A 43912-nucleotide genomic window follows, 5' to 3' on the forward strand; every position below is an offset into this window, starting at 1 on the left:
CGGGGCAGACTCGCGCCCGTACTGCGGCAGGCATCGGCCGCAGCGGGCGCCGCGTCGGCCCGGGGAAGGCCCAGGACTGCGGCCATGAGCATGAGCCCCACGGACATCAACAGAATTCGCTTGCTGTGAGGGTGTGGCGCTGCGTGTGAACCCATCCAAGGCTCCCTCGAGGTTCAGCTGCCGGCCGTCGTCCGTCCTCCCCGCAAGGGGCTCCGGAGAAGGGCCCGGAACCGCGCGGGGGCTGTACTCCGCGAAGGAGCATCCTCGCCCGCGGGCCCGTGCGGCGCCACCCTGTGAACGAGCCGTGAACCGGACGGCCTTGGTCCACCGTCGCCGGCTCTGAGGGGCAGCGAGCCTCGGGGGGTCTCACGTTGTAGGGACGGACAGGAACCTCGCTCCCCGCACCGCTTCAGGACACCGCTTCAGAACTCGCGGTCGATGCCGGTGACGATCGCCGCGCCCAACGCGGCGTCCTCCTCGGCGAAACCGCTGTCACGCAGGGCCCCGGAGACCAGCCGCACGGCTTCGTCCTCGGCTCCCGACTGATCGGCGGCCTCGACCTCGACCCGTGCGGAGAACATGCCGTCCTCGTCCACGGTCAGCAGACGCAACTCCTCGCTCTCCCCGAGTTCCGTGTTCCTGGGGTCCTGAGGCCGCAGCCTGCGCTCGATCTCTGAGCGGACGTCGCCCGGAACTCCTCGGAGGAACGTGCCAGGGACGGTGATGACATAGGTGGTCACTGGAAACTCCTTTCGCATCTGTAGCGCGCACTCTCCTGACCCTTCTGCACCCTCAACCGTCACGCACTCCATGCGCGTCTTCCCGGTTCGCGGCCGTGAATGCGCGGCGGATGCCTCATCGATTCATACGTGCGTCCAGGCACTCCATCGCCCGGCCCGTGCTCCTGCCCGGTGCGGCGCCGTCGGCCGCAGGAAGGGCGCGCCGCCTCTCATGGCGTAGAGCCGCACCCGTGGCCGCAGTGTGCCCGTGCCGGGCGGGCCAGCCGGTGGAGGCGCGGATTGACGCATTGGGGCCTGTGCGGTGTGGGAGGGAGCTGGCAGTGTGTGGCATGAGCATGCCTTCCTCAACTCCCCCACAGGAGGTCGACCATGTACTCGCGCGCGTTCGTCCACGGTTTCACCGCTGCCTTGACGGCGGCTCTCACCCTGGCCGGTGGCCAGGCCAACGCGGCGGCGCCGGGTTCCGGCGATCAGCTTCTCGCGGCCCGCGTCGTCACCTACGACGCCGGCGCGTCGGCAGAGTTCAAGACCGCTGTCGATCGGGGCGCGGCCATCTGGAACGAGAGCGTGGACGCCGTCGAACTGCGCCCGGCCGCCGCCGGTCAGCGCGCCAACATCAGGATCCTGGCCGACAACGGCTGGCCCCGGGCGCTGACGACCTCGCTCGGCAACGGAACGGTCTACATCGGACGCCAGGCCGTCAACGAGGGCTACGACACGGTCCGGATCTCGGCGCACGAACTCGGCCACATCCTCGGCCTGCCGGATCGCAAACCCGGCCCGTGCACCAGCCTGATGTCGGGCTCCAGCGCCGGCGTCTCCTGCACGAACCCGTACCCGAACGCGGCCGAGAAGGCGGAGGTCGAGGGCAACTTCGGTACCGCGCTCACCAGTCAGGTACCGGCTGCCCGCAACGTGCTGATCGTGGACTGATCCACGGACGTGCGCGGGGGCGGGGACGGCTCGTCGCCGCGCACACCGGTCGGCGGCCGCGGTTACTGCTGCCCTGACCTTGGGCGGCCATGTGAGGCGTAAACACCCGAACGACCAGTCCTCAGCCCACGGCCGCGGCTTTGATGAGGGGCGCGTCCCTCGTGAGCTCCCGGAACCCGACGCCGTAGTACAGCCCGCGCGCCTGGGGATGCCCGGGCGCCCCCAGGCAGGCGACCGTCACATGAGTGGCCCCGGCCGCCCGCGCCAGACGCATCCCGTGCAGAAGCATCGCCCTTGCCAGCCCCAGACGCCGGTAGTCCGGATGCGTCCCGACCGGCTCGAACTCGGCGGTCCTGTTCGCTTCGTCGAACCACATGATCGTCGAGGATGCCATCGTTCCGTCCGGCGCCTCCACCAGGAGGTGCAGGTCGCCGCGATACGTCGCCGTCCGCCGGACGCCCTCGTAGCCCTCGGCCGTGTACGTCGAGGGAGCCCAGGCGTCCAGATGGGCCTGGACCGCGGCCTCCGGCCCGGCCTCGTCGGCGGTGCGGAACCGGAATCCGTCCGGCAGTACCGGCTGTTCCACGTCGGTGAGGTCCCGCGCGTCGAGCTGGGTCCAGGAACCCGCGTCGCCGAGTGCGGCCGGGTCGGTCTCATAGCCGTACGCCGCCCATCGCTTCAGGGCAAACTCATCGGCGGCGCTCGGCATCACCGTACGCTCGATGCCCGCCGCCGTACCGTCGTACCAGTCGATCACCTCGTCGACCAGCCCGGCGTGGTCGGGATGGACCTGATACGCCAGATAGGCGCCGGTGACGTCCTTCACCGACCCGTCGCTCCGCCTCACCCGGTGCGGAAGACGGGCCCAGCTCCACGCCACCAGGTCCCCGCCGGAGAACCACAGCCGACGCGGCCGGCTGGCGCCGTCGCCGGCTTGTCCCTTGCCCCAGTTCCAGGCCAGCTCGCCGAACGTCGCGTCGCTGTTCAACAGGTCCGGGCGGGTGGCGGTGACTCGCTGCGCCAGACCCTGCATGAGCTGCAGGTCCGCGGCGGTCACCAGCTCGACATTCGCCATAGTGCGCCACTGTGCCAGGACTGCGCAGAGCAGTCGAGCTGTTTACCAAGGCGCCGCAGATCGCGGCCGTCAGCAGCACCACGCCCGAAGCCCGAAGCACATCGTCGTGGCGGCGGAGCTGATGGCACGCGCCGGGCAGCCTTGTCTCCCTGCCGTGTTCGCCCTCACCGGTCGTTCCCTGCGTCCATCGAGTCCCTGCTGTGAGCTCAGGCTTTCCTCTCGGCGTGTTCAGTGGAGGAAGTCGGCGATGAGAGCGGCGAATTCGTCCGGTGAGGCGAGGCGGATACCGAGGTCTTCGGCCTTGGATCGCTTCGATCCGGCACCTTCGCCCGCCACGACGAGGCTGGTCTTCTTCGAGACGCTGGAGGAGGAGCGGCCGCCGGCGCGCTCGATGAGCTCGTTCATCTGGTTGCGGCTGAGCTTTTCCAGGGCGCCGGTCATCGCGCCGGTGACGACCACCGTCATACCTGCCAGCGGCCCGCCGGCGGGCTCCCCCTCGCTATCTTCGTCATCTGGTCCGCTGCCTGCCGGAGTGGGCGGGGTGGCGCCGGGTTCGGTCATGTTCACCCCGGCCGCGGCGAGCTTGTCGATGAGCGGGGCGAGTTCGGCGAGTTCGGCGACGACGGACGGGGCCTTCTCGGTGCCGATGCCGTCGACCTGCTGCATCGCCGTGGCGTCGGCGGCGCGGATGGCGTCCATGGTGGCGAAGTGGCGTGCGATGCGGCGGGACATGGACCGGCCGGTGCCCCGCACTCCGAGGGCGCACAGCACCCGTGACAGCGGCTGCTCCTTGGCTCGGCTGAGTCCGGAGAGGAGGTTGTCGGTGCTGGTCTCGCCCATCCGCTCCAGACCGAGCAACTGCTCCCGGGTGAGGGCGAACAGGTCGGCGAGATCGGCGACCAGGCCGGCTTCGACGAGCTGGACGACGCGGGTGTGACCGAGGCCCTCGATGTCCAGCTGGTCGCGGCCGGCGGCATAGGACAGGGCGGCGACCAGGTGGCAGTTGCGGCCGTTCTCACAGCGCCAGCGCTGCTCGCTCGTGTCGATGCCGGACCCGCACCGCGGGCACACCTCGGGGAAGACGATGGGCTGTTCGTCACCGGTACGCAGCTGGGCGACGGGGGCTTCGACGCGGGGGATGACGTCGCCGGCCCGGTGGACCATGACATGGTCGCCCAGGCGCAGGTCGCGGCGGGTGATGTCGCCGGGGTTGTGGAGGGTGGCGTAGGTGATGGTGGCGCCGTCGATGGTGACCGGTTCCAGGACCGCGCGCGGGGCGATGATGCCGGTACGGCCCACGTTCCACTCCACCTCCAGCAGCCGGGTGATCTTCTCCACGGCGGGCAGCTTGTAGGCGATCGCCCAGCGCGGGGCACGTGACCCCGAGCCGGCTGCCTGCTGGTCGGCCGCGAGGTCGGCCTTGATGACGACCCCGTCGATCCCGAACGGCAACTGGGCCCGCAGCCCGGCGATCTCGCTCACCCGGGCCAAAACCTGCTCGGTGGTGTCGGCGGTGATGCCGGGCACGGCAGTAGGAGCCGTGGTGTTCACCCCGTATGCGGCGGCCTGCGCCATGAGGTCGCTGTGCGCGAGCTCCAGGAGCTGCTCCGCCAGAGCGGTCCCGGTGCCGGGCACGGGGAGAAGTCCGTAGCCGAAGAACGTCATCGGCACCGTGTAAGCACGCTCCCTGGCGCGCAGACTGCCGGCCGCGGCGCCGCGCGGGTTGGCGAACGGCTGCCCACCGTGTGCGGTGCGCACCTCGTTGGCATGCTCGAACTGGGCGATGGTCATGAGGACTTCACCGCGCACCTCCACGGTGACCGGCTCGGCCAGCTCCTGCGGTAGGCCCTCGATGGTGCCGATCGCGTGTGAGACGTCCTCCCCGGCCGTCCCGTCACCGCGGGTGATCAGCTGTCTCAGGCGGCCGCGGGTGTAGCGAGCGGCGATCGCGAGCCCGTCGAGTTTCGGCTCGACACTGAACCGGGTGACGTCGCGGCCGATCCTGCGGGCCAGCGAAGCGGTCCAGGCGGTGAACTCGTCAGGGGAGAACACGTTGTCCAGGCTCAGCATCGCCACCGTGTGCGGCACGTCCCCCTCCACGGCACCACCGGCGACCTTCCCGGTGGGGGAGTCGGGCAGCACCTGGTCGGGATGCTCGGCCTCCCATGCCGCGATGCCGCGCACCAACCGGTCGTAGGTGTCGTCGTCCAGTGGGGAGGTGCCGCCTTCGTAGTAGGCGGCCGCGGCCGTCACCGCATCCTCGACCGCCTGCGCGTAGGCGGCGGCATCCACGATCTGAGCAGCTGGTGTCGTCATGCCTCTCATCCTGCCTGCCACCACTGACAACGCCCCGGCACCGCAACCGGCCAGACCGTGCGGGGCCGAGCGGGACCGGCCCACGTCGGCGGCGCAGCGGGGAGCGCCCAGGCCGGTCGAACCCGGGTACGCGCTCTCACCGCCCCCCCCGGAGCCCACGTTCGTCTTCGGCCCTGCCCCGCTGCCGTCACTCCACCATCCGTGCCGCCGCATGCCGGACCAGGTCTGCGTCCTTGATCGGGCGACCGCGTGCAACCGCGTGGTGATCCCACGTGTCATACGGGGCGTGACAACCACGCCTTCACAGCCCTCACTCGTACGGCGCGGCCGCAACTGCACAGTCCGCTTCGCAGCGGGCTCGGACCATGTGCAGTGGGAACAGGACGGACGTAGCGTCCGGATCCCGCTGGAGGCCATCGAGGAAGTCCACGGCTTGGACCGCGCTGTCGAAGTCATCCTGACAACCGCGCGTGCCGGTCACCCTGCTGCCGTGTACGCGGTCCACGACGCCAGCGCCGCCGCAGTGACCGCGTTCAGTGCTGCCGTGCAGGCACGCCTGCCCCGCACGGGCCCCGGGGATCCGCGTTCCGAGGGCGAGGACCTGGTCACGACCGTCTCCTCAGGAAGCCACCAGCGGCCATCGCGACGGGTCCTCTCCGTCGCAGCCGTGATCGCGGTCTTCGCGACGATCGAGGTGACGGTGGCGGTGCTCGGCCATTCGGAGTTCGTCGCGGCGCTGCCGTTCGTACAGTTCTTCACCGCCGTAGGGGTGTTCCTGGTGGTTGTCATGGGGCGGGGTCTGTACGACGGCCGACGGCTACCCAGACACGGCATCACCGTGCTGGCCGAACTCGACCACTACACCCACAACACCAAGGTGTACCGGTACGCAGACCTGGACGGTGAACTGCACTACTACCGGGAAGCGACGGGAGGACAGCAGCTGGAGCTCAGCTACGACCCGCGCAACCCCAGCCGCGCCGCCGCCCGCCTGTCCACCTACATGCAGTGCATGATGGCTCTGATGACCCTCGTTGGCCTCGCTATGGCCTGCGGAGGACTCGGTCTCACGTTCCACGAACTCGTCGTCGCTCTGCGCGGATGACGCCGTCAACTACCGTCGTGGCGGGTCACGTCGCTCTCCCACTTCGCCCACGCCTGCCGCGGCGGCACCCTCGCGGCTACGGCCTCGATTGCCGGCACCGCGATCGGTGCGAGCCTCGCCACATCGTCATCGCGCAGCGCAACCCCACACCAGTAACTGGACCTCCCCGCGCCCCTACCTCTTCCTCGCCCTGATGACGCATGTCGGCCCACGCGAAGCAGAGCCGGAGGGGACGGTCGTGGTCGGCATCCGACCCACCCCGAGGCTTCGGCCGTCGGGATGCGGGGCCCAGGCGTGCTCGTCGTCACGCACCACGGGCGGCACTCGGCCGTCGGTGCTGTTGGAGCAGCCGAGCCGTGCACGCCACGACCGGTACGGCGACGGAGGGCACAACCCACGCCGGGATGCCGAGCCACACGGCAGGCAACCCCACGGCAGCACAGGTGATCATCATGGTGATGAGCAGCGGCTTGCCGTACAGGCGCCAGGTAAAGGGTTCGTGGCCAAGGGGCCTGGCCATGCGCACCGCACCGAACCCGAACCCCATGACCGCCAGGAGACCCAGGAACGTGCCGATGGCGACTGTCATCTGGGGCTCGTTGCGAGGTTCTTCGGAGGTGCTCTGCCGGACGCCTCCCTTGCTGACCGTCATGACGTCGCCGCGCCAGACGGTGCCGGTGACCTGGTCCGTCGGCCGGAGTCGCTCCAGCAGCGGCCCCGGCCCACCGAAGGCCACGGCGCCGTTCCAGAAGGGCGTGCCGGACAAGGCCGCCCGGTAGCCGCCGCTTCTACTCCGCTTGACCTCCGTGCTCTCGACCGTGAAGGAGACCGTACGCAGGCAGTCCTCCCATGCTTCCGCCGTCGCACGGCCGTCGCACGGCTCGGCTGCCAAGTAGTCCTGGTATCGCTTGGTGTCAGCGGGCAGCCACGCGGTGAACACGAGATAGCAGCCCAGCGCCGTGATCAGGGACACCATGATCAGTGCCGCGCCCACGAGCCGCGGTCGGCCCGGAGACCGCCGGGCGGGCTGGTCGGCGTCCTGCGGCGACATCGGCGGCCCTGCCGGCCCGTGGGCGCTGTCCGTGCCTGTCACTGTCGTCACTCCCTCTCCTGGCCAGCCCGAAAGGTCCCTCCGCCGAAAGGGCGCTCCAGACCCGTCGCCATAGCTTCGGTCAGCCAGAAGCAGGCGAACAACGAGGCGATCAGGCAACCTGAGATCGCCCTTCCTTTCCGCACTCGGGCAATCCCGAGCTCATCCTCGCCGCGCAGGATGCTGAAAGCGCTCAAGGTCATGCGCGGCCGGGCGTCCTGCGAACTCCTCCCGAAAGCGCGCACCTGAACCGGCACTTCAGCCAGCCATGCCGGGGGCCAGGAAAATCGTCTCGCCGGCCCCAATCCCGCCGGGTACGTTCACCTGCGTGGACCGTCGTTGCTGCGGTTCCCCGGGGGGTGGATGCCGTCGTAACCTCCGCCTGCGTGCAATGCTGTGTCTGCCCGCCATCCCCGCCGCCGAGCAGCGACTTGGCGGGCCGGGCGGCGCCGCGGCCGCGGGCCACCCTCCTTGGAAGGAGGGCTGCGCACCCTCGGCGTCGAGATGGTCGCAGGGGCGGGTGACGACGGGCTGGGTGACGTTCACCCGCCAAGCGGGCCCGTCGCCCCTCCCGCTTCCACGACCCAATGGGGACCAGAACTGTCGAGCAACCGTTCGAGGAGGATCCCGGTGCGTAACCCGACCGTGGCACAGCAACTGATCGACGTCCTGCGACAGGCAGGGGTGGAACGGATCTACGGAGTCGTCGGCGACAGCCTCAATCCCGTCGTGGACGCGATCCGGCGCACCGACGGCATCGAGTGGATCCATGTGCGCAACGAGGAGGCGGCGGCGTTGGCCGCTGCGGCCGAGGCGCAGCTGACCGGGCGGCTCGCGGTGTGCGCGGGCAGTTGCGGCCCAGGCAACACCCACCTGATCCAGGGCCTGTACGACGCGAACCGCTCCGGCGCTCCGGTGCTCGCGATCGCCTCGCACATCCCGTCGAAGCAGATCGGTACAGGTTTCTTCCAGGAGACGCACCCGGAGCGGCTGTTCACCGAGTGCAGCCAGTACTGCGAGATGGTGAGCCAGCCGTCGCAGATGCCGCGGATGGTGCGGATCGCCGTACAGCGCGCGCTGTCCGACAACGGAGTGTCGGTGCTTGTCATGCCCGGCGACCTGTCCCACGCGCCTGCCACCAACCCCACCGGCTCGAGCAGTTTCGTCACCGCCCGCGGCCGGGTCGTACCCCCGGCCGAGCAGGTGCGGGAACTCGCGGCGAAGCTCAACGCCGCCGAGAAGGTGATGTTCTTCTGCGGAGCCGGCGTCCGGGACGCGCACGCCGAGGTGATGGAGTTCGCGAGCCGGGTGAACGCGCCGGTCGGGCACACACTGCGCGGCAAGGAGTGGATCCAGTACGACAACCCGTACGACGTCGGCATGAGCGGACTGCTCGGCTACGGCGCCTGTTACGACGCCATGCACGAGGCCGACCTCGTGGTGCTGCTCGGCACCGACTTCCCCTACGACGACTTCCTGCCGCAGGCCCACACCGTGCAGATCGACCACGACGCGGGACGGATCGGGCGGCGGACCGCACTGGAACTGGGCGTGCACGGCGACGTGGGCGAGACGCTGCGTGCGGTGCTGCCACTGGTCGAGGAGAAGCGCGACCGCTCGTACCTGGACCGGACTCTGCGCCACCACGCCAAGTCCCTGGAGAACGTGGTCTCCGCCTATACCCGCAACGTCGAGCAGCATGTACCGATCCACCCCGAATACCCGGCCGCGGTCCTCGACGAACTCGCCGACGACGACGCGGTGTTCACCGTCGACACCGGCATGTGCAACGTGTGGGCGGCCCGTTACATCACGCCCAACGGCCGCCGCCGTGTGATCGGTTCATTCCTGCACGGCACCATGGCCAACGCCCTCCCGCACGCCATCGGTGCCCAGTTCGCCTACCCCGGCCGTCAGGTCATCTCGATGTCGGGGGATGGCGGACTCGGCATGCTCATGGGCGAGTTGCTCACGGTCAAGCTGCACAACCTGCCGGTGAAGACGATCGTCTTCAACAACTCCTCCCTCGGCATGGTCAAGCTGGAGATGATGGTCGACGGCCTGCCGGACTACCAGACCGACCACGAGCCGGTGGACTACGCGGCCATCGCCGCGGGCGTCGGAATCCATTCGATCCGCATCGAGAAGCCCGGACAGATCCGTGAAGGCCTGCGGGAGGCGCTGTCGTACGACGGCCCCTGCCTGGTGGATCTGGTCACCGACCCCAACGCACTGTCGATCCCGCCGCACATCTCCGGCGAGCAGGTGAAGGGATTCGCCTTCTCGGCAGGGAGGACGGTGCTCAACGGGGGCGTCGGGAAGATGCTCGATCTGGCCAGGGCCAACCTGCGCAACGTTCCGCGGCCGTAGAGGCACTCGCCACATCTCGGCCGGGCATGGCTGTCAGTGTGCCGTTCCTCCCGCTGCGGGTGGCACCGGTCCGTGCCCCGCCCCCACGCCTCGACAGCGAGCCGACTGCCGATCAACCCGGTGGCCGCACAGCGAGTGGCGGACGTGCGGCTGCCGGTGGGCTCGACCGAGTGGCTGGACGACAACGGCGAGGCCGACGGCTTCGTCGAGGTGCACGAGCACGTCGGGTCGCGTGCTCGAATCTGACCTCCAGGTACAGAAAGTCAGTCCGCGTTGGCGACCGATGCCGACGCACCGGTCCGCGCGCTGATGACGGTGCGTCCGCGCTCTGATTGCGGGAAGCGGTTGAGCATCGCGCGCAGCTCCCCGGCGCTGACGTTGGCGCCGAAGGGCTCGGTGCCCGGTTCGAGCCGTACCCCTTCGGCAAGTGGTCCGGCACTGACGGGGTCGAAGCCGAAGGCGTCGACGAGGCGTGTGACGGTGGCGAGGTCGTCGCGATCGTCACCGGCGATCGCTATCGCCTTGCGTCCCGGTGCTCCTGGGGGCCGGGCTCCGTCCTCGAGATCGTGGTAGCCCATGTGGTTGAAGGCCTTGACCACGCGTGCTCCGGCCAGGTGCGCCTGCACGATCTCGCTCGAAGAGGTGCGCGGGTCGGTGAGGTCCTTGCGGACGCCGTCGACCTCCCACCAGTAGTTCATCGCGTCGATGACGAGCTTGCCGCGAAGCGCTTCGGCGGGAATCGTGCGGTACTTGCCGAGGGGGAGGGCCAGGACGACGACGTCTGCCCGCGCGGCGGCCTGCGCCGCGGTCACGGGGACGGCGCCGGGGGTGAGGACTTCGATGGTGAGGGCGATCTCGGCGGGGTCGCCGGATCCGGCGACGAGTACGCGGTAGCCGGCTGCCAGGGCCAGCCGTGCGAGCACGGTGCCGACTTTTCCCGCACCCAGGATGCCGACGGTGCCCAAGGCTGTGGTGTGCATGTCTTCTCCGTTCATGGCGTCAGTCGGCGAGGATGTCGCGAACCATCGGGATCACCTTCGTGCCGTACAGCTCGACCGCGCGCAGGCGAGCGCCGATCGGCTGTGATCCCGCGGTGTAGATGAGGTCGAACCGGCCGACGCCGAGGGTCCTGACGGCGTGGGCGATCTTGCGGGCGACCGTCTCGGGCGAGCCGATGTAGAGGGAGCCGTGCTCGATCTCGCTCTCGTACTCCTCCCGGCGGGCGGGCTGCCAGCCGCGCAGTGCGCCGATGCGATCGCGGATGACCCGGTACCCGGGCCAGTGCAGCTCTCGTGCCTCCTCGTCCGTGTCGGCGATGAAGCCAGGTGAGTGCATGCCGACCGGATGAGCGGTGGTTCCGAACTGTGCGGTGGCGCGTTGGTAGAGGTCGACGTAGGGCGCGAAACGTTCCGGGCTGCCGCCGATGATGGCGATCATGAGCGGGAGACCGTAGCGCGCGGTGCGGATGACCGACTGAGGAGAACCTCCGACGCCGACCCAGGTGGTCAGGTGTCCGGACTCGGTCTTCGGGAAGACGTCGGCGTTGTCGAGAGGCGCCCGTGTGGTGCCGCTCCAGGTGACCGGCTTCTCCTCGAGCAGCTTCGCGTAGAGCTCGATCTTCTCCTCGAACAGCACCTCGTAGTCGCTCAGGTCGTATCCGAACAGGGGGAACGACTCGGTGAAGGAGCCGCGCCCCAGGATGACCTCGGCCCGGCCGTTGGAGAGCGCGTCCACGGTGGAGAACCGCTGGAAGACCCGCACCGGGTCGTCGGAACTCAGCACGGTCACGCCGGACGCCAGACGGATGCGGCTGGTACGCGTGGCGATGCCGGCGAGCACCGTCTCCGGGGTCGAGATCGAGAACTCCGGACGGTGGTGCTCGCCGAGGGCTATGACGTCGACGCCGATCTCATCCGCGAGAACGGCCTCCTCGACGACCTGGCGGATGGCTGCCGCGTCGGACACGGGGGCGCCGGAGTCGTCCTCCGGCACGTCGCCGAAGGTGTCCAGACCGAAGACGAGATCAGACATGGGTGGGCTCCTTCGTGAGCAGTCGCGTCGCCGAGGTCGTAACGGCTCAGGTGCAGGTCACGGGTGATCGCGGGACGTGCGGGCGATGTCCTGTGCGTCAGTGGCGGACTGGTTGACGTATCAATTATTGGCTAGAATGATTGACGTGTCAACCAAAGGGAAGAGGGTGACGCTGATCGACGCACTCGGCGCCTGACCGACATCCCCGGTCGCCGCCCACTCGGTGGCGCACCCGAGCGTCCCGGCCTGCTGACGCACCAGCAGGAGAAGTCGCACACCAACTTGCGATCGACCAGTGGCGCAGGACACTAGGCGTCCGCGCCAAGGTCTTTCCGCATGGCATCGCGGAGAGACTGGTATGCCTCGTCGTACCGCAGCCGGCCCGTGACGTACTCGTCGCTGTCCCGGCTGAATCCGTCGGCGACGACGTCACGCAGGTCGCGGAGCCGGCGGAATGAGTCATCCGCCGGCCCGACGATGTAGCGAGGCGCGCAGATCGATACCTCGTAGCGCAGGGCTGTGCATGCTTCGAAGGCTTCCCATACGGCACGCGCGCGTTGGAGCGGATCTGGGTCGGGCTCCCGCACGGCGACGCGGCAGGTGTGCCGGGCCTTTGCCAGGGCTGCCAGGTAGGAGACGTACAGGGAGCGGCGGGTGTCCCTGTGCTGGTCACCGCGTTCCCTTCTCCAGCGGCGATGGTCCAGGAGGCCGGCTGATGCTGTGGCGATGGCACCGCCCACTACGGTGCTGGCCAGCGACATCCATTCCATTGGCGTCTCCCGTGAGCTGAGCTGTTCAGCACTTCAGCGTGCCTCGGTTCGTGTGCGGCGTCGAGACGGCCGGGGCCGTTCCGTGGAGACTCGCACGAGCGCCGACAATGGCTGTCGCAATGAGGTGGATCGGCCCTGGTTGCGGTGTCGGAGGCAGGAGTTGAGCGTCCGGTCCGGTGCGGGAACGTCGCCGAGGATCGTGTCGCATGGGCCCACCGACACCCCCCAGTACGGTGGCGCGCCACGCATTGCGCCTTGACCTCGCCCTCCTCCTCCAGTCAGGGGCACGAGCGAGTGCGGCCGCAGCGGGGAGGACAGCCGAACGAGAACTCAGTCGTCGTTTCTGGTGTTTTCGCTCGGCAGGAACGTCTGCCGTGCCCAGAGGCACAGCAGCGCCATCCCACTGACCAACAACGGCACCGGGTCACGGGCAGGAGGAGCCAGCACATATCCCAGCGCCGTGACCGTGCAGACCGTCAGGGGAATGAACGCCGCTGCGCCCTCTATCCCCCCTCGCAACGTCGGCTGAGCAGTGCCCAGGACGCTCGCCCCTCCGGGCAACCAAGGGCCGACAGCGACCACCAGCAGGCCCGCGGTATTGCAGGTGTCGACCAGTTGGCAGGACATCGCCTCAGGGCTGTGCGGGCCGACCGTCCACAGTCGCAGGGTGTCGCCGATCAGCATGAGGCACAGCCCGACGATTCCGACCCACAAGGTGACTCTCTGGTCGCTCCGTACGAGACGGCGCAGGGCGAACAGGAAGCTGAGGAAGACGACCTCCGCGGTCCACAGGACACCGACCATCCCCGTCCCCAGCCGCCAGCCGTCACCGGCCCCCCGCAGCAGTACCCATCCCGTCATGAACACGGCCCCGGCTGTGACGACCCCGTCAAGCACGCGCCGCAGCAACACGTGCCAGCCTTTGCCGGCATCGGCCGCGACCACCAGACCGGCCACCCCCAGGCCGACCGCCAGCGTCACACCCATGACCACCACCGAATCGAGCAGCGATCGCTCCTCCCGTCCCGAACCCGGAGGGTGAGCCGCCAGTACGTTGACCGTCCCCCGGTACACACCCCCGGCTACGGCCGATCCCCCCAACAGCAGCAGACGCGTCCGCACCTGCCCACTCGCCCCCCACGCACGGAGCACCAGGGAGGCCGCCAACGCCCAGCAACCGGTGGACGGCCCGAAAGCCACCATCCGCGCCGCCACGTTCCCGGTCACCCACGGCCCGCTGAAGGTCAGCGCTGTTCCCAAGAGACAGGCCACGCCCACCGCGCCCCAGGCCCATGCCCCGGTCCGATGGCAGCGGCCCCTCCGGACCCTGAGCACGTCCGGCGACTTCCCCAACCCCGACATCAGGTGCGCCTTTCCACCGGTCCTCCCGCCCGCAGGGCATGTCCTGCAGCCCTCGGACCCATGCAAAGACCGTAGAAGACTCGGCACCTGCCTCGAACTGAACAGTCAGCTCATTCACTCATACTGCGTAAACGACCCGTACCTGTTCGTGAACTGGCATGAGATGTAGGCACCGGGCCTGAATCGTGTGATCGCCAGGGCACACCGCTGTGCTCGTAGGACCCGGTAGATCATGGAACGTGGAGCGGCAGCTGGTCAGGCGCCTGCCCGCCAGGACGGCGGCCAACTCGCGCGCTCCGGAATAACCCCGCCGGGAACCTGGAGGCTCGCCCGCGCCTTCTCGTAGAAGGTCTGCCGGGCAGCTCTGTAAGCGCTGTATGCCTCCTTCCAATCAGAGGATTCGCCGGTCAGGCGCCCGCGCGCCCTCCACTCCAAATGCTATACGGCTTCGTTCAGTTTGCGTACCGCAGCCGCTGTCGCCGGATCCGCCAGCAGGCGGAGCGGTTCGGTCATGGCAGAACGCCGTGATTCCGCCTTCGCGGCCTGCTCCAGAGCATCGTCCGTGGGCTCAAGAGGGGTGGGATCCTGAGTCAAGCCCTGATGGGCAGCGAGCCGCTGGTAAGCAACGACGCACTCCTTGACGGCCTGGCCGTAGTCGCTGTACGCCTGCAGGAGCAGGCCATCCCACCGAGCCCCTTGCTCCCTTCTCCAACGTGTGCGCTCGTTCAGCGTCCCCACCAGGAACGACAAGACCGCACCCAGTGTGACGGCTATCAAGGTCGACAGCTGATCGCCCACATATCCCCCTAGATGGCCAAGTCCCTTCGACGGCCCCATCAGTCTGCGAACAAGTGGCGCCGTCCAAACACAAGTGAAGCTGATGCGCGCGTAGTTGCAGCTCATCAGGACCCAGTCGTTGAACTCTGTCAGCGGTGCCGCTCCAGGGTGAAGAAGGCCGCGGCCATTGACGACATTCGCATCGGGCTGCATCAGGACCTTCGAATGTCAGCCACGACTTCAGTGGTGCGACGCCGCGTTCGACGGGTGCCCGTGCCGCGGACAGCGTGCGGTTGACGGTCTGCTGGGTTGGCGTGAGGTTCCGGCCTGGCGGGCGTCTGAGGGGTGTCGTCACCCACGGGGCCGGCTCCCATGCAGGCGCGGTCGGCGAGGACCGGGACGCCCCTGGCGTTCACAGAGGCTGCGTCGCCGCGTGGAACGGGCAGGCCCTGTCGACCCCGCGTGAGGCTGTCCAGCCGGGGCATGGGCCGGTTCCGTGGCGCATGCTCGGCGGACCGCATGACATCGCGCCGAAGCCGAACAACTCCGCCATCCCCCACATGGATTGCGCCCTGCTGAAGGCGTAAACGGTCGGAGCGTGGCCCGTTGTAAACGGAGGGATCCCTTCCCCATGTGGGCATGGCATGTGCGGGCCTTAAGATCAACCGAATCTCAGCCAAGATGACTGAAAGGATTCCTGTGCACCACTCCGCACCGGCCGTCCCGGCCTCGGGCCGGCGAAGATCCCGCCGCAAGCAACGAGCCCTGGTGGCGGCCCTGCTGGCCGTTCTCGTGTGTGCCCCGCTGCCCCTCCTGGTCAACGAGCCCGCGTTCGCCGAGGACGCCGCCCCGGCCGCCGATACCCCGGCGGCAAGGCAGGCGACCGGCGCCCGGACCGAGATCGTCTCCGAGCGCACCGACTCGACCACCACCTGGGCCAACGCCGACGGCACGACCACTGTCGAGACGTACACCGGCCCGATCCGCGTCAAGCAGCCCGACGGCAGCTGGCGGCCGGTCGACACCACCCTCGTGGCCGAGGACGGCGTGGTGCGGCCGAAGAGCGCGGCCGCCGACATCAGCTTCTCCGGCGGCGGTTCGGGCGAACCGCTGGCCGAGGTCTCCCGGGGCGGCCGTACCCTCGGCCTCGACTGGTCGGGCAAGCTGCCCGAGCCGCGCCTGGACGGCCCGACCGCGGTCTACCCCGGCGCCGTCGAGGGCGGCGACCTCGTGGTGACCGCCCTCAAGGAGGGCTTCTCCCACTCCGTCGTCCTGCACGAGCGCCCGGACGGCCCGGTCAGGTACCGGCTGCCCGTCTCGGCCGACGGCCTCACCCTGCACGAGACCGCCGACGAACGGCTGCGCTGGAGCGACAACAACGGCCGTACGGTGGCCACCGCCCCGCTCCCGGTGATGTGGGGTTCGGGCGAGAAGCGCGCCTCCGGTGAGCCCGAGGACCTCGCGGCCATCGACGTCACGATCGAGCGGGACGCGGACAGCGGCGACCAGGTCCTGGTCCTGCAGCCCGACGAGGACTTCCTCGCCGACCCCGACCTGGAGTACCCGGTCACCATCGACCCGACCGACTCCCTGCTCGGCCCGGTGACCGACACCTGGGTCCAGTACGACGACTACCTCACCTCGCAGCGCGGCTCGACCGAGCTGAAGGCCGGTACCTACAACGGCACCGAGAAGGCCCGCTCGTACCTCAAGTTCGACGTGGCGAAGTACGCCGGCAAGCACGTCCTCGACACCGACCTGCGCCTGTACTCGTACTACTCGTCCACGTGCAGCACCACCAACGCCGGCAACCAGGTACGCCGTATCACCTCGGCCTGGGACCCGTCGGCCATCACCTGGGCCGAGCAGCCGACGACCACCTCGACCGGCGCCGTGACCTCCACCGCGGCCAAGGGCTACAACTCCAACTGCCCGGCCGGGCATGTCTCCTGGGACGTCGACGGGATCGTCCAGGCCTGGGCCGACGGCCAGCCGAACCACGGTGTGCGGATCGCGGCCGTCGACGAGACGGACCCGCTGACCTGGCGCCGCTACCACTCGGCGAACCAGACGGACGGCTCGCACAACGCCGCCTACGAGCCCTCCCTGTCGGTCACCTACAACTCCAAGCCCGGTACCGCGACGGCCGTCTCCCCGCTGTCCGGCACCTACACCTCGGACACCACACCCACCCTGTCCGCCAAGGCCACCGACGCCGACGCCCAGCAGCTCGCGCTGACCTTCGAGGTCTGGGCGGCGTACGGCACCGCGGCCCTGCAGTCCGGCACGTCAGCCTCCGTGGCCTCCGGGGCGGTGGCGACCCACACCGCCGGCACCCTGGCGCCGGGCGACCACAAGTGGCGGGCCAGGGCATCCGACGGCACCGACGCCGGGGCCTGGTCGGCGTGGCAGACGTTCACCGTCGACACCACCGTCCCGTCCACCCCCGCCATCACCTCCACCAGCCACCCCTCCGCGTCGGCCTGGTACGACGCCACCGCCTTCACGGGCACGCTCGCCGCGACGGACGCCTCCGGCGTGACCGGATACGCCGTCAAGCTCGATCAGAGCCCGACGACCGCCGCCGGAACCACCGTCACGCAGACGACCGCCGACGTGAACTGGTCCGGGCGCACCGACGGCACCTGGTGGGTGCACGCCGCCGCCAAGGACAAGGCGGGGCTGTGGTCCCCGACGCGGCACCGCGGCTTCAACGTCGACACCACCGCCCCGGGCGCGCCCGGAGGCCTGGTCTCCTCCACACACCCCGTGACGACCAGCGCGTACGCCGACCGCACCGCGTCCTTCAGCTGGTCGGCACCCACCGACCTGTCCGGCGCCGCCGGTTACGTCGTCACCGCGGACCGCGTCGCGGACACCTTGCCGGCGACCACCGGCACCGTGCAGACCTCGACGAAGTTCACCACGACCGTCGACGCGGACGGCACCTGGTACCTGCACGTGCGGGCCAAGGACCAGGCGGGCAACTGGTCGTCCGCCGCCGCGCATCTGCCGTTCCGGGTCGACATGACGCTGCCGCCGAGCCCGGCGATCAGCTCGTCCACGCACCTGGACCAGACGGGCGCGTACAAGAGCGGTTCCTTCAGCGCGACCTGGACTCCGCCCTCCGGCGCCTCCGCCGGCTACAGCATCGTCGTCGACGGCACCGCCGACACCGTGCCCGACAGCACGGCCGAGACGACCGGCACCTCGTACACCACGACCCGCGCCGAGGGCACCTGGTACCTGCACGTGCGCGGCATCGACGGCAACGGCACGGGCGGGGGTACCTCGCACTACCGCTTCACCGTCGACACCACCGCGCCCGGCGCTCCGGCCGTGACCTCCGCGGCCTATCCGTCGGACGCCTGGGCCGGCGGCGCGCAGGTGTCCGGGACGTTCACGCTGACGCCCGACGGCACCGACACCCGCGGCCTGACGTACTCGGTCGACGGCGGCACCGCCCAGACCGTCACGACGACCGGCGGCCCGGTGGCGCTGCCGATCACCCCGGCCACCGAGGGCAGCCACCAACTCGTCGTCACCGCCACCGACCGGGCCGGCAACGTCTCGGCCGAGACCAAGCGCGCCTTCCACGTCGGACGGGCGGTGGTGACCGCGCCCGCCAACGGCGAGGTGCTCGTCGGCTCGGTCGATCTCGCGGTCGGCGCCCCGGCCTCGCTGACGGACGTCACCTTCCTCCAGCGGGCCTCGTCCACCGACGCGTGGCAGGTCGTCCCGGCCTCCCAGGTGACCCGTGTCTCCGACGGCTCCGCCGTCACCTGGCCGGTGCCGCTCAGCGGCGGTGCGGCGCCGAAGCTGCTGTGGGACACCTCGTCCCTGGCCGGCAGCGGCGGCCGGCAGATCGGCGCCCGCTTCGGTGGGTCGTACGCCCCGCCGGAGGCCGAACCGGTCTCGGTGATCGTCGACCGTGTCGAGGTCATCGAGGGCGGCACGGGCGACGACATGCAGGAGTCGGAACCCGCCCAGGCCTACGCCCTGGAACAGGCCGAGGCCCGCGCGGCGGAGAACCCCGACGCCTACGCCCCGCCCTATGTCGCCCCGGCGACGGGTGAACTGGTCGCACCGGTCGTGGAGTCGGCCTCGGCCGACGCGGCGTCCGCCCCGATCCAGGTGACGCAGGCCCCGGCCGACGAGGGCAGCGGACTGCCCGCCGAGGACACGGAGGACGGCACCAAGCCCGACACCGCGAGCACCGAGACGGAGACTCCGGCGCCGCCCGCCGACGGGTCCACGGAGACCACCGGTGAGGAGTCGTTCGCGATGCCCGAGGACACCACGGAGACCACTCCCGCACCTGCCGGGCCGACCGTCACCGAGCAGGTCGCCCCGCGCACCGAAGTGGTGGAGCACAGCGTCACCGCGCTGGAGTCCGTACGCGACGAGGTCCTCCAGTTGTCGGAGGCGGAACTGCCCGGCGTGAGCGGACTGCGCATCGCCTCCGTGGACGCCGCGGAGAACCGCGTCGTCGTGGCGACCGAGACGGCCGCCCCTGCGCTGGTCACGGCCCTGGGCGAGCGGTACGGCACCGACACCGTGGCCGTGCAGGTCACGCCCGGGGTCGACGCGCTGGCACCCCAGGCGACCCGCTACAACGACACCTCGCCCTACTACGGCGGGGCCCGCATCTACTCGCAGCTGACCAACAGCTCGGCATCGTGGTGCACGGCGGGCTTCCCCTGGAAGTACAACGGCAAGTGGTACATGGCGACCGCGGGCCACTGCACCACCGGCAACGGAGCCATCCTGAACCCCAGCCAGAACGACTACATCGGCCCCGTCGTCCGGGACAACTGGAAGAACGGGTACGGGTCGGTCAAGCTCTCCGGGCAGGGCTACTACTCCGGTGACCTGGCGTTGTACCGGATCAACAGCGACAGCTCCGCGTCGGCCCGGATCTACAAGGGCGGCAAGACGTCCACCTCGTCCCGGCCCGTCCACGACTACTGGCGACGCTGGGCGCAAGAGGGCGACAAGGTCTGCACGGGCGGCATGATGACCGGCGAGAAGTGCGGCTGGAAGGTGACCGACACCCAGGTGAACTTCACCTACTCCGGCGGTACGAAAGCCAAGAACATGGTCGTCGCCAAGAAGACGTCCGGATCCTGCACGATCAACGGTGACTCCGGCGGTCCGGTGTACACCGTCGACGGCAGCGGACGCGCCTTCGCGAAGGGCATCATCTCCGGCGGCGGTGGCGGCGGCGGCGACAACAGCGGCGGGTTGTTCGACCCGTGCTGGCTATACTTCACCGACATCGGGTTGGCCAACAGCGCCTTCCCCGGCACGGTAGCGAGGTACTGACATGCGCCGCGCCCTTCTCACACCGTTGCTGGCGGTATCCCTGACCGGATGCTCGCTCCTCGGCCAGGACACACCGTGCACCGAAGCCGACGCGGACTCGCAGGTCTCCGCCGTGTGGCAGCCCGCCGACTTCGGCGGCCGGGACGAGGCAAGGATCCGGCTGTGTGTGGACGACACCTGCGAGGAGCGGACATCGGGCAGCCCCGATGACCCGTTCGCCTCACTGTCGGTCCAACTCCCCGACGACATCGGTGCGTCCACCGTGCCGGTACGGCTCACCGTGACGTCCGCGAAGAGCGGTGACACGGTCGTCGAGGACAGCACCCGGGCCAAGCTGACGGAGCAGCACCCCAACGGCACGTCCTGCTCACCCACCACATGGACGGCGACATTCCGTGCCCACCCCGACAAGGGCCTCACCTCACCCGAGGGCATGAAGCTCCAGTAAGCCAGTAAGCCAGTAAGCCAGTAAGCCAGTAAGCCCGTAAGCCCGTAAGCCCTCTACCCGAGCGCCCGTCCCCCGGCACCACCCGGGGGACGGGCGCTTCGCGCCGTTCTCCCGCCGCATCATCGGCTGGTCCGCCTCCGCACTCCCGAGGTGGGAATCAGGGAGGAACGTCAGAACCGTTGACGCGCACTCGCCCCACCTCTACCTTCTGATCGATTCGCCGAACTTAGTTCGAAATATCGACCACCTGTGGTTGTGAGGGTCCTCCCTCCCGCTGATCCTCCCTGCCCGCACCCTGGAGAGCACATGAGCGCAAGTCCCAGCCCCGGCTCCCACCCGTCGCGCCGACTGTTCCTCGGCATGGCCGCGACCGTGCCGCTGGCCGTGACCGGAACACTGACCTTCGGCGCCCTGCCCGCCTACGCCGCGGACTCGGCCTACGTCATGGGCTACTTCACCGAGTCCACGACCATGCTCGAGGCCAACTACGGCCTGCACCTGGCGGTCAGCACCGACGGCCTGCGCTGGATGCCGCTGAACCAGAACAACCCCGTGGTCACCCCCACCGCGGGCGCGGGCGGTCTGCGCGACCCGTTCATCATGCGCAAGCAGGACGGCACCTTCGTCGTACTCGCCACCGACCTCAAGGGCACCGACTGGAACTACAACAGCCAGTACATCCACGTCTGGGACTCCGCGGACCTGCGCACCCTCACCGGCTACCGCCGACTGAAGCTGCACGACATGGTCACCCACAGCTGGGCGCCGGAGGCATTCTGGGACGCCGGCCGCGGCCAGTACGGAATCATCTACTCGTCCGTCAACTCCAGCGGACACAACGTGCTCATGGTGAACTACACCACCGACTTCCAGACGGTCACGTCCCCGCAGGTCTTCTTCGACCCCGGTTACGACATCATCGACGGCGACCTCGCCGTGGGAGTGAACGGCGTCAACTACCTGTACTACAAGAAGGACCAGACGCTCGTCGGCGCGCGGTCCACCACTCTCGCCCCGGGCAGCTTCACGCCCTTCAGCACGCCGGTGTCCCACGGCGGCACCGAGGCCCCGACCCTGGTGAAGTCCCTGACGTCCAGCACCTGGTACCTGTGGGGCGACACCTACTCGCCCAACGGAGTCTTCTATGCCTGGCAGAGCAGCGACCTCGCCGCCGGCACCTGGACCGCGCTGGACCAGCGCCTCTACACCCAGCCCCTCAACTCCAAGCACTGCACCATCGAGACGATCACCACGACCGAGTACAACAACCTCGTGGCGAAGTGGGGCTCTCCTGCCTGGAACCGACTGAAGTCCTACAACTACCCGGGCCGCTACGTCCGCCACGCCAACTCCGTCGGCCGTATCGATGCCTACCCGTTCGACCCGTACCCCGACTCGCAGTGGAAGCTCGTGCCCGGCCTGGCAGACAGCGCGGGCGTGTCCTTCCAGTCGGTCAACTACCCCACCCGCTACCTGCGCCACTACAGCTACAACCTGCGACTGGACGAGAACGACGGCACCTCGACGTTCGCCGCGGACGCCACGTTCTACAAGACCGCCGGCCTGGCCGACTCCTCCTGGTCGTCCTTCCGCTCGTACAACTTCCCGACCCGCTACATCCGGCACACCGACTACGTCCTGCGCATCGACCCGATCTCCACCACCACCGAGAAGGCCGACGCCACGTTCTTCGTCGGCTACTGAGAAGCGACTGACGGCGTTTCGTGCACCCACAGGGCGAGGTGTGCAGCACGGCAGCCTCGCTCTCGAAGCACGTGACCGCGATCCTGTGGTGTGCGTGATCGTCCACGCACACCACAGACTGCCGGAATCCGGTTGGTTCCGCCTGGGGAGGCGCCCTACTGTGGCGCGGTGACGACTCAGGTGATCATTCTCAACGGTGGTTCCAGCTCGGGGAAGTCCGGGATCGTCCGGTGCCTGCAGGCCGTACTGCCGGATCCGTGGCTGGCGTTCGGGGTCGATTCCTTCGTCGACGCGATGCCCGCGCGGATGCGGGCATTTGACGAGGGAATCACGCTCGCGGCGGACGGCAGCGTGAGCGTCGGCGCGGACTTCCGGGCGTTGGACGCGGCCTGGATCGAGGGCATCGCGGCAATGGCCCGTGCCGGCGCCAGGGTCATCATCGATGACGTCTTCCTCGGCGGAGCAGCGTCCCAGCAACGGTGGCAGAAGGCTCTTGGCGGACTGGACGTGCTGTGGATCGGCGTCAGGTGCGAGAGTGCGGTCGCCGCAGGCCGCGAGGTCGCACGAGGAGACCGGATCCAGGGAATGGCCGCGTTGCAGGCGGATGTGGTCCACCAAGGGGTGACCTATGACCTGGAGGTCGACACGACGCACACCGAATCCCTGGTGTGCGCCCGCACCATCGCCGCCCAGGTCGGCTGACCGACGGAGCCTCAGCTTGGTCGGCCTGCGAGCCATGACCGGCTGTGCCGGCCACACAGCGTGCGGCATCCCCGCGTCGTAGATCTCTCCGGCCGCTCCCCGGCCTGTTCTGCCTCAGCGCTCGAGCCGGCGTGCGATTCCTGTGAAGTGGCAGTGAAGATTCGGGACTTGGGGGTATCCGGGGACGTACGTCCGGACTTCACGGGCGTCACACGACACGGCATGGCCGGCGCGAGGTCCGGCCGGAAGGGCGGGAACATGATGGTGGCCAGGACGCGGACCACTTGGGTGTTCGGTTCGCTTCTCGCGGGGGTGATGCTTGTCTCCGGGTGCGGAGACGATTCCTCCGACGAGGCCTTCTCGGGGCAGAAGGCCGATGACATCGCGGCCAAGGCGGTCGCTGCCACTGACAAGGCGTCTTCTGTCCACATGAAGGGGACTGCGCAGGTCAAGGGAGCAAGCACCGTCGAACTCGACATCCGAGTGGACGACCAGGGCAACTGCACCGGAACCATCAGCGGCGACGGCGCCCGGGCCCAGTTGTTACGCAGCAAGGGCGGCGACGTTCTGATCAAGGGCGACCGCACCTTCTGGACCAACTCGGCGCGCGCGGGTGGCGGTGACGCCAAGCAGGGTGAGCAGCTCGCCGGCAAGCTGGCGGGCAAGTGGGTCGCCGCTCCCGCGGATGGGCCGGACGCCGCCTTCTGCGACAAGAAGCGGTTTCTGGCCTCCATGGACCAGGACAAGACCGAACGGCAGGGCATGAAACGCGGGACAACGACCGAGGTCGGTGGCGAGGATGCCCTCACCCTGGAGAAGCAGCAGGAGGGCAATCGCATCAGCATGCATGTCGCCACCGAGGGGGAGCCCTACATCCTCAAGGCCGCAACCGCGGGCTCCGAGGACAGCAGCATGACCTTTGACGACTACGGCGAGAAGGTCAAGGTGCAGCCCCCGGCTCAGGACGAGATCGTCGACCCGGCGGACACGCAGGCATAACCACGGGGCTCCCGCTCTGCCCGCCCGTGAGGATGCGCTCGGTGAGCAGAGTCGAGACCGGCACACAGCGGAAGCGGCCGGCCCCGGGACACCCGGGAAACAGCCCTGTTGTGTGATGTGTGAGCCCGGCCGACCACCTACCGGCCGGGCTCACGGAGTGAGCGTCCAAGGGTTCCGGGCCCTCACGGCACCTCGGCTTCCACCGCATGGCGAGGACCGCCAGGTGCCCTCCAGCAGCTGCGAGCACAACCGCCGGCGCGGTCGCGTCCGGCAACGCCGGCCGTGTCGACGGCACGGGCGGCGCGGCGCGGATGCCGGGTCAGGCAGCGCTCTTCTTCCGGCGGCGCCCGGTGCCCGAGAGTGCGTCGATGAGGTCATCCCGGCTCATCCTGGAGCGGCCGGTGATGTTCTGCTCGGTGGCCCGCTGGTACAGCTCCGCCTTGCTCAACTCGCGCAGCTCGTCCTTGCTCCCGCCCCGGCTGCGACCCTGTGTCGACGCGCGGGTCGTCTTCGGCGGGGCCTTCTTGCCGGCGGTCTTCTTCGCCGCGGGCTTGCGGGACGTCCTCCGGTCCGCCGTCTTCTTCCGCCGCGCGGCAGGCTCCTTGCCTCCGCGGCCCCGGGCCTGATCGAGACTGCTCTGCAGGATCTCGGCCAGGTCGATGACGTTGGTGGCCCGGGGCGCCTCCTCGGCGAGGGCGACCTCCTCACCCTCGGCCTTCGCCTTGACCAGCTCCCGCACCTTCTCCTGGTAGGTGTCGTGATAGCGACTCGGCTTCCAGGGCGCGCTGAGGGCGTCGATCAGCTGGGTCGCCATGTCCAGCTCCTTGCCCCTGCCCGCACGGCGTGCGGGCAGCTCGGGCAGCTCTTGGCCCGGGTCGCGGACTTCGTCGGGCCAGTGCAGGGTCTGGAGCACCAGGACGTCGTCCTGCGCGCCCAGCGCGGTCAGGTACTGCTTGCCGCGCATCACGAACGTGGCGATACCGACCTTGCCGCCTCCGCGAGCGCCGCCCGCAGCAACTCGTACACCTTGGTGTACTCCTTGCCGCGGGGGCCGACGTAGTAGGTGCGGTCGAAGTAGGCCGGCTCGATGTCGGCCAGGTCGACGAAGTCGCTGATGTCGATGGTCCGGGAGCGGCCCGGCGCGATCTCGTCCAGTTCGTCGGGCTCGACGACGACGTACTCGCCGTCGGCCACCTCGTAGCCCTTGACGATGTCGTCGCCGGCCACTTCCTTGCCGGTGCGTTCGTTGACCCGCCGGTTGCGGATCCGGTCGGCGGTGTCGCGCTGGAGTTGGTGGAAGTGGACGGTGTGGTCACTGGTCGCCGTGTGCAGGCCGACCGGCACGCTGACCATCCCGAAGGTGATCACGCCGGTCCAGATCGCGCGTGCCACGGCCGACCACTCCCATCCTGCCTGTCCTCTTGGCGCCCCCCGACACAGCCGCCCCTGCCACCACGCTGGCATCCCCGCACGCCCAGCGCACGCCGGGCGCGTGCGAGCGGGAGAGCGGAGCATGACCGAGCCGTGTATCGGCGTGACCGGGGTGCCGCATTCGGCTGCGGTACGGCGCTCACGTGCCGGGTCCGCCAAGGCGGTGCACCTCCTGGACCGCCTCGCGTGCCTGCCGTTCGGCGCGGGCCAGGGCTTCGGCCGCCGCCTGCCGCCGTTCCTCGGCTTGTTGTTGCTCCTGCTCGGCTCGCTTCAGGACCTCGCGTGCCTGTTGCAGTTGCTGTTCGGCAGCGGTCACTTGCTGACGGGCCTGAGCGTGACGGTCCCGGGCCTGTCGCAGCTTCGCGTCCGCGTCCGTTTCGGCCGTGCGTCGGTCACGGAGGTCCTGCTCGGCCGCTTTGGCCGCCTTTCGCGCCCGGGTGAGTTCCTCCTGCCGACGGCGGCGCCGGTCGGCGAGTTCGTCCTTCGCCCGGGTCCGCGTCGGCGGCGGCGCGGCTTTTCGTTCGGGCGGCTCGGGAGGCTTGGGCGGTGCGCCGGCCGCCGTGGGGGTGGCAGGGGGAAACGTCGACGGCGGGACGAGGGGGGATGTCAGGCGTCCGGCGGCCCACTGGTCGGCGGCGTCCTGGTCGGCCAGCACGGCGCGCAGGGTGGATTCGACGTCCTGCTGTGCGGTGTCCGACAGCCGGTGACCGGCCTTCCGGGCGAGCTGGGCGGTCTGCCGGGACAGGGCGGAGACGATACCGCGGCGCTGCTCCGAGAGCTCTTTGATCCCCTCGGCGTCCAGCGTCTGGTAGGCCTCGCGCAGCGCCTGCCCGAGCTGAAGGAAGCGCCGGCTCTCGTCCGGCTGGGAGCGCAGCAGTAGGTTGGCCGCCCAGGCCGCGAGGGTGGGGCGGCGGGCGGCATGGATGAGTCGGGCATCCTCCGCGTGGCCGGCAGTCCTGGCCGCGGCGGCCAGTACCTCCCGGCGGGCCACGAAGTCGGGCGGTGGCGTGGCGTAGAGCTCGTCAAGAACGGCCTCGACGTCGTGCCCCGCGCCACCGCGGCCGCTCTTACGCTGCATGCTCTTCAGGTTCCACCGAGCCAGGCCGCCGCGCACGTGGGGTCTTCCGCCCGTGCGGTGCGGTCGGCGGTCAGGTGGGTGGCCGTCTCTTCGCTGACCAAGGACGTGACTGCGAGTCGACCTCAAGCGCCAAGCCGCTGGGGCAGCGCGGGGTGGGCCCACTCAGCGGTCGATCTGCGTTGTTGAGACCAGCTGCGCATTTCGCGCGGGCCCGTGCCATTCGAGGAAGAGGACGGTGGCGTCGTCGGAAAGGCGGCCGTGGTGGTGGTCGAGTACGGCCTGCATGAGACGGCGCAGCGTTTCGGGGACGGGCAGTCCGTCGGCGTGGTGTCGGATGATGAAGTCGGTGAACTGGGCGAGGCCGAATTCACGACCGCGCAGGTCGCGGGCTTCGGTGATGCCGTCGGTGTAGAGCAACAGCCGGTCACCGGGCTGCAGCTGTTCGGTGCACACCGTGACACCGAGTCCGAGACGGGTGCCCATGGGGTGTGCCGGCCGGCACCGCAGCGTGGTCGTCCAGCGGCCGTCACGGATCAGTACGGGGGGATGGTGGCCGCGGTTGACCCAGGTGAGGGAGCCGGTGGCGGCATCGAGGTCGGCGAGGATCCCGGTCACGTAGCGCTGGATTCCGAACTCCTGCAGCATGACCTGTTCGATGCGGTCGCTGATGGTGGCCAGGTCGGCGCCCTGGCGGCGTTCGGCCCGGCAGGAGGCGACCGCCAGGTTGGCGGTCAGGCCGGCGGCGGTGTCGTGGCCCATGGCGTCGAAGATCGCCAGATGGACGGTGTCGCCGGCCACGGCGTAGTCGAAGGCGTCGCCGGCGATGTCGTACGCGGGTTCCATCGCGGCGGCGATCACCACGTGACGGTTGGCGTGGGTCAGGGGCGGCGTCAGCTTCCACTGCATCTCGGCGGCGATGTTCATGGGCCGGCGCCGCACCAGGCGCGCGTAGGAGTCGCTGAAGGGGCGCTTGCTGACCAGTAGGTGACCCATCAGTGATGCGAGGTGGCGGATCGCCGCGTCCGATCCGGCGGCGGCCTCGACGCGGAGAACGGCCAGGCGTTCCGTGCCGTCCAGCACCGGCACCCAGTACACGCGGCGCTCTCCGACGGGTTCCGGGCCGGACAGGGTGCGCGTGTACCGGAAGACCCTCCCCGGCAGGGAGGACTCGATCGGGTACTCCTGGCCTCCCTCCCCCGCGTCCAGGCCCCGCCCGGTCAGCTCCCGCAGCGACACCTGGCGCAGGTCGGCGACGTAGAGCCGGGCGTCGTGCAGGCCGCCGAGGGCAGCGTGCTCGGTCAGCAGATCGGGCAGGTCCTCCAGCGCCGCCAGATGCGCGGCGTCCAGAAGGCCGCCCAGCATCCGCGCTGTGCCGTCGCCGGTCATGATCACCGCCTTGACCCGGTACCACGAGGGTGGATACGCCGAGTTGCCCGCACTGAGGAGTTCATTCTCCGAACAGGGAAAACGACGGCCGTCCTCCGCATCGGGGGGCAACCGCCCGTGTCTCTCCGTTGCCGTGCCGTGCCGCAGCTGTCACCGCCGGGACGTAGGTGCTGTACGCCGGTGGGGACGGCCGACGGGCCCGCGGAGACGCCCTGCGCGAAAGGAACGGCCGCTCATCTGTGATGCACCTGCGACAGACGTTCGTCGCTGCGCTTACGCATCGCTGTCCTGGGCACTTGGAGGTCATCACACGCCGCCGCATCCCCCGGTGAGGGCCCGTACCCCGGGCGGGAAGGCGTTCAGGCACCCCAAGGAGCGACCGTGAGCATTCGTATCGGAGTGGAGGAAGAGTTCCACATCCTGGAGGTGGAGAGCGGGCTGCTCGTGCCACGCGCCGACCCCGTGCTGCAACGGCTTCCCCGGAGCAACTTCACGACAGAACTCCACCAGTCCACCGTGGAGTCGAACAGCGGTGTGCACACGTCCCTGCACGACCTGTACGCCGACCTCACCAGAACCAGACGGCGGCTGGATGCGGCCGCCTCCTCACTGGGGCTCGCGGTGGTGGCCGCCGGGACGGCGCCGCTGGCACCCGGCGCCTCCGCGCATCCCACCGCCGACGCGCGTTACCTCCACATGGTCGAGGAGTACGGCAAGGTCGCCGACGAGCAGCTCATCTGCGGCGCCCAGGTCCACGTCGACATACCCGACCGGGACACGGCGGTACGGGTGATGTGCGCGGTCTCTCCCTGGCTGCCCGTGCTCCTGGCGATGTCCGCCAGCTCACCGTTCTGGCAGGGATCCGACACCGGTTACGCCAGCTGGCGCACGCTGCTGTGGCAGCGCTGGCCCACCGCGGGCCCGGTCGGCTGTTTCGCGAGCGCGGCCGAGTACGACGCCGCGGTGCGCGATCTCGTCCGGGCCGGGATCATCAGCGACGCCGGGATGATCTACTACGACGTGCGCCCGTCCGCGCATCTGCGGACGCTGGAACTCCGTATCTGCGACGCCTGCCCGCGCGTCGAGACCGTCGTGCTCATCGCCGGACTGTTCCGCGCTCTGGTGACCGAGGCCAGCGAGCGGCTGCGCACGGGCGAGGCGCGGGCCTGCGACGGACGGCACGAATGGCTGCGCGGCGCCGCCTGGCGGGCCGCCCGATTCGGCATCGAGGGCACCCTGGTGGACCCCGAGACCCACCGCGAAGCACCAGCGCCGCAGGTCGTACGGAAGCTGCTCACGCGACTTCGTCCGGCGCTCGAGGCCCACGGGGACTGGCAGACCGTCCGGGCGCTGACAGACGCGGCCCTCGCCGACGGCAGTGCCGCTCGCCGTATGCGCAGGACGGCACAGGAAGAGGATCTGCTTGCCTGTGTCGACATGCTGATCGCCGAGACCCGCGGCGAGCGCAGGGGACGCGGGTCGGCACCGGTCGGCCGTAAGAACGCGCCCTCGTCCGGCACCGGCATGACGGCCCCTCCTGTCGGATCCGGGACACCGGAGGCCATCGGCCGCTGAGGCGCCGGTGAACGTCATGAGCCCAGCAGCACACCCCACAGGCTTCGGGGGTGAGACGCGTCGGCTCCCCGCAGCCTGCAGCCGGCATGCCCAGGGCAGCGGGACGCTCGGCGAGGCCCCGGTGGACGCCGCGAATCGGTCGCCCCCACTCTCGGCAGCCGCACCGCGTCCCATCCTTCACCCACCTGTTCAGGAGAGCGTTCGTCATGTCCAGCAGCACCGTCCGGGTCGTGACCGGCAGGCGCGACTTGACACTCCCGTACCGGCACGCGGCCAATGACGCACGGAAGGGAGGCGGCCAGTCATGTGCGGTTTGAGCGGGGAGATCCGCTTCGACGGCCGACGGCCCGACCTCGCGGCCGTCGAGCGCATGAGCGACCGGCTGGCCGCGAGGGGACCCGACGGCGAGGGCATCTGGACGCGGGGCGCGGTGGCGCTGGGACACCGACGACTGAAGATCATCGACCTGTCGGACCACGGAGCACAGCCGATGACCGACGCCTCGGGCGAACTCACCGGCGTCTTCAACGGCTGCGTGTACAACTACCAGGAGCTGCGTGAAGAGCTCCGCGGACTCGGCCACCGCTTCATGTCGACGTCCGACACCGAGGTCGTGGTGAAGGCCTACCAGCAGTGGGGGACCGCCTGTGTCGAGCACTTCTACGGCATGTTCGCCTTCGCCCTCGTCGAGCACCGCACCGGCCGCGTGGTGCTGGGCCGTGACCGGCTCGGCATCAAGCCCCTGTATCTGGCACAGGCACCCGGCCGGCTCAGGTTCGCCTCCTCGCTGCCGGCCCTCCTAGCAGCCGGGGACGTGGACACCTCACTCGATCCGGTGGCCGTCCACCAGTACCTGAGCTGGCACGCCACCGTGGCGGCGCCGCACACCGTCATCAACGGTGTGCGCAAGCTCCCCCCGGCCACCGTGCGCGTCATCGAGCCGGACGGCACCCACCGCGACCACCGCTACTGGCAGCCGTCGTACACGCGCCGGGCGGAGTACGCCGGCATGGGCCCGGACGAATGGCGTGACGCGGTGCTGGAGGCACTGCGCACCGCCGTACGCCGACGGATGGTCTCCGACGTGCAGGTGGGAGTCCTGCTCTCCGGCGGCCTGGACTCCAGTCTGATCGTCGCGCTGCTGGTCGAGGAGGGTCAGCGCGACCTGATGACGTTCAGTGTCGGATTCGAGGCGGAGGGCGGCGAGGAGGGTGACGAGTTCCGTTACTCGGATCTGGTGGCCCGTGAGTTCGACACCGACCACCGGCGGCTGATGGTCCCCTCCGACCGGGTGTCCACGGCTCTGGACGGGGCGGTCGCGGCGATGAGCGAGCCGATGATCAGCCACGACGTGGTCGCCTTCTACCTGCTGTCCGAGCAGGTGTCCAAGGACGTGAAGGTGGTCCAGAGCGGTCAGGGTGCCGACGAGGTGTTCGCCGGCTACCACTGGTATCCGCAGCTGGCCGCGGTCGCCCGTGAGGAGGAACCGGACCGCTACGCCGAGACGTACTTCGACCGGCCGCATGCCGACCTCACCCGGATCCTGCAGCCACACCTGCTGCCCTGTGACGATGTCTCGGGCGGCTTCGTCAGGCAGCACATGGCGGCGCCCGGGGCGCAGACCGCCCTGGACGCGGCCCTGCGCCTGGACACGCACGTCATGCTCGTGGACGACCCCGTGAAGCGGGTCGACAACATGACCATGGCCTGGGGCCTGGAGGCCCGAGTGCCGTTCCTCGACCACGAACTGGTGGAGCTGGCCGCGGCCTGCCCGCCGGAACTCAAACTGGCCGACGGCGGCAAGGGAGTGCTGAAGGAAGGGGGCCGCAAGGTCCTGCCCCGAGAGGTCGTCGACCGCCCCAAGGGTTACTTCCCGGTCCCGGCCATCAAGCACATGGCGGGCCCCGTCCTGCACCGGGTGCGCGAGGCGCTGGAGGCACCCGAGGCGAAACGGCGCGGTGTCTTCCAGGAGTCGTACGTGGCCGACCTGCTCGCGGCACCCGACGAGCACCGGACCAAGCGCGGAGCCAACGCCCTGTGGCAGGTAGCTTTGTTGGAGATATGGCTGCAGACGCACGGGATCAAGTGACCGACGAGCTGAGCACCGGGGCCTCGCACGGGGCGGCGCCCGCCCGGCCGTCCGTCGCCGCTCACCCCCGGGCGCCCTCCGTGGCTCCGGCGGCCGCGCAGTCGCCGGACTCCCGATCGGCGGACGTGCACGGTTCTGCCGCCGCCGCCCCGGCTCCGGTGCCCTTGCCCGAGGCGGGAGGCCCGCGGGATGCCGTGACCCGGCTGCACGCGCACGGCTGCTGGTATCCCTCCGCCAACACTGACGGCACCCAGGTGGCCTTCATCTGCGACCGGGGCGGCGTCCCCCAGCTGTGGGCCGGGCCCGTCGACGGTGACGAGGTGCGCCTGCTCGACTCCTCCCCGGATCCCGTCAAAGAGGTGTCCTGGTCACCGGACGGCCACTGGATCGCGTACACCACCGCACCAGGCGGTGGCGAGCACACGCGGGTGCTGTGCGTGCGGCCGGACGGCACCGGCCGCCGCATTCTGGCCGGGGCCGACCCGGCCAGCTCCGCCTACCTGGGCCGCTGGGCGCACGACGGCTCGGCCGTCGCCGTCACCGTCGCCGCACCGCCCGCCCGCACGTACGGCGACGGTACGGGACAGCTCGCACAGCCCGTCCCGGCCGACAGCCACCCCGACGGCACCCGCCTGCCGGCCGACTGGGCCGAGCGCGACGGCCGTGCCACTCTCCTCGGAGCGGCCACGTACGACGTGGGTCCGGGGACCGGGCCGGACGTGACGCCGATCGACCTGACGGCCGTCGCGGCACCGGCGGTCCGGTCCGGTGGCGGCCTGTCGGCCTACCTGATCGATCCCGACGGCCTGGCGTCGCCCGTTCTGCTCGCCACGGAGACGCACGCCGCCACCTTGCGCGTGTGCGACCTCAGCCGTGACGGCGCGCTCGTCCTGTTGCGCCGAGGACCGCGCGGACGTCGGGAGGCGGTTCTCCGGCGTACGGCCGACGCGGCGACGACCTGCACCGTTCCTGTCGCCGACGGTGATCCGTGGATCGGCCGGTTCTCTCCCGACGCCCGGACACTGTGGCTGCGCAGCAACGCGGACCGCGAGTACGCGGCACTGTTCGCCGTCGCTCTCGACGCCGACGGTGAACCGCGCGGCAGGTCGGTCGTGGCGGAACGTGAGGGCAGCGACCTCGAACTGCTGGCCTTCGCCCAGGACGGCCGTACCGCCGCGCTGGTGTGGAACGTGCTGGGCGCGAGCCGACTCGAATCCGTCGAGACCTTCCCGACGCGACAGGCCCCGGACCGCACCGGGGCGGCCGCGCCGATTGCACTGCCCCACGAGGTCGTCACACGGATCACGGCAGCCGGTCCCGGCCGACTGGTGCTCGCGCTGTCCGGGTCCCAGCGCCGGCCGGGCGTCTGGGCCCACGACGGCGCCTCCCCGCTACGCACCCCGTGGTCCTCCCGTGACGAGGACGCCGTCCCGCCGGGCCGCCCGCCCGTGCGCCCCGTCCCCCTGCGCCTCACGGCACGGGACGGACTGCCCCTGAGCGGCTGGTACTACAGGGCGCCGGGGCGCGCTCCGGGCGAGCCGGCGCCCTGCGTGATCCACCTGCACGGCGGTCCCGAGGAACAGGAACGCCCGGTGTTCAACCCGCTCTACCACGAACTGATCGGGCGTGGACTCGACGTCTTCGCCCCCGATGTCCGCGGCTCCTCCGGGCACGGCAGGTCGTTCGTCGACGCCGACCTCGGCGCCGGTCGCTTCGCCGCCCTGGACGACGTCGCCGACTGCGCGGCCCACGCGGTGACGGCGGGTCCCGCCGACCCGACACGGCTGGCGGTCATGGGGCGTTCGTACGGCGGCTATCTGACCTTCGCCTCCCTCGTGTGGCACCCGGATCTGTTCCGCACCGGAGTCGCCGTCTGCGGCATGTCCGACCTGCTGACCTTCTTCGCCGGTACGGAGCCCTGGCTCGCGGAGTCGGCGGCGCACAAGTACGGCCACCCCGAGCGCGACCGCGAGCTGTTGCACGCCCTGTCCCCGATGAGCCGCATCGACGCCCTGCGGGTGCCGCTGCTCGCCATCCACGGCGAACACGACACCAACGTGCCACCGGGGGAGTCGGAGCAGTTCGTACGGGCCGCGCGAGAACGCGGCGTACCCGCCGAGGTCCTCACCCTGCGTGACGAGGGCCACGACTTCCTGCGCGCGGACAACCGGCGACTGTTCCGCCGGGCCGCGGCGGACTGGATGGAGCGGTACCTCCACGTCTGACCCCTCGGCAGTACTCACGTCCGAACCTCTCGGCCGTACAGAGGATGGTTCGATCGCCGGGCGAGGGGGGTACTCGTGGGTCTCCACATATCGCCGCATACCGGCCGGAGCTTCCAGGAGGTGATGGGAGTGGCAACCTCGTCAAGGTCGTCGATGGAGACCCATCCCGACATCGTCGACATGCGCAACCGTCATGAGATGGCGGAGCGCGCCACCAGTACACCCAGGGCACAGGCCATCGAGGCCATGGCGTTCCTCACCGGCGTGTACCTGGCGGCCTCCCCGTGGATCGCGGGCTTCAGCAACCTGTCCGCGCTGGCGGTCAACAATCTCGTCGTCGGCATCGCCTATGCACTGTTGATGAGCGGAGGTTTCGGCCGCGCCTACGAGCGAACGCACAGCATGGCGTGGGCCGCCTGCGCACTGGGTGCGTGGACCATCATCGCGCCGTGGGCCGTCTCTGGTGACGTCAGCACCACCAGGACCGTCTGGAACAACGTCATCGTCGGTGTCATCGGCCTCCTGCTGGGTCTGGCCGCCAGCGCCGTCGCCGGCGAGAGGAGGCCGTCGCGGGCCGGACGTGGGTCCGCCACATAGACCGAGGCCGAGTCGTATCGCCTCGTCTGCCGCCTCCCTCCGAAGCCCGGACCGGCCCGCTCCGGTCCGGGCAGAGGGCGTCCGGCCCACGTACGGGCTTACAGCCGGCCGAACTTCGACCGCAGGGAGACCTACTCGGGAGGAACGATGGATCATTCGCGGGTGCCGGTGCTGGAGGCGTTGCAGGAGTTCCGGCGTCGAGGAGACGTGGCCTACGGTCCGCCGGGGCACAAGCAGGGCCGCGGCGTGGACCCGCGGATGCTGGAGATCGTCGGGTCCGACGTGTCCGCCCGGACGTGCTGTCCCTCAACGGGCTCGACGACCGCCGCCAGTCCCAGGGTGTGCTCAGCCAGGCCCAGGCACTCATGGCCGATGCGGCCGGCGCCGAGCAGGCGTTCTTCTCCACGTGCGGCAGCTCCCTGTCGGTGAAGACCGCCATGCTTGCCGTGGCCGGCCCCGGTGAGAAGCTGCTTGTTGTCGCGCAACGCGCACAAGTCCGTGGTGGCGGCCGTCGTCGTCAACGGGGTCGAGCCGATCTGGGTCCGCCCGAAGTTCGACCGGGAGCGGCACCTCGCCCACCCACCGGAGCCCGACGACGTACGGCGCCGCCTTGTGGAGCACCCGGACGCCAAGGGCATGCTGCTGATCACACCGACCGACTGGGGCACGTGCGCGGACGCCAAAGGCGTGGCGCGGGTGTGCCACGAGTTCGACGTCCCTCTCATCGTCGACGAGGCGTGGGGGCGCCCACCTGCCGTTCCACCCCGACCTGCCGGCCTGGGGCATGGACGCCGAGGCCGACCTGGTGGTCACCAGTGTCCACAAGATGGGCAGTGCCATCGAGCAGAGCTCCGTCTTCCACCTCCAGTACGACCGGGTGTCGCCCGAGGCTCTCAAGCAAGGGAGGACCTCCTCGGGACGACCAGCGCCTCGACCCTGGTGTACGCGACCCTCGACGGCTGGCGCCGTCAGATGGTCGAGCACGGGCGCGAACTCCTGGACGCGGCGCTGCATCGCGCGGAGCGGATCAGGCTCGCGGCCGGTGAGCTGCCCGGGCTGCGGCCCATGGGAAAGGAGGTCGTCGAGGAGGGGCTCGCCGACTCCTTCGGCCCCCTGAAGATCGTGGTGGACGTGCGGGACCTGGGCGTCAGCGGCATGCAGGCGGCCGAGTGGCTGCGGGCCCACCGGCACGTGGACGTCGGCGGCTCCGACACCTGCCGTATCAGCGCCTCGATCACGCATGCCGACGACGACGAGACCGAGAAGATCCTGCTGGACGCCCTGCGCGCCCTCGTCGACGGCGCCGACTCCATCGAACACCAACCGCCGGTCCACCTGCCGGAGCCCTCGGCGCTGGAGCTGGAGCAGGCCATGCTGCCTCGCGAGGCGTTCTTCGCCGAGGTGGACCACGTGCCCGCGGAACGCGCCGCGGGACGGATCGCCGCGGAGATGATCAGCCCGTACCCGCCGGGCGTGCCGGTGATCGCGCCCGGAGAAGTGATCACCGACGAGATCCTCGACTACCTGCGCAGCGGCGTCGAACACGGCGTCCTGATCCCGGACGCGGCCGACCCCTCGGTCAGGACACTGCGGGTGGCCGCGCGGCGCTGAGGGCAGGCCGGGCGGATGCCGCGGTGGGCAGGAGACGCGGCCCGTGACGACACAGCGCTCACGAGAGAACCACGGAGCCGACAGCGGAGCGGGCCGTCCATGTGCTCAGGGCCCGGCGCGGGCCGAAGCTTCGACAAGACCCGCGCCGGACCACCGACGGGTCCGCCCTGAACGGGAGAGCGCTGATACCCCTCCGAAGCCTCCGGCCCGCTCCATGACTTGAATCGCGGACAGGGGCTACACACCGGGATCCGCGCCCCAAAGCCCGCCGAGCTGAAGCCGGTTCAGGGACGCTGCGCCGGAACGCTCTGATGCACGAGATGCGGATCCGTCACCGCCACCGGCAGCACGATCTCGTCGATGCGCGCCATCAGGTCCGCCTCCAGCGTCACACCGGCCGCCTTCGCGTTCTCCGCCACCTGCTCGGGCCGGGAGGCGCCGACGATCGCTGCGGACACGTTGCTGTTCTGCAGCACCCACGCGACCGCCAGCTGAGCCAGGGTCAGGCCGGCCTCGTCGGCCAGCGGCTTCAGCCGCTGCACCGCATCGAGCACCTCGTCCCGCAGGAAGCGGCTGATCATCGCCGAGCCCTTGTCGTCCGTCGCCCGCGACCCGGTCGGCGGCTGCTGCCCGGGAAGGTACTTGCCGGTCAGCACACCCTGGGCGATCGGCGACCACACGATCTGCCCGATGCCCAGCTCCTCGCTGGTCGGCACGACCTCACCCTCGATCACCCGCCACAGCATCGAGTACTGGGGCTGACTCGACACCAGCGGGATCCGCAGCTCCCGCGCCAGGGCGTGCGCCCGCCGTATCTGATCGGCCGTCCACTCGGAGACGCCGATGTACAGGGCCTTACCGGAGTGGACCACGTCGGCGAACGCCTCCATGGTCTCCTCCAGGGGCGTGAACCGGTCGAACCGGTGCGCCTGGTAGAGGTCCACGTAGGAGGTCTCAAGCCTGCGCAGGGAGTTGTCGATCGACTCCATGATGTGCTTGCGCGACAGCCCGCGGTCGTTCTTCCCGGGGCCGGTGGGCCAGTACACCTTGGTGAAGATCTCGATCCCCTCGCGACGCTCGCCCTTCAGCGCCCGCCCGAGCACCGACTCGGCGCGTGTCTCGGCATAGACGTCAGCGGTGTCGAACGTCGTGATGCCTGCGTCGAGAGCGGCTCGCACACAAGCGAGGGCGGCTTCCTCCTCGACCTGTGAGCCGTGGGTCAGCCAGTTGCCGTAGGCGATCTCACTGATGATCATGCCGCTGTTGCCGAGATGCCGGTATTCCATCGTTGAACCCCTCGTAGCGTAGGTGTGCTCATGATCCCGCCTGAGCCGGTCGATGATGCGACCGGCTCAAGGAGATCATCCACCGAGGGACCGGCCGGGCGCGAGAGCGGCTTGTCATCCCAGCTCCGACCGATCGTGTGACCGCTTCGTCCCCGCCACGAACTCAACGCCCGCCCCTGCGATGCCGGCGTCCCCCGCCGACCAGCCGCCGCGGCTCGTCCCTCCTCTCCGGACACGCGTGGATCCGGCCGATAGTCTGATGGGGCCTGGCACATCAGCGTGTACTCAGCCGGAGCTCCAGCGACCGCAGCACAGGAGGAACCGTGGCCGGTCAGTTTGAGGCGACGACCGAGATCAACCGCCCCGTCGAAGAAGTCTTCGCCTTCCTCGCGGACGGCACGAACGACCCCGAGTTCAGCCCCAGGGTCCAGAAGATCACGAAGACTCCGCAGGGGCCGACGGCAGTGGGTACGGTCTTTACGAGCACGGTCAAGGACGCCGGTATGAAGACGGGCCGGGAGTTCCGGATCACCGCATTCGAGAGTCCCCACCGGATCCGCTGGACAGAGGTCTCGAAGAACCTCGTGACGGCCGACGAGGGTGGCTATGACCTGGAGGCGACCGGTCCGGCCACGACCAGGGTGAGGATCTTCAACGTCCTGGAAGGCCACGGCATCGGAAAGCTGCTGGTGGGCTTCGCGCTGGTTGCGGCACGCAAGGATGCTCCCGCGTTCGGGCAGCGGATCAAGGCGGCGGTCGAGGCGTCCTAGGCGCTGTCGTCAAGTACCGCCGCATCAGACCGGCAGCGTGGATCGTCTCGCTGTGCCTGCACGAGTACGCGCACCTTCGCACCGGCCTGCACAGCGGCGTCATCTCGGTCGGCGCGAAGGGCCTGCCGGTGCCGGGCCCGGACGCTACGGCGTGATCGAGCCCGGGCTGTTCGTACGGCACAGGCGCCAGGTGCGGCCGTTCGCGCCCTTCGGCCTGCTGTTCGTGTTCGCGCTGCTGTGGCTTCCCTCGATGAACAGCGCGTTCTTCGCCGTGACCGACTCGGTCCTGGGCGCCCTGGGGATGGGCGAGTTCGAGACGTGTACTGCGGCCAGGCACTGTTCCGCTTCAGGCAGGGCACGAACGAGTTCTGCTCGGTCCGCCCGTGGCAAACCCGTGCCGGGCGTCGGAGTCGGCCGTGCCCCGTGAGCCTGCGGCCGCTAGGCGCGGGTGAGCTGCATGGGGCCCCGGCGGCGGACCGGGTGCGGCCGCAGAGGTGGCCGCAGGGCATGCGACCGGCTTCGCGGAACGGTCCGCCCGGTCACCGGTGTCACCAGCCGTCAAGTCGGCCGCGAGGCACGGTCGTTCGCTGATGGGCGGCGGTAACCGGGACGCGAGGTCGCCGACGCGGCGCGGAGGCCGAGATGCGGGTCGGGGAGGGTGGGGGGAGCATGGGAAGTGGGTGGACACCGCGAGACCCTGGTCGTGCCGGGCACCTCGGTCCCCCATCGCGGCGGTCGTGTCGGCCCCTGCGCCCCGTCGGCCGCTCTCACTCTGATGCCGGAAGTGATGGCGATGAGCAGCGAGCACGAGAAGTCCGACGGGAACGCACAGGCGGAGGGAACCGCCGACGAGCGACGGCCGCACCGGATGAGGATCCCCGGGTTCGTGATCGGTGACGAAGAGGTGGGGCTGGGCGACGTCGTCAAGCGGGTGACGTACGCGGCGGGTATTCGGCCCTGCGGTGGTTGTGAGCGACGGGCCGCCGCCCTGAACCAGTGGGTGGCGTTCTCGAACCGACGCGACCGCTGGTAGCTGACGACGGCTCACCGAGCAACTCAGGAAGGCTTGAGGGAGGAGTCACCCATGGAGCCCGAACAGACCGGCGTGCTGACAAGCCAGTCCGTGGACGAAGGCGATGACGAACCCAGGGGGGCGGCGCCGGCCGAGGACACCTCGCTCACGCAGGCCGCCTGCGCCTGCTCCGGGGCGCCGCTGTCCGCCACGCAGCATGCGCAGGTGCTGGAGGCCGCTCGGGCGGAGACGGGGACAAGCCCGGGCTATGTCTACGCGTTGGGGCAGATCCAGGTGCGGTTCCCCAGCCTGGGCGTGGAGAAGGAGTTCGCTCAGGTCGTCGGCCGGGCCGAGTCGCCGGATCTGACGGACGAAGCGGCGCTGCACCGTGTGCTGTCGGATCCGGACAACCGTTACCTGGTGAGGCAGTTGTGCTTCGTGCTGTCCATTCAGGGGGTCGAGACCTATGTCCTGCGCCCTCGCGACTCGGCGGGCTACGACCTGCTGATCGAGGCGATTCGACCCGTGAGCAGCCCCTCGGACCTCGACGTGGTCATCGGAATGCGCGGGCCTGTCGCTCCTCCTGAGGTGTGCAACGGCCTGACCGTTCCGGTGGTCACCTTCGAGCAGATCTATTCCTTCGACAGCGTGGAGCTCATCAGGGCGGTCAAACGCCCCGACGAGATACCCGCCAAGGACTTCGAAACGGCGTCGAGGAAACTGCTAGACAGGCTTCTGCAGATCGGTGACAACTCAGGCACCACCGACGAGCATCGTGCCATGAACTACGCGGCCGTCCGGAACGACAAGATCTATCGGGAGACGGTCAGGGAGTACGCGAAGGGTTTCCGCCTGAGCGCCGTGGACGTCTGCCCCTCCCGACTCAGTGGCAGTCGGAAGATCCTGGACATCGTGTTCTCCTACACCAGCCGCAAGACGGATGTGACGGAGAAGTCGTTCGTGCGGATCGATGTCACCGAGATGTTCCCCTTCACGAGGACCAACTGGTCGCCGTACTACGACCGGTGATACGCAGTTAGAGGTGCGCGGGAATGAGAATTCCTGGCTTTGCCGCGGACGCAGCGGTATATCGCAGCCGTAGCGGTTACTGGGTCAGGCGGCGCGAGGCCCGGATGCGGGGCGAGCGGTTGGTTCCGCAGTTGGATTCGTACTGCCGGATGGAATGCAGAGTGGAGTGTGATGCGTACAACGACTGCCACACGTCTCTCGACCCGGCGGCCTGCCTGGACCGCTGCGTCAGTGACTGCGTCGATCTATGCGAAGGCCTGATTCCGGGCTAGGGCCGAAGGAGAGGCGAATCATCATGAGGATTCCTGGATTTACCGCCGAATCGGCGGTCTACGAGACGACGGCAGCGGGAAGCGGTCGGCTGCCGCATCCGGGGGCCGGGCCGGACGGGGACCGGATCGTCCCGCAAGGTCTCTGTGAGATAGAGCTCGGGCCGGTGTGCGGCCAGCAGTGCAGGCGTTCCTCCAACCCGCAGCGCTGTGTTGCGCAATGCCTCGACGACATGTGTTCGCCGGGCTACGGCGGCAACCCCTGGTAGGACGATGAATCCGCTGGCTCTGGTCGGGCTCACGCCCTTGATGGAGCGGACTCTCGGCCGGCCCGGGGTCACCGTCGGGCTGATCGACGGAAGGGTGTCCCGGGATCACCCAGATCTGCGGGGTCATCCCGTACGGGAACTCCTTCCGGCGCCGCAGCGCGGATGCGACGCGGACGACGGCTGCTGCGCTCACGGGACCTTCGTCGCGGGAATTCTCAGCGCGCGACGGGGGTCCGCGGCGCCGGGCATCTGCCCGCACTGCACCCTACTGTCACGCCCCGTCTTCTCGTCCCGCCCGGCCACTTCCGGTGGCTTCCCGGAGGACGGATGCCTCTCCGGAGCGCGCGCCGAGGAGCTGGCGGCGGCCGTCGTCGAGACCGTGGACGCGGGTGCCCGGGTGCTCAACCTCAGCCTCGCGCAGGCGGAGCCGTCCAGCACCCGGCACCGAGTGCTGGACGAGGCGCTGGATCACGCCGCGAGTCACGGCGTGATCGTCGTTGTCGCCGCGGGCAACCAAGGCACGCTCGGCACCTCGGTCATCACGCGGCATCCCTGGACGATTCCGGTGATCGCCTGCGACAGCGACGGGTGGCCGCTGAGCCTGTCCAACCTGGGCGCGGCGATCGGCAGGCGGGGGCTCAGTGCGCCGGGTAAGGGCGTCGTGAGCCTCGGCGTCGGCAGGAAGGCGCTCACAATCACCGGCACCAGCGCGGCCGCCCCCTTCGTCACCGGCGCCATCGCGCTGCTCCTCTCGGAGTTCCCGGCGGCACGACCCGCCACGGTGCGCTTCGCGGTCACACAATCCGCCGCCGCCAGCCGAGGCCGGCGTGGCTCGGTGGCCCCACCGCTGCTGGATGCCTGGGCCGCGTACAAAACCCTGCGCCTGGAGGGCGGGTGAGGCACGGCAGTGGGCTCGCCCCGCGCGTCTGTCCCTGCGGGACCGGGAACACCACGGGCGGTAGACGCACTGAGCGCTCCGCTTCTCCTCGCCGCCATGCTGGTCGGTCGGGGGCTTCGCCGGCGCCTGTCAGCCCTTGATGGCTCCGGTGAGCACACCGAGCAAATACGTATCCACGGAGGTCGCAGGCGCTTTCACCGGCAGGGTCATCGTTCGCTTCAGCCGGGGCCGCGCACTTCGACTGGTTCGAGTACGAGCCGCTGGGGCGCTGAAGCGGACCCCCTCGGGGTCGACGACGAACCGCTCCGGGCGAGCAAGTCTCCATGCGGCCCCGGAGCGGTTTCCACAACGAGACTGCTGAGTGGCCCCTGTCGCGTGTTACTCGGGCGTTGTGCACCGTCATGCAGCCGCGGCGATCCGGCTCGGTGAGGTCCCTTCCGGCAGCGAATCTCCGGCAGGCGTCCGGGCACCGTGTGCTCCGGTCAGTGCGGTTCGCGGACGACGGCGACTCCTCCGGCTGGGACGGTGACCGTCCCGGTGAGCGGCGTGCCGGTCAGGAGTTCGACGCCCTCGGCGGGCACCTCCGCTCCCTTACCGGCATGGTCGATGAGGAACAGGTAGTCGCTCTCCGTGCCGCGGCGCCGGACGACCTCGATCCCGGCGGGCGCCTGGTGCTCCGGTGCCACGTCTGCCTCCCGGCTGATGCGCTGGAGCAGACCGGCGAGAGTGTCCTGGTCGGGGTGGGTGGCCAGATACCACGCGGTTCCACTGCCGTGCTGGTGGCGGGTGACGGCAGGGTGGCCTGCCAACGGGCCGTCGGCGTAGGAGGCGACAGCTCGCGCGCCCGCGAGTCGAATCCGTTCCGACCACAGGTCGGCCGTGGCGCCCGGAGGCACTTCGCCCGTCAGGCCGGTCGTCTCTCCGGGCAGCAGCGGGAAGAGCTCGTCGGTGAGCACTCCGAGGACCTCGCGGAACGCGCCGGGGTAGCCGCCCAGGAACACGTGGCCGTTCTCGTCGACCATGCCGCTGTGGAAGCCGACGGCCAGCGTGCCCCCGCGTTCGGTGAACCGGGCGAGGTTCGCCGCGGCCGCCTCGGCCACCAGGTACAGCGACGGCACGAGGACGAGCTGGTAACGGTCGAGGCCCGGGTCGCCGGGACGTACGAAGTCGACGGCGACGCCCGCCCGCCACAGGGGGGCGTACCAGTCGCGCACCAGGTCCTGATAGCGCAGTTCGCCGCTGGGTTGGGAAGGCAGTTCCAGTGCCCAGCGGGCATCCCAGTCCCACACGATCGCCACCTGCGCCCCACCGGTGGAGTCCCGTACCTCGGCCAGTGCCTTCAGGTCCGCACCCAGCTGGACGACGTCCCGCCAGATGGCGCTGTCGGTTCCGGCGTGCGGCAGCATCGCGGAGTGCCACTGCTCGGCGCCTGCCTTCGCCGCACGCCACTGGAAGAACGCGATGCCGTCGGCGCCATGGGCGACGTGTGCCAGTGCGCTGCGCCGCATCTCTCCCGGCCGCTTGGCCCGGTTGACCGGCTGCCAGTTGACCGCACCGGTGGAGTGCTCCATGAGAAACCACGGGCCGCCCGCGAGCGACCGCATCAGGTCGCCGTTGAGGGCGAGGTCGATCTCGGCTTCCGGGTCGTCGGACATCAGGTAGTGGTCGTTGGAGAGGATGTCCAACTCGGGTGACCAGCGCCAGTAGTCCAGAGCGTCGAAGGTGCGCAGGACCATGAAGTTGGTGGTCGCGGGGATGTCCGGGGCGGCCTGGCGCAGCACCTCGCGTTCGGCGGTGCACAGCGAGAGCAGTTCGTCGGAGCAGAACCGGCGCCAGTCCAGTTGGTGGGTGGGGTTGGGGACGGCGCCGGTCGCGCGGGGCGGCAGGATCTGGTCCCAGTCGTAGTACCACTGGCTCCAGAAGGTGGTGCCCCAGGCGTGGTTGAGGGCGTCGAGGTCGTCGCCGTACTTCGTGCGCAGCCAGGTGCGGAAGGCGGCGGCGCCGGCGTCGCAGTAGCAGGCGGCGTTGTGGCAGCCGTACTCGTTGTGGATGTGCCACATGGCCACGGCCGGGTGGGCGGCGTAGCGCTCGGCGAGGGCTTCTGCGATCCGCAGGGCCGCTCTGCGGTAGGCCGGACTGCTGGGGCAGAAGGTCTGTCGGCTGCCGTGCCACAGCCGACGGCCGTCACGGTCGACCGGCAGGGCTTCCGGGTACGCCTTGAAGAACCAGGCGGGCGGGGCCGCGCTGGGCGTGGCGAGGTCGGCGGCGATGCCGTTCTGGTGGAGCAGATCGAGAATCCGGTCCATGCGGGAGAACTCGAAGACCCCTTCCGCTGGTTCGAGCAGCGCCCAGGAGAAGATGCCGACGCTGACCATGGTCACGCCGGCCTCGCGCATCAGGCGCATGTCCTCGGCCCAGACCTCCTCGGGCCACTGCTCGGGGTTGTAGTCGCCGCCGTAGGCGATGCCGGGCAGGCGGAGGCGGCGTTCAGTACTCACTGGTGGTGCTCCGGGGGGATAGGAGAGGACTGGTGTCATGACGGGTTGTCAGCCCTTGTTGGCGCCCAGGGTCAGTCCGCTGACGAACTGGCGCTGGAGCACGAAGTACACGATCAGGGTGGGGATCGCGGTGAGCAGGGCG

31 protein-coding genes and 4 pseudogenes (1 of these 35 running past the window's edge) are annotated in these 43912 nt (G+C 69.8%); 19 read left to right on the forward strand and 16 right to left on the reverse strand.

Annotation, left to right across the window (positions count from 1 at the left end):
• Positions 1–107: the 5' end (the start) of a glycoside hydrolase family 16 protein gene (locus ACFWWR_RS30850; protein WP_384306633.1), read on the reverse strand. Its footprint begins 754 nt before the window's first position; only the first 107 of its 861 coding nucleotides appear in the window; it begins with the start codon at positions 105–107; its stop codon lies off the left edge, out of view.
• Between the two features lie 315 nt (positions 108–422).
• Complete coding sequence (locus ACFWWR_RS30855) at positions 423–740, reverse strand: hypothetical protein (protein WP_383869095.1); 318 nt, start codon at positions 738–740, stop codon at positions 423–425.
• A gap of 369 nt (positions 741–1109) precedes the next feature.
• Here ACFWWR_RS30855 and ACFWWR_RS30860 point away from each other — a divergent pair, with 369 nt between their 5' ends.
• Positions 1110–1673, forward strand: coding sequence for a snapalysin family zinc-dependent metalloprotease (locus ACFWWR_RS30860; protein ID WP_383869098.1), 564 nt, complete (start codon positions 1110–1112; stop codon positions 1671–1673).
• A 121-nt stretch (positions 1674–1794) separates the two neighbouring features.
• Here ACFWWR_RS30860 and ACFWWR_RS30865 read toward each other — a convergent pair whose 3' ends face one another.
• A complete protein-coding gene (locus tag ACFWWR_RS30865) occupies positions 1795–2748 on the reverse strand; it encodes a GNAT family N-acetyltransferase (RefSeq protein ID WP_384306636.1) in 954 nt (317 codons plus the stop codon).
• A gap of 228 nt (positions 2749–2976) precedes the next feature.
• Complete coding sequence (gene ligA / locus ACFWWR_RS30870; RefSeq protein WP_384306639.1) at positions 2977–5064, reverse strand: NAD-dependent DNA ligase LigA; 2088 nt, start codon at positions 5062–5064, stop codon at positions 2977–2979.
• 286 nt (positions 5065–5350) lie between these two features.
• Here ligA and ACFWWR_RS30875 point away from each other — a divergent pair, with 286 nt between their 5' ends.
• Complete coding sequence (locus ACFWWR_RS30875) at positions 5351–6169, forward strand: DUF3592 domain-containing protein (protein WP_384306642.1); 819 nt, start codon at positions 5351–5353, stop codon at positions 6167–6169.
• A gap of 304 nt (positions 6170–6473) precedes the next feature.
• Here the strand turns inward: ACFWWR_RS30875 and ACFWWR_RS30880 are convergent, their stop codons facing one another.
• Entirely contained in the window at positions 6474–7271 is a 798-nt protein-coding gene (locus ACFWWR_RS30880) for a hypothetical protein (protein WP_383869110.1), read from the reverse strand.
• Between the two features lie 618 nt (positions 7272–7889).
• On the opposite strand from ACFWWR_RS30880, the gene ACFWWR_RS30885 reads away from it, so the two are divergent.
• Both ACFWWR_RS30885 and ACFWWR_RS30890 read left to right on the forward strand, forming a co-directional pair.
• Positions 7890–9629: a pyruvate dehydrogenase gene (locus tag ACFWWR_RS30885; protein ID WP_383869113.1), complete on the forward strand. Its 1740-nt coding sequence runs from the start codon at positions 7890–7892 to the stop codon at positions 9627–9629.
• A 72-nt stretch (positions 9630–9701) separates the two neighbouring features.
• Positions 9702–9875 (forward strand): hypothetical protein, encoded by a 174-nt coding sequence (locus ACFWWR_RS30890; RefSeq protein WP_383869116.1) that lies wholly within the window; start codon positions 9702–9704, stop codon positions 9873–9875.
• A gap of 17 nt (positions 9876–9892) precedes the next feature.
• Here ACFWWR_RS30890 and ACFWWR_RS30895 read toward each other — a convergent pair whose 3' ends face one another.
• The 5 genes from ACFWWR_RS30895 to ACFWWR_RS30915 all read right to left on the reverse strand — a co-directional run bounded on the left by ACFWWR_RS30895 (position 9893) and on the right by ACFWWR_RS30915 (position 14782).
• A complete protein-coding gene (locus tag ACFWWR_RS30895; RefSeq protein WP_384306645.1) occupies positions 9893–10609 on the reverse strand; it encodes an NADPH-dependent F420 reductase in 717 nt (238 codons plus the stop codon).
• A gap of 19 nt (positions 10610–10628) precedes the next feature.
• Entirely contained in the window at positions 10629–11660 is a 1032-nt protein-coding gene (locus tag ACFWWR_RS30900) for an LLM class flavin-dependent oxidoreductase (protein ID WP_384306648.1), read from the reverse strand.
• Positions 11661–11968: 308 nt separating this feature from the next.
• Entirely contained in the window at positions 11969–12430 is a 462-nt protein-coding gene (locus tag ACFWWR_RS30905; RefSeq protein WP_383869125.1) for a hypothetical protein, read from the reverse strand.
• A 330-nt stretch (positions 12431–12760) separates the two neighbouring features.
• A complete protein-coding gene (locus tag ACFWWR_RS30910; RefSeq protein WP_383869127.1) occupies positions 12761–13411 on the reverse strand; it encodes a hypothetical protein in 651 nt (216 codons plus the stop codon).
• 819 nt (positions 13412–14230) lie between these two features.
• Entirely contained in the window at positions 14231–14782 is a 552-nt protein-coding gene (locus ACFWWR_RS30915; protein ID WP_384306651.1) for a hypothetical protein, read from the reverse strand.
• A gap of 468 nt (positions 14783–15250) precedes the next feature.
• Here ACFWWR_RS30915 and ACFWWR_RS30920 point away from each other — a divergent pair, with 468 nt between their 5' ends.
• From ACFWWR_RS30920 to ACFWWR_RS30940, 5 genes are all read left to right on the forward strand, one after another.
• The gene (locus ACFWWR_RS30920; RefSeq protein ID WP_384306653.1) at positions 15251–19894 is read left to right on the forward strand and encodes a DNRLRE domain-containing protein; all 4644 of its coding nucleotides are present in this window, start codon (positions 15251–15253) and stop codon (positions 19892–19894) included.
• 1 nt (position 19895) lies between these two features.
• Positions 19896–20342, forward strand: a complete 447-nt coding sequence (locus ACFWWR_RS30925) for a hypothetical protein (protein WP_383869135.1) — start codon at positions 19896–19898, stop codon at positions 20340–20342.
• Positions 20343–20648: 306 nt separating this feature from the next.
• Positions 20649–22046 carry a glycoside hydrolase family 43 protein gene (locus tag ACFWWR_RS30930; RefSeq protein WP_383869137.1) on the forward strand — a complete coding sequence of 466 codons (1398 nt, stop codon included), beginning with the start codon at positions 20649–20651 and terminating at the stop codon, positions 22044–22046.
• A gap of 168 nt (positions 22047–22214) precedes the next feature.
• Positions 22215–22748, forward strand: a complete 534-nt coding sequence (gene cpt, locus ACFWWR_RS30935) for a chloramphenicol phosphotransferase CPT (protein ID WP_384306656.1) — start codon at positions 22215–22217, stop codon at positions 22746–22748.
• Between the two features lie 222 nt (positions 22749–22970).
• Positions 22971–23747, forward strand: coding sequence for a hypothetical protein (locus ACFWWR_RS30940; protein WP_384306658.1), 777 nt, complete (start codon positions 22971–22973; stop codon positions 23745–23747).
• A 319-nt stretch (positions 23748–24066) separates the two neighbouring features.
• Here ACFWWR_RS30940 and ACFWWR_RS30945 read toward each other — a convergent pair.
• The 3 genes and pseudogenes from ACFWWR_RS30945 to ACFWWR_RS30955 all read right to left on the reverse strand — a co-directional run bounded on the left by ACFWWR_RS30945 (position 24067) and on the right by ACFWWR_RS30955 (position 27642).
• A pseudogene (locus ACFWWR_RS30945) lies at positions 24067–25139 on the reverse strand (Ku protein).
• 178 nt (positions 25140–25317) lie between these two features.
• Positions 25318–26256: a hypothetical protein gene (locus ACFWWR_RS30950; RefSeq protein ID WP_384306661.1), complete on the reverse strand. Its 939-nt coding sequence runs from the start codon at positions 26254–26256 to the stop codon at positions 25318–25320.
• A gap of 162 nt (positions 26257–26418) precedes the next feature.
• The gene (locus ACFWWR_RS30955) at positions 26419–27642 is read right to left on the reverse strand and encodes a PP2C family protein-serine/threonine phosphatase (RefSeq protein WP_384306664.1); all 1224 of its coding nucleotides are present in this window, start codon (positions 27640–27642) and stop codon (positions 26419–26421) included.
• 381 nt (positions 27643–28023) lie between these two features.
• Between ACFWWR_RS30955 and ACFWWR_RS30960 the strand changes: the two genes are divergently transcribed.
• The 5 genes and pseudogenes from ACFWWR_RS30960 (at position 28024) to ACFWWR_RS30980 (ending at position 35739) form a co-directional block, all read left to right on the forward strand.
• The gene (locus ACFWWR_RS30960; protein WP_384306667.1) at positions 28024–29217 is read left to right on the forward strand and encodes a glutamate--cysteine ligase; all 1194 of its coding nucleotides are present in this window, start codon (positions 28024–28026) and stop codon (positions 29215–29217) included.
• 304 nt (positions 29218–29521) lie between these two features.
• Entirely contained in the window at positions 29522–31306 is a 1785-nt protein-coding gene (locus ACFWWR_RS30965; protein ID WP_383869161.1) for an N-acetylglutaminylglutamine amidotransferase, read from the forward strand.
• Entirely contained in the window at positions 31279–33531 is a 2253-nt protein-coding gene (locus ACFWWR_RS30970) for a S9 family peptidase (RefSeq protein WP_384306670.1), read from the forward strand. Before ACFWWR_RS30965 ends, ACFWWR_RS30970 begins: the two co-directional genes overlap by 28 nt.
• A gap of 153 nt (positions 33532–33684) precedes the next feature.
• A complete protein-coding gene (locus tag ACFWWR_RS30975) occupies positions 33685–34128 on the forward strand; it encodes an SPW repeat protein (protein WP_383869167.1) in 444 nt (147 codons plus the stop codon).
• Positions 34129–34275: 147 nt separating this feature from the next.
• A pseudogene (locus tag ACFWWR_RS30980) lies at positions 34276–35739 on the forward strand (aminotransferase class I/II-fold pyridoxal phosphate-dependent enzyme).
• Between the two features lie 284 nt (positions 35740–36023).
• On the opposite strand, the gene ACFWWR_RS30985 reads toward ACFWWR_RS30980, so the two are convergent.
• A complete protein-coding gene (locus ACFWWR_RS30985; RefSeq protein ID WP_383869169.1) occupies positions 36024–37025 on the reverse strand; it encodes an aldo/keto reductase family protein in 1002 nt (333 codons plus the stop codon).
• A 323-nt stretch (positions 37026–37348) separates the two neighbouring features.
• On the opposite strand from ACFWWR_RS30985, the gene ACFWWR_RS30990 reads away from it, so the two are divergent.
• From ACFWWR_RS30990 to ACFWWR_RS31010, 5 genes and pseudogenes are all read left to right on the forward strand, one after another.
• A complete protein-coding gene (locus ACFWWR_RS30990; protein ID WP_383869172.1) occupies positions 37349–37795 on the forward strand; it encodes an SRPBCC family protein in 447 nt (148 codons plus the stop codon).
• A gap of 32 nt (positions 37796–37827) precedes the next feature.
• A pseudogene (locus ACFWWR_RS30995) lies at positions 37828–38173 on the forward strand (hypothetical protein); the annotation flags it as partial.
• A gap of 298 nt (positions 38174–38471) precedes the next feature.
• Positions 38472–38828, forward strand: a complete 357-nt coding sequence (locus ACFWWR_RS31000) for a hypothetical protein (protein WP_384306672.1) — start codon at positions 38472–38474, stop codon at positions 38826–38828.
• 51 nt (positions 38829–38879) lie between these two features.
• Positions 38880–39836 (forward strand): hypothetical protein, encoded by a 957-nt coding sequence (locus ACFWWR_RS31005; RefSeq protein WP_383869178.1) that lies wholly within the window; start codon positions 38880–38882, stop codon positions 39834–39836.
• Between the two features lie 542 nt (positions 39837–40378).
• Positions 40379–41272 carry a S8 family serine peptidase gene (locus ACFWWR_RS31010; protein WP_384306675.1) on the forward strand — a complete coding sequence of 298 codons (894 nt, stop codon included), beginning with the start codon at positions 40379–40381 and terminating at the stop codon, positions 41270–41272.
• Positions 41273–41754: 482 nt separating this feature from the next.
• On the opposite strand, the gene ACFWWR_RS31015 is transcribed toward ACFWWR_RS31010, so the two are convergent.
• A complete protein-coding gene (locus ACFWWR_RS31015; protein WP_384306677.1) occupies positions 41755–43809 on the reverse strand; it encodes a beta-galactosidase in 2055 nt (684 codons plus the stop codon).
• 9 nt (positions 43810–43818) lie between these two features.
• Positions 43819–43912: pseudogene (locus ACFWWR_RS31020) on the reverse strand (carbohydrate ABC transporter permease); the annotation flags it as partial.

It is taken from the genome of Streptomyces sp. NPDC058678, assembly GCF_042714835.1.
In the GTDB taxonomy this organism is placed as follows: Bacteria; Actinomycetota; Actinomycetes; order Streptomycetales; family Streptomycetaceae; genus Streptomyces.

Coding starts and splice junctions, on each gene's coding strand:
- ACFWWR_RS30860 (WP_383869098.1), top strand. CDS start 1,110: ATGTACTCGCGCGCGTTCGTCCACGGTTTCACCGCTGCCTTGACGGCG.
- ACFWWR_RS30865 (WP_384306636.1), bottom strand. CDS start 2,748: ATGGCGAATGTCGAGCTGGTGACCGCCGCGGACCTGCAGCTCATGCAG.
- ligA (WP_384306639.1), bottom strand. CDS start 5,064: ATGACGACACCAGCTGCTCAGATCGTGGATGCCGCCGCCTACGCGCAG.
- ACFWWR_RS30895 (WP_384306645.1), bottom strand. CDS start 10,609: ATGCACACCACAGCCTTGGGCACCGTCGGCATCCTGGGTGCGGGAAAA.
- ACFWWR_RS30900 (WP_384306648.1), bottom strand. CDS start 11,660: ATGTCTGATCTCGTCTTCGGTCTGGACACCTTCGGCGACGTGCCGGAG.
- ACFWWR_RS30905 (WP_383869125.1), bottom strand. CDS start 12,430: ATGGAATGGATGTCGCTGGCCAGCACCGTAGTGGGCGGTGCCATCGCC.
- ACFWWR_RS30915 (WP_384306651.1), bottom strand. CDS start 14,782: ATGCAGCCCGATGCGAATGTCGTCAATGGCCGCGGCCTTCTTCACCCT.
- ACFWWR_RS30920 (WP_384306653.1), top strand. CDS start 15,251: ATGACTGAAAGGATTCCTGTGCACCACTCCGCACCGGCCGTCCCGGCC.
- ACFWWR_RS30925 (WP_383869135.1), top strand. CDS start 19,896: ATGCGCCGCGCCCTTCTCACACCGTTGCTGGCGGTATCCCTGACCGGA.
- ACFWWR_RS30930 (WP_383869137.1), top strand. CDS start 20,649: ATGAGCGCAAGTCCCAGCCCCGGCTCCCACCCGTCGCGCCGACTGTTC.
- ACFWWR_RS30940 (WP_384306658.1), top strand. CDS start 22,971: ATGGCCGGCGCGAGGTCCGGCCGGAAGGGCGGGAACATGATGGTGGCC.
- ACFWWR_RS30950 (WP_384306661.1), bottom strand. CDS start 26,256: ATGCAGCGTAAGAGCGGCCGCGGTGGCGCGGGGCACGACGTCGAGGCC.
- ACFWWR_RS30955 (WP_384306664.1), bottom strand. CDS start 27,642: ATGACCGGCGACGGCACAGCGCGGATGCTGGGCGGCCTTCTGGACGCC.
- ACFWWR_RS30965 (WP_383869161.1), top strand. CDS start 29,522: ATGTGCGGTTTGAGCGGGGAGATCCGCTTCGACGGCCGACGGCCCGAC.
- ACFWWR_RS30970 (WP_384306670.1), top strand. CDS start 31,279: ATGGCTGCAGACGCACGGGATCAAGTGACCGACGAGCTGAGCACCGGG.
- ACFWWR_RS30975 (WP_383869167.1), top strand. CDS start 33,685: ATGGAGACCCATCCCGACATCGTCGACATGCGCAACCGTCATGAGATG.
- ACFWWR_RS30985 (WP_383869169.1), bottom strand. CDS start 37,025: ATGGAATACCGGCATCTCGGCAACAGCGGCATGATCATCAGTGAGATC.
- ACFWWR_RS31005 (WP_383869178.1), top strand. CDS start 38,880: ATGGAGCCCGAACAGACCGGCGTGCTGACAAGCCAGTCCGTGGACGAA.
- ACFWWR_RS31010 (WP_384306675.1), top strand. CDS start 40,379: ATGAATCCGCTGGCTCTGGTCGGGCTCACGCCCTTGATGGAGCGGACT.
- ACFWWR_RS31015 (WP_384306677.1), bottom strand. CDS start 43,809: ATGACACCAGTCCTCTCCTATCCCCCCGGAGCACCACCAGTGAGTACT.